Here is a 56,648-nt window from a genome sequence, read left to right as displayed (position 1 = left end):
CTGCCGGTTCCCGGCGATGCGAATGCGTCCCTCTTCGCCATGGTTCGTTAATCGAACCGGCTCAAACGGAGAATTAATTCCATGGCTAAGAAAACCATTACGCAGGCTTATGGCGCGACACTCGTTGTTGGGGGCAAAGATATTGCTCCCGGCACGCCGGTGCCGCTTCCTGAAGATGAGGCAGACCGGATCGGTGAGTTGTTTGGTATTGTTCCGGCAGTCAATGAGGCCGTGAAACCATCGCGCTCGCAGCAAGCTACAACACCGGCTCCTTCACAGCTTGATTTGCTGGCAAAAGCAGTTGAACAAGCACAGCAGACCTTTGACAAAGCGAAAGCCGCATTGGAAGACCAGAAGGCTGGCGATGATGAGTTGAGGGCATTCGAGGCGGCGGAAGCTGCTCTCAATGAAGCTGAAAAAGCGCTTCAGGAGGCGCAGGGCTGATGTCTCGGCCTGCTGTTTTTGCCGGTATGGGAGGCGCATTTGTTGCCTCCCTTGGCAATGTCAATATCGAGTTGACGATCGGTGGTGAAGTGCGCGAACCGCTGCGGGGTATTTTTCGCCGGGTTCGTGACACTGACCTGCTCGATCTTGAGGGCGTGGCTGCGGAAGGCATTCACTATTCTCTCGCCCTCAAGGGTGATGGCATTGATGCGGTGCGGCAGGGTGACACCATAAAAATCCTTGCCAGTGATGACGGCAAGAATGTCGGTGACGTGTTCGAGATTGCCAGTCATGTTGATGACGGGCGCGCCATGAAACGCTTTCTTTTACGGGATTACTGATCATGCACCTGCGCTATCAGATCCTTGAAAAGATCAAGGCCGATCTGACGCCTGTTGTTACGGGAAAAGGTGGCAAAGTCTCTCTCATGCGCGCGAATGCGATCGAAGAGGAGGATATGCCATTTTTTACAGTCATTCATACAGGTGAAACATCCACGCCGGATGGCGTTATCTACGATGATGTAACCGGTCAGGAGCTTGTCCGTATTAACCGTCGATTGATGGTCAATGTGATCATCCACTTCAAGGGCCGCTCTAATCCGCAACGTGAATTTGATGACCTGGCAGCACTGGTTGAAACGGCGTTACCGCCTTCGCATCTCGGTGATCTGGTCATCGACATTCTGCCGACCGCGTCAGAAATGTTCATTGATCCGCAGACAGCGCAAAGTCTCGGTTCTGGCCGCGTGATTTTTGAGGTGAGTTACCGCACCTTCGCTGGCATCCCAGATCGGGCTGCCTGACAATCCACTATAATTTCAGGAGAACAGGCCATGGCTCAGCACATGGGGCGTGAACTCGTCATCAAGCGGATGATGGAAGCCAATCAGGAGTTTGTTTCGGTATGTGTTTCCGAAGCGCGCTCAATTGAAATCAATAATGAGGAAATCGACATCACCAAGCCTGATTGTGCCGATCCCGGCAGCAAGCTGGTGCGCTCGCTGATGTATGGCATGCAGAGCATTGCAGTACAGCTTGACGGTGCTTTTGTCGGCAATTCCGCGCAAAAAGCCATGACAGCAGATGCCGTTAATCAGATCGTCACTGAATATCAGATCGTGGTTCCCGGTGTCGGAACGTTCGAGGCTGACTTCCTTGTCTCGATGACCTTCTCAGGTGACAAGACAGGTGAGTTGCAGGCGCAGGGCCGTATGGCCGCGTCGGGCGTCATTGGTTTCACGGCGGCTGCATAATATGGACCCGATTTTTAATCCCGCACGCGGTGAAGCACCTTGCCAGATCGGCAAAACGAAACTTGTCATCGTCGTTGAGTTTGGTCGTCTGGCGCAACTTGCTCAGCTGGCCGACTGTGATGACATGCAGACGCTCTATAAGCGTCTCATAGGTTTTCATCCGAAAACCGTTATGGCAGCCATCCGTGTGCTGACCATTCACCCAGATGGTGAGGAAGAGGCCCGCAAGCTGGCCCATCAAGCCATGCAGCAATTGAGCGGTGCAGATGAGCCAGCGTTTCGCGATGCTATCACCAAGGCACTTGCTGGTCATATTGCTGAGGGTCGCAAAAGCCGTGGCGAAGAAAATCCTATCGCTGACCTTGACCGCGCATTTGACAAGCTCGTTCCGGGAAACGCCCCAGGCCCTTCAGTGTAACTGATCGAATACAGCATATGCAGCGCATTGCGACCGGCCAACTTGGCTGGGAGCCGCGTTCATTCTGGCGATTAACGTGGCCGGAAGTTCTGGCCGCAATTGAAGGGCGCACAGGTCGCCGTCTCAATGACATCATCACGCCGGAACGGGCTCGTGAAGTTGCCCGTTCCCATCCTCCTACAAAATCCATTCGGAGTAAGCCGAAATGAGTGCACGTGCCGATATTATGGCCTTTATCGGCGCGAATGCCCGTGGCTTTCACGATGCCATGCGTCGTGTGCGTGGAGATGCCAAAGATACGGCTCAAGACACTAAACGTGAATTTGCCAATCTGTCTGCCGGTATGGATCGCAGTTTCAATTTTTTGAAGTCATCTCTTGCGGGACTGGGTGTTGGTATCAGTCTCGCAGGCGCTCAGCAGGTTATCAGCGATATTGCGTCCATCGATCGTGAAGCCCGGCGCGCTGGCGTTTCCATCAAAGCGTTTCAGGAAATGCGTTATGTGGCCGAGAAAAACCGTATCGATGTCGATGCGATGATTGACGGTCTCAAAGAACTCAGCCTGCGCGCAGATGAGTTTGCAGTGACCGGCAAAGGGTCTGCATCAGAAGCATTCCAGCGCCTGGGCTTTGATGCAAAGGATGTCGCCGAACGATTAAAAGAACCGTCCGAACTCTTCGCTGAAATCATCAAGCGTGTGCAGCATCTTAATAAAGCTGCCCAGATTCGTGTGATGGATGAGCTGTTTGGTGGCAGTGCGGGTGAGCGCTTCGTTGAGCTGATCGCTCAGGGTGAAGCTGGCATCAGGCAGGCTATCAATGAGGCACATGAACTTGGCATTGTTATTGAGGATGAACTGGTCGCACAGGCCGCCGAACTTGATGCTGCATTCAATACGGTTGTTACAACGGTCAGCAATAACCTGAAACAGGCTGTCGTTAGTGTTGCCTCTGAAGTTCGTTACATTCTCGATCTTTTTAACAGTGTTGATAACCGTAGTATCGCTACACTTGAAGCGCAACTTGCTGAAAAGAAGCGTGCGCGTGCGGCTCAGAATGCAGGCGGACTGCGCGGGATTGCGGCGCGAGGCTACAACGATGGACTCGTTCCGGTAGTCGAGGCTGAGATTGCGGCGCTTGAAAAGCTGATCGCCGCCAAGAAAAATGCCGTCAAGCCTATAGAAAATGACGGCGGCTTTACCTTGCCGCCAGTCGTTGTCGATTCAGGATCTAACAAAGGCAGTCGAAAGGCCGCTATTTCCGAAACGGAGCGACAGAAAAAGGCAGCGGACGAGTTAATCCAGTCGTTGGAACATGAACTTTCCATCATTGGACTGACTGACGAACAGCAAAAACTGTCGAATGAGCTACGCAAACTTGGTGCGGGAGCCACGCAGGAGCAAAAAGACCGCATCACCGAATTGATCACAGTCATTGATGCTCAAAAGGCGGCACAGGAGCGGGCAAACAAGGCGCAGCAGGATTTTATCGACGGACTTGATCAGCTTGGTTCTGACGCGGTTGACGCACTCGGTAACGTCATTGCCGGCACCGAAGATGCCGCTGATGCTTTTAAGAAACTCGCAATCGAAATTGTGAAATCCGCTCTGACAGGAAAAGGCGCTTATGCTGATTTCTTCAGCGGGCTATTTGGTGGTGGCAGTGGAATTGGTCTGGGCGGCATGGTTGCAGGCTTATTTGGCTTCGGTGGTCAGAAGTCTATCGCCATGAACGGCGGCGTCGGCCTGTATGCGAATGGTGGTATCAGCGATAAGCCAGCGATCTTTGGAGAGGCTGGTCCTGAAGCTGCTGTTCCATTGCCTGACGGCAGAAAAATTCCTGTAAACTTGCGTATTTCTGATCTGCCATCGTCCCCCCAGTCTATGGGCAGCGCCCCAGTCGTACATTTTGCACCGGTCTATCAGATAGATGCGAAAGGTGCGGACGCCAAAGCCGTTGAACGTCTTCAAGCAGGACTTGAAAAGACCAACCGCGAAATGCGTGCGACTGTCATTGAGACGGTTCGCAAATCTCAGAAGCAAAACGTAAAGCTGGGTTAATATGGCGATTGCTTATCCCTATGATATTCTCGCCAGCTTTCCGGGCTGGTCCACAGAGTTTGACTTGCTCTATCGGCAGGAGCAGAGCCGCACGGCGGGCGGAAAAACCTACGTTAAGGATCTCGGCTCGCCACTGTGGCAAGGGTCTTATGTTTCTCAGTCTCTCTTGGTTAATGAGCTGGATGCATGGCGTGCACGTCTAAAACTGCTCGAAGGCGGACTGCAAGAGTTTCTTGGCCGTCCGATCAGCCGATGCTTCCCTATTGCTCACCCGAATGGGGCTGGCATGGGTGATGCGTCCGATCTGACGTTGGGAACCATTGGTGAAGATCGCAAGACTTTGCGATTGAGCAATCGGCCTGCGGGCTATTCGCCAAGCATCGGTGATTATCTACAGCTTGGCCCGCGCAATTTGCATCAGATTGGCAATATCGACGGTCTGGATATTGAAGTCAGACCGCATTTCTGGCCGGAAACCGTCATCGGCAACTCGGTGACAATTGTGCGGCCGTCTTGCCGCATGACTATCGTTCCCGGATCCATTTCCACAACGGCTGAGTTGCAGACAGGGCGCGGCACTGTGTCGTTTCAGGCTATCGAAAGCCGCTGATTTATAGGGCAATCATGAGAAACATATCGGCTGAAAACCATGCGGCCTTGCTGGGCCGTATGCTGGTGGCGCGTGACTTCCTTTGGCTGGTTGCGCGCAATCGTCAGACAAATGCGCCTGAGACTGAGGGGCTGTGGTCTGACGTTGGCAATATCACTGCGCCAATCACGCATCCTGACAGTGGCCTTCCGGTCACGCGTGAATGGTATGGCACCGGTAGCCTGGTTGAGATTGATGACATTCCGCTTGTTGCAAATCTGGCTGTACAGGAAGTCAACATTCGCATGTCGCAGGTGCATGAGGAAGTTGAGCGTATTGTTCGCGATTACGACTGTCAGCAAGCGCGTGTTGAAATCTATCGCGGCCTGTTTGATCCAAATTCCCGCCAACTGGTAGCGCCTGCGGAATGCCGCTTTATCGGCTTCGTTGATCGCATAGAGATCAGCACGCCAAGCGAAAACGAAGACGGTGCTGTTATCATGACCTGCGTCAGTCACACGCAGGAATTCACCCGCTCTAATCCCGATACCCGGTCAGATGCAACGCAACGGCTAAGGCTCTCGACAGATGGCTTTTATCAGGATGCCGATACCGCCACAGAATGGGAAATCTGGTGGGGATCGGAAAAGGGTAAAGTACCGACACAAAAGAAGAAAAAGAAGTTTTTGGGGCTGTTCTGATGGGTGTTCGTTTGGCTCTGCCTTCAGATCGCGCCGCATGTATCCGGCTTCTGCGATCCAGCCATAGTGCGGCAGGCTTCACGTTTCCATTTCAGGCGGCTTATGCAGCAAGCCTATTTGATCAGCACCTCGCATCGCTGCAAGCGGTTGCACTTGTGCTGGGTGATGAGCCGCAAGGCATTCTTCTGGCTGCATGGTTCGAGCATCCTTTTGGGGCTGGCAGATACGCAAAAGAAACAGTCTGGTTTATCGATCCATCCGCACGCGGTCGCTCTGCGCTTTTAATGCTTGATGCATATGAGGCTTGGGCGCGTGAACAATCCTGTACTGCAATCGGTATGGCGTCTCTCGCCAGCAATGATGTGTCCCGGATCTATGGGCGGCGCGGCTACCAGGCTGCGGAAACGCATTTTCTTAAGCTGCTCTGAGAGAGCTTAATCTCAAGGTTACAACATGGCTATTTTTTCCGGCTTGCTGGCTATCGGCTCTGCTATCGGTTCGTTTATTGGTGGCCTTGGCGTTATCGGGTCATTTCTGCTTAAAACTGCTGTTGGTATTGGCGTTAATCTGCTTGCGCAGGCGGTTTCAGGAAAGCCCAAAGACCCGACTTTCTCTATCAACGGCACCTTGCAGGGCGGCGGTGACCTTCCGCGCTCTTTCATCATCGGCAGAACAGCAACGGCCGGTTCGCTTGTTTGGGCAAATACATGGGGCAAGGATGGCGACAGTCCGAATGCATACCTCACGCAGGTGATCGCTCTCTCCGATTTGCCGGTCAAAGGTCTGCTCAATGTTTGGGTGAACAATGAGAAGGTAACTCTTGATTTGAATACCCCGGATATGTCGTGGGGCTGGCAGGTCAAAGAATACCGCAAAAAGGGCGATAACCTCTGGGTCAAGTTTTACGATGGGACACAGACGGCAGCGGATAGTTTTCTCGTCAAAACCTGCTCAAACGGCAATCGTGCCTGGGGCGCCAATCGCGTCGGGCGTGGTGTCGCTTATGTGATCGTTACGGCGCGTGTTTCCAAAAATATGTTTTCTGGCATTCCATCCTTCAAATTCGAGGTTGATGGCTATCCGATGTATGACCCATCACGCGATAGCAGCGTTGGCGGGGTAGGAACGCAGCGTTTGAGTGATCCCAGCACATGGGGCGGTGATGGCGATTATCTGCCTGCTGTGCAGGCTTACAACATGCTGCGCGGCATTTATCTTGATGGCAAGTGGTTTTACGGCGTGCAAGGCATGTCGGCAGCAAGACTGCCAGTCGCCAATTGGATTGCTGCGATTAATAAATGCCGTCAGGTTATTGGCTTTGAGCCACAATATCGGTCTGGCGGCGAGATTACGATTGATGCACCGCTCTCAGCAGCACTTGAGGCGATCAACACCACCTGTCAGGGCCGGGTTTCAGAAATCGGTGGCGTCTATCATATGTATCTCGGTTCACCTGATGCGCCAGTGATCCACTTTACCGATGATGATATTCTTTCGACCGATGAACAGTCATTCTCCCCGTTTTTCGGGCTGGCGGATACGATCAACGGGATTTCTGTAACCTATCCGTCGCCAGATGATGGCTGGGTGATAAAGACTGCACCGCCACTCTATCGCACCGATCTTGAGGCGCGGCACGGCAATCGTCGCCTGATGGCATCGATTGAGTTGTCGTTTGTTTCTTATCCTGAGCAGGTGCAGCGCCTTCAAAAATCTGCATTGGAAGAAGGGCAGCGGGCGCGACGGCATACACATGTGCTGCCGCCTAAGTTTTGGGCTTATGCCGTTCCGGGTGTCGTTTTCGCCTGGACATCAAAGCGCAACGGCTATGTCAATAAGCTGATGCGTGTCGATGGTGCTGCGGATCGGGCGAATCTCGACATTATGGTCGATCTGACAGAAGTCGATCCAACTGACTATGACTGGGATAGTGCTTCCGATTATAAACCACCGATTGATGGCGCTGTTGGGCCGATGCGTCCGCTGCCCCAGCCGATTGTTGATTTTTCAGCTGCGCCTGATGTGGCACAGGATGCAGACGGCAACAATCGCCGCTGCGCAATCCTGCTTGGCTGGGATGGCACGAAAGAGGACATTGATTTTGTTCGCTTTGAAGTGCGTCTGGCGGCCGATCTGGGCGTTGTTTATTCCGGTCGGGCTGATGATGTTGAACGTGGCAGCATCAAGATTGCGCCGGGCATACTTCTGCCGAATACAGATTATGACGTTCGGGCGGTGTATGGCACTTTTGCCGGCAATCGCTTGTTTGAGTGGTCAGACTGGATCCGGGTGCGCACGCGTGACATTCGCTTAGGCCCACTCGATCTTTATCCAATCGGGGTAGACAGCTTCAATGAAGAGCTACGCAATATTCTCGTTCAAGAACAGCAGAATGCCCGACGCACCCGTGATGAGGTAACGCGTGTTTCGACTATCCTCGCTGAGGGGCTTGCTGACAATTCTATGCAAATGCAGGGCTTCCGTGAGGAAGTATCCCTCTCAATGGGGCAAGACAGGGCAGAGTATCGACGGCTTGTTCTTGCGGAAGTGAATGAGCGGCAGGCGCAGGTTACGGCAATTGAGCAGATCACTGCGCAAATGCAGAATAATATTGCTGATGTCACCACAATGTCGCAGGCAACGGCAACGGCAGTCTCTGCCATATCGGAAAGCGTTTCGCTCATCTCTGCACAGATGAACGGCATATCAGCTGATGGCTATTTCCGGGTGTATTCCGAGGTGGCGAGCGGCGGGGCTTTGTCTCGTGCAATCCTGAGCGTATCCACGACCATGGGTGGGCCTCCGGTAACCGGCGCTCTTATTCTTGAATCGATCAACGGTGATAAATCCCGCGTTATCGTTGATGGCGACGAGTTTTACATCACTGGCAGTGGTGCACGAGGTCGGCCCCTCGTGTTTAAAGACGGCGAACTGACGCTCACAGTCGTCAATGTTGGCACGGCTTATTTTGATGTTTTGCAGTCGCGCAATGGTGCTCTTTGTTTCCGTGGTTACGGCGACTTCGCAGATATACGGCTCTTCACGATAGCCGCTTGAGGAAATTCATATGAGTTATCTGGCTATCGGTCATAAACCGGGCTCCGGTCCGGTCGTGAAGGTTATGCGCAATGACACCGACGATTTTAGGGAGGTGCCAAGCTCAAACTTTGGTGCCTTCCTGTTCAATTCAGAAAACCAAAACATTTCCTACATGAAAGAGCCGGGGGTTTTATCCGTCAATGCAGATAACTATCCTGCGCGAAGTGGGTATTTCGATTTCTACATCGCAGATGGGAGCAGCAATACCAATGCCAGGAAGTTCATCATAGCCAAGGGAACAGCGGGCGTAGGATATTTTGTTCCCCACTTTCTGATTGACAGAATGTTCCCCGGTGATTTTCCGCCTATTTTTGAGGCGAAAGTAAAAAGGCCGGATGGGCGTTTTCTTGGTCCGTCATTCAGTATTAACAATCAGTATCAGATCGGCATGCAATATCGTTCCCTGATTGCGAGAATGACCGTTCAAACAAATGGGCCATTTGACAGCTTTCAGAGTTCTCCGCCGGCTGGCGTGGCGCGCACCAATATTATTCCCTCATCTTACGGTTACGATGGCTGGAGTGGGCGGGTTACTTCCAGCCTTTCTCTACGACCTGAATATGACAATGCCGGATGGGAAACGCAGGCCGCTGATATTTACTACACATTTTGGGATCTGCCCGCTGATCAAACGCCAATTCCAAAACCCTCTGCCCCTGTTGTCAGCGGTCAGGAGGTCGTCCGGCTTGACAGCAAGGGGCTTATCATCGCCCGGCCCGGCTTTACCGTTGACGGATCGACAGGTCGGCAGCGCATCATTGACAGCACACGCAACCCGCCATTCTGCATTATGGCAGATGAAATCATGAATATTCCTGCGGGGGGCAGTTATTTTGTCCCGGCTCCATACGGCGTGGCTCTAACCGAGAGTATGTTTGTTGATATTATTGCCGGAATTGCAGGCCGCGATTACATCTTACCGATATTTGACAGGGAATTGCACAATACCAATCAGGATGTTTTGATCACATATCGGTTGGAGCGGGGTGGCGTCACGTTTTTCAATGAAAGCGCGAACGTGGCCGTTAATATCAGGTATCTTATTTATTGTAATGATCTGGTGCCTCCATCATCGGGGGGAAATCAGGTGATGCGGCGTGTCTTCAACGACATCCAGATAAAAAAGCCCGGATCGAGTGATACTACCCCGGCTTTCAATGACATTCTTCTGGATACACGGTTTCCGGCAATGCAAATCCTGTCTGAGGCGTTCATTTCGGCTGATCAGTTTAATGAAAGCCCTGCGAACGCAATGTACGGGCAAGTTGCCAAAACCATTAATTTTAATGGTTCGGGTATGCTGGTTTTTCCAAAGGTCGTGGGTGTGTTTCCGAATGTGCTGCGTCAGTCTTATGCTGCACTTTACAAAATTCCCAACGGCTCCGGTGGTTACGGCATTTCCAATCAGTCTGTTGTTTCCGTTCTCTATGAGAACAGCATGAAAGTTCATTTGTCACCCAGCCAAGCGACCGGCGTGCGTTGGACGGGTAGCAATAGTTGGAACTACGATCATTCTTTCGATGGGCCAATAGGGGTCCGTTACTACATCCTCGGCGTAGCGAAGCGCTAACTCAAAGGTAAATTGGCATGACAACACCCACGACAGAACAGTCGGCGGAATCCACTCGCACATATATTGATCCTGTCGCAATGGCGAATGAAGCGCGAGCTTTGAATGATTTCCTCATGACGCAAAGCCTGCAAAATGCCAACAACGTGGTTTTGTTGTTGCGCAGGATTAAAGAATTAGAGGCGGCCGCAGAAGAGCAAACCAACGTCCATGGCAGTGAAATGCAGCGCATCACTCAGGAGCGAGACCAGATGATGCAGATGTACGATAGTTCCTGCCAGAAAATCAAAGAAATCCAAGATAATACGCTGGATATTCAGCGTCAGCTTAGCGATGCATTGGATGACAATGCAAAGCTAAAACAGGGAATGCGTACTGCGCGAAAGGCTAAGGTCAATGGCTGATAACTTCGATAAGTTTTACCCTGATTGGGTTGTTGGTACGCTTACGCTCACATCTGGATCCCTGAATTTCGCTGCGACAGACGCGCAATTGTTGCTCGCTGGCATTCGCGAGGGAGATACGATCCTTACGCCGGGCGGCTTGGTACTTCCGATAGAAAGCATCAATGCTGACGGAAGTGGTGGCGTTCTCGCGCAAAATGCACCTGTGTCGGCGACATTTACGACGCGCATCCGGTTTCAGTCGGATAATTCTCGTTTTACCGGAATGTTGGCGGCTCTTGTAGCGCGAATGTCGGGTGGCAACTTACAAGCGTTTGCAGGACTACTCGGTGCGCACGATAAAATGCCGATTTTCACAGGGCCCGGAACGCTCGGCCTTGTCGATAAAGGCGATCTAGGCATCCAAGATCCGAATGGCAGCCTTGAAAAGTTGGCGGCATTGACGCTTTCCGCACGGCAATTACTCCAAACCGATGACACAGGCGCGCTGAAAGCCATAGCGCTCTTAGCAAACAAAGCGCTTGTTACGGATGAAAATAAAGACCTTCAACAGATCGACCTTGGAACGCTCGGTCGTGCGTTGCTGGCGCTGACCGCAGGCACAAACGCGCAATACGTGCAGGGTGATGGCACGTTGCAGGAAAAATCCGCGCTGCCCGTAAGCACTCCCGTGCAGGCGGCTCTTGACGGGAAAGCTAATTTGTCAGGGGCGGATTTTACCGGAGGTGTTACAGTCAGATCATCTATAAATACGTGGGACACTCTTAAAATAAGATGTAATAACCAGTCTAGCGCCGGTGATATTGAGCACGTGAGAAATTTTGACTTTGTGCACATGTGGACAAGATATTTAGGTCACGTTTCAAGCGGTGATGGGCAATATTTAACTTTTAGTTACACACCTAATGGAAATTGGCAGCGCGATGTCATCACGATATTGCCGAACGGCAATGTTCGGGTATCAGGGACGCTTTCGGCGGCAAGTAAAAGCTTTGAAACTGATCACCCGTTAGACCCGTACAACAAAGACCTTGTCTATGCGTCAACGGAAAGCCCGTCGCACGGCATCGAGTATTGGGGATTGGCTCGATTATCAGGCGGAACGGTGGTTGTGGATGTTGACGAGCATTACGGAATGTCCCCCGGCACGTTTCAAGCAATGACCGCTGAAGGCGTTTTATTTTTCCAAAACCAAGACAGTTCAAAAACCGTTTATCGACGTTGGCTTAATGACGGAAGATTTGAAATCTGCTGTGAGGATCCGAATTGCAATGATCTAATCGGCTGGCAGGTCAAGGGTATTCGTAAGGATGCAGTCGTATTTACCTTGCCTAACACTAATCCGATCACAGGCAAACTAATAGCAGAACAAGAAAAGCCGGAGGCATAAATGCCATCAACACTACGAGTACCAGACAGAAATTTAATCGGTAAAAAAGGTTATCCAAGAAATTATGAAGCGCTCGGCATTGAACCTCCTATGAAAATTGTTCCAGTCGAAGATGGAGTGCCTGTTGAAAGCTATCCTGGCCTTGGCCCTGCTGATGTCTATCGTCTTGAAATTCAAGCGATGATTGACGCAAAAGCGAGAGAACGGCAGTACGACAACGGTTCAACGTTGGCGAGCTATGTGAACTCGACAATTAAGCAATGGTCAATTGAAGCACAGTCTTTTGTTGCTTGGCGTGATGCTGTTTGGCTCTATGCACTTTCAGAACTGGATAAAGTGCAAAAGGGCGAACGTGATCAGCCTACCATTAAAAAATTTATGGCTGAGTTGCCAGCATTCGGGTGGCCATTGGCTTCAGCCACTCCGCCAACTTGACTTACCGCACTGCCTTTGAGACAGTTCTGTACCGAAAGGTAACACAATGAATATGAAATTTTGCTAAAATCTACTTTTGGTTGGGGCTCGTCGAGAACGTAGTCTATTGCGTAAACAGCTGGCTTAAATGATGGCGACCCCCTACCACGAGACCGCCCACACTATAAAGTCGATCCAGAAAACGGGCGGCGAAAACTATCTTCGTTCCAAAAAGTATTATCCGCATGTCGGCATGGGGCTTTGTGCCGATTACGCGGTATTACAATTATGCGAGAGCTAGTCGACCACACGGCATCGACTTGTATAAGTAATCCCAAATCTCTTCTTGAGCCAAAGTGCGCCGTACCAATCATCATAGTAGGCATGGTTGAAGGTTGGTTTGCTCCCGACAAGCAAGGGTGTCATGGTCTTAATCGGTACATCTCACTTCAAAAATCAGGCTTCAAAGCCGCTCGTCAGATTGTCAACGGCACAGATAAAGCTGTTATGTTTGCAAACTATGCACGTGAGTATGAGAAGGCATTACTTTCAGATGGTTATGGCATTGATCCGAGTGTCAATATGCGGTTTGACAGGTGCACATCTATAATCTAGGTCATTTTTAAACAGGAGATTTAAATGTCAATAAAAGCACGCGTTTTGGTGTTCGGAGGCTCTGGATTCATAGGCACCCATTTATGTAAACAGCTCTTGCAAGATGGGTATGAAGTTAGTGTGTTTAGCAGATCGCTACCGACGCAAGTTGATAGCAGAATTGAATATATTCGGGGTGACTTCTCTGATGCAATGAGCGTACAAAATGCTGTCATTGGATACGATTACGTATTTCATCTCATACACGGAACAAATCCACCAAGCGTGAATGCAGATATAGCTGGCGATATTGATCGTTCCATTCTACCTACGCTAACATTGCTGGACGCCTGTTCACGATCCGATATAAAAAAAATACTTTTTTTAAGTTCTGGTGGAACCGTTTATGGCGATAATGGGATGATCGCGTCGCGAGAAAGTGACCCTACAGTCCCTATGAATGCTTATGGCGCGCACAAGCTTCTCCTAGAAAACTACTTCCGAGTTTATGCCAGCTCTAAAAAGCTCGACTATACAATTCTCCGGTTGTCCAATCCATACGGTCCCTTGCAAGCGATTAATAAAGGAGTTGGATTAATTGCAGCAGTAATCAATGCGATTAAAATCGGATTCCCATTAGACGTATACGGCGATGGATCGACACAACGAGATTTCATTCATGCTGCTGATGCAGTAAGAGCAATGTCTGCAGCTATAGCATATAAGGGTGACTATAAAATCTTTAATATTGGGAGTGGAGAGGGTAGAAGTATTAGTGAAATCATATCATTGGTAGAGCAGGCCATGTGTGGGGTTGTGATTAAAAATTTTCTTCCAGAACGTAGTTTCGATGTTAGGAAAAGCATTCTTGATATCTCTTTGATCAGAAATGAACTGGACTGGCATCCAGAAATTGATTTGCGGGATGGAATAAGTATGACAATTAAAAGTTTATAGGATGGGGCTGCCATGATCTATAACTTTATAAGTTTTGGAGCTTTTTTAGGTCAAATTCCTCTTTATTGTTTCACGGTGATCACTTTGTGAGTGTTGTTCTTCGATTAATCTAAGAGATTTTTGCCCCATTGCCTTTCTGATCGTAGAGCTGCTACGAATAAATCTTATAGCGTCTATATAGGCGTTAACTAACTCATCATCTGGCAAATGTGGATCGACCAACACCCCATTTTCACCATCTATAACGATCTCTGGAATCCCTCCTAGTTGAGGAGCTATTATAGGCATTCCCACAGATAAAGCCGATAAAAGAACGGTGGGTATGCCATCAAAACGTGATGTATATAGAAACAAATCGGAATGACGGTAAGGAATTTCTTCAAAGGATGAGTATATGCCTTTGAGCTTTACATTCTTGTATGATTCTAATTGTGATATGTTAGTGGTTCCTAAGACTGGCACCCCCCAAATATCGAGAGTTGTTGAGGGGAATGCTTCTTCGAGTGCTTCAGCGAGTAAAGGCAATAGCTCTGGTCTTTTTTGATCGTCAAACCGGGATGCCCATATAATTCTATCATGGATTTGTTTGAAACGGTTATCTAGTTCATCTTGAGTCGTAGATACGGTTGCAACGGAATAGAGCACATCCTGCTTTCCTGCCAGAAAAGGGAGGCGAGCACGATCCGCATCGTTGATATATTTATTATCGGAAAGGAGAAGTGATATAGTTTCTCCATACTCAGAAATAAAGTTGAAATCGAATCCGATCGTGAAAGATAAAGACTGCGTTTCATAAGCGCCATCACAGAAACGAAGAAGTATGCTTTCATGGTCTGAAAGCAGTTTTCCGTAGCGCCCCCAGAACCGATATGCATATGGCGAACTTTTAATATAGATTCGAGCATTGGGTGCAAATGCTTGTATCGTTCGTAGAGTTACAAGGTCGATTTTTTCTTCCAAAGATGGTTCACAAAAATCCGAGAGATTGCAAAACGTAACTTGATTGTTAATTTTATCCGTCCACTGTGGTCCATCAAATTTCGTTCCAAATAGGAAAAGAATTTCTCTGTTTGGATCTATCGATAAAATGTCTTTAATTATGGTAATAATAACTTTTTCCGCTCCACCCATAGTGAAAAACGGAAGAATGAAGACATCTGTAAAGCTCTTTCCAAGAAGATGCTCACAAACTTGATAGTAAGCTCTTCCGGCGGAAAGGTCGGTGTTTTGATTTGAAAATGTATTTGTAGGATTTAAAAGGCGAATATCAATTGCAGGATCAATAAAATTTGCTGCGGAAGCCATCTCAACTAGAAGAATTGAAGACAAAAAATAATAACAAAGACTGTTTGAAGAGTGCTCTGGCTGCTCAGTCAATGGATTATAATTGTGCTGTTTCAATGAACAAAGTTTCAGAAAATTTTCAGGTATAAAGTAATCAGAAAAAGGTATTACTTTGCTTGATGATGCATTGACAGTGTTTAGTAAGCTAACGCCTTTCTTTCTATAAAAGAAAACGGTGTTAGGGCACACTGTTAGTTCGAAGCCATTGGCTGCTAAGTTAGTGTTATGATGCCAATCCTCGTAGGCAAAATGGCCGCTAGATGGGACATTAGCGAGGCGAATTTCTTGGGCGTGATCACGTAAAAGAAATGAACGCGAGATAAAAGGGTGATGATCAAATAGCGCTAACTCACTAACTTGCGTCAGTGGAAACATTTTATACAAATGATGTTGTCCTCCAAATGCAACAAGCCAATCAGGAAATATGGCAACTTTACCCCCGTGATTTTCCGCTTGCTGGAACATCTCTAAAATCATGTTGTACGAAATCAGGTCGTCAGCATCGCTGAGCGCGACATACTTACCTTGTGCGATATCGATGCCAGCTTGACGGCATGGTCCAAGCGAGCCAACAGAAACTTCAATTTTCTGAACATTCGCAAACGCAGCAAAGTCGCATTGTTTCAAAGCATTAGGTATAGAATGATGCGGCTTATCCAGAACAATTACCAATTCAGTCGAGATTCCGCTGAGCGCAGCATAATTCGCTGCATCTGAAAATGACCAAATCGTGCGAGCCAGGTATTTGGCATCGTTGTGAACGCTTAAAATTATAGAAACGTCATAGTGAATTGGTGATGGCATGAGTCTACCTAATCAAAATTCTAGTGAGTTTACGGGCAACTCTTAGCGCGTGACCAATTACCGGCACTCCATAAAGTTTATTAATCTTTCGGCCAAGTCTGACGAACTTGGAGCGGCGATACATTTCAACCTCTTCTACAAGTTCTTGAATAGTCTTCATACCAGTTTGACGCGTGCCGCTCTTCCCCGAGTGTAGTTTTTCGGCATCCAAGTCTCTGGCCAGCTTATTAATTTTTGTTCTGTAGATACTAACTTCGGATCGAATCTCATTGAGTCGCTTATTCAAATTTTCGGTTTCTTCGATTTTTAAAGCCAACGAATGCTCAAGAAACTCAATCTTTTTCCAAGGTGAGATGAACGCAGGGTAGGACAAAGGTGATAGAACCGCTGTTTTTTCCGGTTCTGTGCCCCACAAGCCCACAAAGTAGAAACAATCTGTTAACGACGGTGCCACGTGAGGCGCGGGTGGAATGATCGATGTAGATTGGACTTCTGAAGCGTCTAAGACATCTAGTAACCGGGCATCCTTTCTCAAGGAGAATTCGTCATCTTTGGGGATGGTTATGATCCCTTGTGCCGGCGTTCCCAGGAGCCAGCCATGGGCTTCGCCTAAAACGCTTTCTGTCAACGATTTAAATTCCGCAAACGAGTATGTACCGAGATGAAAAGGATTGTCGCTTGAGAAATCATTCTTTTCATTGGGGCAGCTGATCGCCACAATAGATCTTTTGGATAAAAGCTTTTTTATTGAGTTTAGAAATTTAGCGGGGTTTCGAAGATGCTCGATCGTTTCAAAACAAGCGACAACATCAACTTTTTTTTGCTGCAGGAGTTTGTCTATATGATGGGCATCATACTTATGAAATTCTACGGTTTCGTTCGCAAAAAGCTTGTTGGCAGTATCTATGGCTTCATCGGATACATCAACGCCAATAACTTCTTTGGCCCCCCATTTCGAAAGAAGAGACGAGCCGTAACCTTCGCCACAGGCGATATCTAAAACGACTTTTCCTTTGCATAATGAGCGCAAAACTTCATAACGTCCCAGATGTTGACTGGCGTAAAATGGATCATAAGATTCACTATCTAAATGCATGCGCTCTTCAGTCATTGCCGCTCCGTCAATGCACCCCAATTTAAAGCCGAAAAAGAATAGCTCATCCTTCGAACGGCACGTTCTTTAAATGTAAATAGTTTAATAGGCCATTGTATAGGCCGTTCAAGTGGTATTTTTTTTAGCAAAATTCGTTGGATTGCGCTCTTATTTTATGAAGGATGTTGAATTTCCTGCGGAGGTTTTTCTGGTATGGTATCGCAATTTTTCTCTTATTTCATGCAGACAACAATAGTGTCTCCTATCTGCTCGATCTCCCAGAACGATGGTTCTTTATGCTGTTCACATGCGGTCGCGGGTGGTGTTGTGCGGGTATATTTTGTCGCGCTATTAAGCCATATAACGTTGTTATTGCTCCAATCTGTAGAGAAGGCAGAGATTCCGTTGTCCATGGATTTAATTGGATTAATATCTACTCCGTTTTTCCAAGTGCTTTTAACAGCTATTTTCGTTGCTGGGGTGAGTGTCGTGATTTTCGCGATGTCTGAAAGAATCTGATTCGCAGCAAACTCATCAACTAAGTTCTGAGCCATCGCACCGGACATTACTTTCATCTGATGAACAGAAGACACGGCTATAAAAACAATGAAAGTTGCAAGTAGCCATTGCGGCTTGAGGTGGTTACTATACCAATTTATTAGTACAAATGATAATCCGATTATGAAGAAAACACTAGCTGAGATGCTCCTTGGTGAAGGCCAAAATAGATCAGAAAATAAATTTAAAGGACTGGGGAAGATCAGGTAACCGCAGGCAAGGGAAATGATGGCTACCACACTTGATGGGAAACTGCGTCTTGGAACGCTCTGGAATACTGTTGCAACACTCATAACTGAGATTATTAGCACTGCAAAACGCTGAATCTGCGGATAAATATTGTTCTGCGCATTGATGCCGCTCAGCATTTCTTTCAAAGTGTGAAAGTAAGGAGAAATATTCTTAAAAAAGTTACTAGGCTCAACCGCTCTGCCTGAACCATTCGAGAGAATTTTTACGAATAAGAGGAAAATAATTACTCCGCATAGAAAGGCCAATGGCGAGCGGACTACATCCTTAAAAATGTCGTAGAAGTCTTCGTTTCCTTGTAACCATCTAGCTAAATAGCTAAGCGATGCGGCGTACAAAATAATGAGTGCAGCAGGTTGGTAAGACATCAGTGCTAGGCTAATGAGCACTCCCGCTGGTAACGTCCAAAAGAAGCCTTTTTTAAATCTGAGGCAAATAACCGCAAGCCCAGTAAAAAGAAATCCAAACCCGAATACAGAATAGGACATTGGGTAATAAAAAATATTTGTAAAATATCCATGAACTGTAACTATAGCTATGAAAAAAGGGGTATAGTATATGGGTAGTCGAGAATAACTTAATGTTGCATAGCAGCAAACTGTTATTCCCGCCACCAATGTAATTACCCATATAGGCATAACTTCATTGTAATGGATACCAAGTTTTAAAAATGGTTGAGAAATAGCTACAATAAAATAACGGAAATTATTCCAGTGAGTGTAAATTGCGGAGAAGGAGTCGGCTGGTTGAGCGTTTTGATGCACGTCATCAGGGCTGTTTATGCCCAAGAATAATGAAATAACGGAAATTAGACCAATAACAGAAACGGCTGACCACAGTAGTGTTTCTTTTTCTATTTTTGTAGATTTCACTTTTTAAACACCCAAGCCCGAGAGAGAATGAAAAACAGTAATGTGTATGAAGCCATAGCAAGTAGTTGAGGTATTAATACCTGGTAACGAGTGAGCGGCAATGAGAGATGCAAGATGTACACATTAGCGGCATAGCAGATGATAAAGGCTGTAATAAATCTTAGCGAGTGCGCCCAGCTGGTTTCCGATTCGAATGTCCACTTCATATTCCAGAAGTAGCTATTCAATAGTCCCGCAGCATAGCCTACGGCATTGGCAACGAATGGTGACGCACCGAGCCACGTCAGAATAGCAATGACCAAAAGTGTAATGAACGTGTTGACAAGGCCTACGAGCCCGAACCGTCCAAACTGAATTATCACATTCATCGCTTGTCCGTTAGATTTTGTTTGATGATGCTTCTGGCAGTTGTTAAGTCACTGGGCAAGCGAATTTCGAGGCTTTTAATGATTTCTGTTTCTATTATCGTTCCAGTTTATTCCGGCGAGGCTTATCTTAGGCAACTTTGCCAGCGCGTTGCTGGCTTACGGTCAAAGCTTAATGATTTGGGTGCACCGTTTCAGGTGTTCGAACTGATCTTTGTTGAAGATGGTGCTAAGGATACGTCTGGGGCGATTATTGATAGCCTTGGTTTAGAATACGATTGGGTTAAGTCGTTTCACCTATCAAGAAACTATGGGCAGCATGCCGCTACTGTGGCAGGTATCATGAAGAGCGTCGGTGATTGGGTCGTCACAATGGATGAGGATTTGCAGCACCCACCAGAAGAAATCGAAGTGTTGCTGGCACAGGCCGTTAACTCGGGTGGTGATGTAGTTTATGCGAATCCGGAAGAAGGTGTTCACCAAAGTTTATTGAGAGATTGGTCTTCAAAGACATTCAAGTCTCTAATGGTTCGTTTAAGCGGAAATCGGAATATCGCCATTTTCAATAGCTTTAGACTTATTCGCGGCAGTATAGCTCGTGAAGCATCTCAGGCGTGTGGCCATAGCACCTATTTCGATATGACACTCTCGTGGTTCACGCAACGCGTTTCAAATGTGACGATGCTATTAAAGGATGAGCGGTATATCGCGACAGGAAAGAGCGGGTACAGCCTCAAGAGCTTGTTCAGCCATGCGCGTCGCCTCTTGTTCTCCACGCAAGTTAAGGCTTTGCGCATTGGTAGCGCCATCGGTGGCCTGGCTGTTTGCCTCGCGTTCCTTTTCTCCTTGGTGGTGATTGTCGCCAAACTGATTGACCCTTCGATCATTCCAGTAACGGGTTGGGCGTCATTGATGATTACAATCATGTTCTTCAGTGGGGTATCGATCTTTCTGACGGGATTGGTTATCGAGTACATCTCAATCCTCGTCATGGATACTCACGGCAAGCCGTTATACAACTTTGTCGATCGGAGCTCGGACAAGGTGTTGGCAGATTACTTCCGGGACCTTCGAGCGGCTGAGAAAGAAGAGAAGGCCGTTTGATACGTCGGTAAGCAATGAAATCGCTGCAACATTTGAAACGCAGCCCATAGGTAGGAAATGTCGGAAAATTAAGGAATTAGTCTCGAAATTCCTCTTAAGTCAGCGTCAACCGTATAAAAATTGAGATTTTAACATCCAAATAAATCCGACCGAAACGACACCGATTACAATGGCCGATACAAAAGCCGTTCACCCAAAACATAATCTGCCCCTTTGATTGACCTGCGCTAATCAGTCCGAAGAAACATGCCATATGACAAGCCGCCTTTGAGGCGGTTTTTTATTGTATAAAAAGACCCAGACTTGCAGGTCGTGCCGGGGCTGCGCATTCTTGAGTTTGGGGACAAAATCACACCCAACCATAATCTCATAAGAATAGGAAAACACAATGAATATGCACCTTGGCGATACCCGCCTCTTGATTGAGGCTGGTCGAGAACGCGGGCTATTGCGTAATCAAATGGCGTATGTGTTGGGCACTGCGTACCATGAGACGGCCCACACGATGAAGCCAATCAATGAGATGGGCGGCGACAAGTATCTGCGTTCAAAGAAATACTGGCCTTATATCGGTCGCGGTTACGTTCAAATCACTTGGAAGGTGAATTACGAAAAGGCTGGTAAGATTCTGGGCATGGATTTCGTGTCAAAGCCTGAATTACTGCTCAAGCCTGAGTATGCGGCCCCCATTATCATTGCTGGCATGGTCGAAGGCTGGTTCACTGGCAAGAAGCTTTCCGATTACATCACTCTCCAAAAATCCGACTTCAAAGGCGCTCGACGGATCGTCAACGGAACTGACAAGGCCGAACTGATTGCAGGTTATGCGCGTGAGTATGACAAGGCATTGCTTGCAGAAGGCTATGGCGTTGATCAGGAGATCAAGGCCAAGACGGACGATGTTCTGCCGGAACCGGTCGTTGAAAAGCCAGTCGCGAAAACAACCCGATTCTGGACTTGGTTGACTGCCGCAGCACTCCCCGCCGTTGGCCTGCTCGACTGGAGAGCACAGCTTATCTCAGTGGTTGTCGTGGCCACTCTTGCAGTGTGGGCGATCTATTCTATGCCACAGATTAAGGCCAAGCTTGAAAAGCTGGTAGATGCGATATGAGCGCAATCTGGGCCTTAATCCCGAACTGGTTGAAGATGGCCGCCGCCGCTGTTCTGACGGCATTTTTGTGTCTGGCTACTGGGTATTTGGCTGGCACGCGTGACGGTCGATCCAGTGTCGAAATCAAAATCGAAAGGCAGAACAATGAAGCGACTGAGAAAGCCTTTGGTGCTGCTCTCCTTTATGATCAGTGCATTGACGCTGGCAGGGTGTGGACATTCAGGACCGGCAAATGTGAGCGGCGTCCGTCGCGTGCTCGGAACTGATTTGCTCGGCGCACGTGGCGCAACTGACGCGGATCAGCGAAAGATAGACCGCACAATCGTTCGAGGCTGCGCCGGTGGCGTCTGGTCGAAAGATGAATGTGCAAAGCATGATAAGAAATGAGGATGCACTTTTAATGGGTGAAGACATTAAATGGCTGATCGGAACAGCGATCACTCTCTGCCTTTTTTTCGGCGGGGCGCTGCTGACGGCGTTTCGTTCCCTTTCGTCGTCCATCAAGGTCGGCGATGATCAATTGCATGATCGCGTAAATCGAGTACGTGATGAGTATGTCAAGCGAGTTGATTTAGACGATCACGTGCGGCAGTTGCGCGAGGGTATGAAGGAAATGCGTGACGAAACGCGCGAAGGCTTGAAAGAGACAAATAAGCGCCTTGATCAGGTGCTTGCCGTCTTGGCGCAAGATAAGAAATGATAAAACCGTCCCAATCGATGGGGCCTTTTCCATTTAAATTTTGCCAGTCTATGTTGATAAAGTGGCTCTCAAATCAGCTGAAGCACGAATCAAGGCTACCTTTCAGGAGGCAAGGCGAGTTGAGCAGAGCAAGCAGCAAGAATATCAACGTAGGATGTCACGAGGGAATCGACCCGAATGTACGGTAGGCCGAAAATATACATAACGGGCGCTTCCTGTTCTGGTGTCTCTACGCTCGGTTCGGCGTTGTCAAAATTGTACGAAACACCGCAAGTTGACGTTGATGATTTCTACTGGATGCCGACCGATCCGCCGTTCAGCGTGAAACGCCCATTTGAGGAGCGGGTGCGCCTGATCGCCGAACGGCAAAGTACAGCTGACGGGTGGATATTGACCGGCTCCTTCATCGGCTGGGGAGAAGCCCTGATCCGTGACGTCGATCTGATTGTCTTTCTTTACACACCTTCCGCCATCAGACTGCAACGTCTCGACCAACGAGAGGCGGCGCGCCACGGTGATCGCATTCGCCCCGGCGGCGACATGCACGAAGCGCATTTAGCATTTCGGGAATGGGCATCAGGTTATGATGACCCCGACTTCGCCGGACGGAATCTCGCTCAACATGAACGCTGGCTTGGCCAGCAAACGGCTCCGACTCTTACACTGCAAGGCGAGAAGCCAACAGATGAGCTGGCAGGTGCGGTATACAACGAATTTGAGCGCATCCTTAAGAGGGCGGCAGGTTAACTGCGTTAGATATGTCGTGAGGTTTTTGATAGTGTTTATGCGGCATTTCCAAGTTGTTTGACCTTGAAATCTGCTTTTACGGAATTGAGGTGTTGTTTATTAGCAATTCTTCAAAAGGCATAGTGAGCTCTGCCTGCATTCATTTGAGCAATATCAAATCGCAAGCAAGATGGACGATTCCCATGAAAGCTGAGAGCGTTTTCTCGCATCGCGGTGCGATCCTGCTGAAATTTTTGATTCTGTTGAAGAAGCATTCAATCTGATAGCGCTCCTTGTAGAGTCCCAATTTATTGTAGGTATGAAACACGTCGGAAAATATATCCACATAACGCGCCACATTATGCGCCACATAGTTATCAAGAATGATGCTGAAAGCCCGCAAAATATGGGCTTTATAGATAGCGGTGAAGCGACCCGTCCGTACCATCTAATCTAAAATCACATTAATTCTGGGTCTTTACGCACTATTTTGAGTGCAACGTTTCTGTTTGGAACCAAATCCACCATTGATCATTGGCCTATTGTATAGGTTTCGAGGCAGGAGGAGGTTTGATCCGTGAAACAGCTAAACCCGGATGAAGCAAGGCAGGGCCGGGAGGGGAAGCCGGTTCTTATCATTTTGCTGATCAGTCTTGTTGCGGCTGCGGTAGTCTGGGTGCTCGTTGAAATATTTGGCAGCGTCATTGCGCCTGAAGTGCCTTCCAACAGTGAGCGTTCCGTTTCTCCTGCTGCAACGCAAACTAAGCCGCCAGCATCAGCAGAATGATCCGAGCAGATATCTGCCGTCTTTTGAGGACGGCTTAGTGATTGCTCGATGAGCCATGAAAAAGTGTTGCCGAATAAACCGTGTTTTGAGCTTGAAAGTTATCTTGATAATTTTCCAATGCAATTTTCAGAGAGCACAAAAATTGCATTGAAAGTATGTGAGCTCGTAGTGGCAACGCCAAGTTTATATTTTTTGAAACGTGCTCAACTGTTCTCTAAGGCGCGCAAGATTGCGTCCTTTAAGTTGAGGCGATGTTTGCGTAAATTTGTTTCCTCTTCTTCGCTGACCGGCGAAATTCTGGTTTCGGCGCGATGAATACGGTCGTTGATTGAGTCATATTCTTCAAGAATGCGCGCAAATTTTGGGTCTGCACTTTTTAAAGCATGGATGGCGCTGAGCTTGTCAGGAAATTCTTCACCCAGTGTATGTGGAGTGTTGGACATGATTTTCTCCTTTTATGAAGGCACTTTGGCAACAGGGAAATGAAGTATCATTGATTCCGATCAATATGGATGTTTATCCGCGCTGCCAGTAGGGCCGCCCTATCTGCGTATGACATCACAGATTTTCATCCATACCACGAACCAAGATATAATTGTCCACGCAGCCAGGAGTGTCTTGCGCTTAATCGTACCCAGAACGCTCGCTCTATCTTCTCGTTTTTATGAATGCCATTCTCGAAAAGGCGGTTCTCAGTTTTCCTGGACATGCTTTAACTATAAAGCCAGCCAGCTCGCTTGACGCGGCTGGTATCGGGACGTAATAGAGTTACGACGGTTCCCCGACCGAGAGCGAAGGGGATTAATAGGGAACACGGTGAGGACGACCCAAAAGGGACCGAGACCGTGGCTGCCCCCGCAACTGTAAGCGGATGCTGTTCATCCTCGTGACGCTGTCAAGGCGTTATGCCACTAAGCCCACAATGGCTCGGGAAGGCAGATGAACGGCCTATATTCGCGAGCCAGGAGACCTGCCGTCTAACGTAGTCCATTGTCACGGGCGGGGATGCCCGGAGCAGGAGTTGGTTATGACAGCTTTTCGCGTCGCAAGACGTTGTTTCCTATTGTCATTCATATCCTCGGATATGTCCGTTCACTTCAGGCGCCGGACCGGTTCCGCCGTTTGACGCGGCCATTTCTCACATTTCTTTCGGGGATAAAAATGAAACTTTCAGATCAGGCGCCTTTGGGCGCACTCTTGGCTGCTGCCGCCCTTTTCGTAACGAGCTTTGCGAGCAATGCTTTCGCTGCCGATACCACTTACCCGCTAACGCTCAAGAATTGTGGCCGCGATGTAACCTTTAAACACGCACCTGAGCGTGCGGTTGCCGTGGGGCAGAGCAGCGCCGAAATCATGTATCTGCTCGGCCTTGGCGACAAGATGGTCGGCACCGCCGTTTGGATCGGGCCGGTTCTCAAAGGCTATGAAGAAGCCAATGCCAAGGTGAAACGTCTTGCGGATAACGATCCGAGCTTTGAAAGCGTGCTTGCTGAAAAGCCGGATATGGTGGCTGCGCAGTTTCAGTGGCATGTGGGTCCTGAGGGCATTGTTGCAAAGCCTGAACAGTTTGAAGAACTGGGAATTCCGGTTTACACCGCGCCAGCCGATTGTGTAGGCAAGGATAATTCCGGCGGCGGTGATGGCGTACGTCACACCGTTTTCTCGATGGATCTTATCTATCAGGAAGTTGAAGAACTCGCGCAGATTTTCAACGTGCAGGATCGTGGTGCACAGGTTGTCGCTGATCTGAAAGCGCGCGAAGAAGCGGCTCGCAAGAAGGTTAGCTCTGTCGAAGGCAAGCTTTCTGCTGTGGTGTGGTTCTCCAGTGCCGAACTTGATATTGATCCCTATGTCGCGGGCAAAAATGGTGCTCCGGCCTACATTCTGAAAACGCTCGGCATCGATAATATCATTGATAGCGAAGAGGAATGGCCGACAGTCGGCTGGGAAACAATCGCCAAAGCCAATCCGACGATGATTGTTGCTGGAACGATGGATCGTCGTCGTTTTCCTGCCGATGATGTTGCAGTCAAGCGGGAGTTTTTGAAGACTGATCCGGTTGCAAGCCTCATGCCCGCCGTTAAGGAAGGCCATGTTTTTGATATGGATGCGCAGGCCATGAACCCGACCATTCGCACCATCGAAGGCATTGAAACACTGGCTGATGCAATTGCCGCCTCGGGTCTGAATAAATGACAATGCGCGCAGCCACGGGGCAATTATTAAAGTCAAAAGGGACGAGCGGCAGGGTGCTGTTTGCAACCTTGGCACTTGTTTTGTTACTTTTTGCCTTGTGGCTGGGCGCAGCCATTGGCGAAACACCGATACCTCTCGATGTGGTGGCGAAAACCATTGCTAATCGCGTCTGGAATGCCGGTTATCCGCTTGAGCTGATTGATGAAGGTATCGTGTGGAGTTATCGGCTGAGCCGCGCGGTTGTGGCGGCCTGTTGTGGTGCAGCGCTGGCGATGTCTGGCGTGGTCTTGCAGTCGCTCCTGCGCAATTCATTGGCAGATCCCTATATTCTGGGCATTTCAGCTGGTGCTTCGACCGGCGCGGTTGCTGTGGCAATTCTTGGCATTGGTGCAGGTATGCTTTCGCTGTCGTTGGGGGCATTTATCGGTGCAATCATTGCGTTTGTGCTGGTGTCCCTACTGGCGTTGCGGGCGGGCCATGGCAACAGCGCCATCATCCTGGCAGGCATTGCAGGTTCACAGCTTTTCAACGCGTTAACATCTTTTATTGTGACCAAGGCTGCAAATGCCGAGCAGGCGCGTGGCATCATGTTCTGGCTTTTGGGCAATTTGTCCGGGGTGCGCTGGCCTGACGTGGCCCTTGCGCTGCCTGCCTGTATGATCGGGCTTGCGATTTGTCTTTGGCATGCACGTGCGCTCGACGCCTTCACTTTTGGAACGGAATCAGCGGCATCGCTTGGAATTCCTGTGCGCCGCGTCTACGCCGTTTTGATTGGTGTCAGCGCCATGATGACGGCGGTGATGGTTTCCATCGTCGGCTCCATTGGCTTTATAGGTCTGGTCATTCCACATGCAGCACGCATGGTGGTCGGTGTTCGACATGGACGTCTGTTGCCCGCAGCGGCTCTGATTGGAGCGATTTTCATGATTATCGCAGATGTTCTGTCTCGCATCATCATCCCCGGTCAGGTTTTGCCGATTGGGGTCATAACAGCTCTGTTCGGCGCACCGGCATTTGCATTCCTGCTTGGGCAGAGGAGGGCACAGTCATGATGCTTTCGACACATAATGTCTGCTGGTCGGTGGGGCATGTTGAAATCCTTCGCGCGGTATCGCTCACAGTAAACGAAGGTGAATTTCTTGGAATAATTGGGCCAAACGGTTCGGGAAAAACAAGCCTTTTATCGCTTCTTTCAGGTGTTCGTCGCAGTCGTTCAGGTGAAGTCAAGCTTAACGACACGCCGATTCAACAGCTTAAACGTCGTGAAATTGCTCGTATACTGGCTTTGGTTGAGCAACAGGCGGGTACAACGGATCGTATTACGGCCCGGCAGGCGGTGGAATTGGGACGAACGCCTTATCTTGGAGCGCTTTCGCCATGGTCGGCGCAGGATGATGCGATTGTTAATCGTGCATTGGCCAATGTTGATATGGTGCATTTGGCCGACCGTTGCTGGCATACGCTTTCAGGCGGAGAACGTCAGCGCATTCACATCGCACGCGCGCTTGCACAGGAACCGCAGATTCTGCTTTTGGACGAGCCGACCAATCATCTTGATATTGGTCATCAGATCGGACTTCTCGACCTTGTTCGCCGCCAGAACCTGACAGTGGTGGCTGCACTCCATGACCTTAATCATGCGGCGATGTTTTGTGATCGCATCGCCGTGATGGATAAAGGTCGGTTGGTGGCGCTTGGCACACCGCGTGATGTGCTGCGCGCTGAATGTATCCGTAAAGTTTTCGGCGTTGACGTTGATGTTGAATATCATGGTGTCGATGGCTGTCATATTCGCTACCGCGTACCGCACCATCCGGCTCTAGAACTCAAGCACTCCGCATGAATGGGATTGGTATGACAATGAAAAAACGATTCTTCTTCGCCGCAGCTTTGATGGCTTTTTCCGTATCTCCGGCACTGGCTGAAACTTTTGAGGTCAAAATGCTGAACAGAGGAGAGAAGGGATCAATGGTCTTTGAGCCGGACTTCCTGAAGCTTGCTCCCGGCGACAAGGTGAAATTTATCGCGACCCAAAAGAGCCATAATGCAGCGACCATTGACGGTATGGTGCCGGAAGGCAATCCCGGTTTTAAAGGCAAGATTAATGAAGAAATCGAAGTGACATTCGATCAGGCCGGGTTCTACGGTATCAAGTGCTCACCGCATTACGGCATGGGAATGGTCATGCTGATCAAGGTTGGTGAAGCAGAGCTTCCGAAGGCCTATCGCGAGGTTAAATTCCCGGCGCGCGCCAAACCGCGTTTTGAAGAGATATTTGCAGTGGTTGATGCTGATAAATAAGGGGTTAATATAAGTAATAGCTAATTCAAATATGAGATATATCAGTAAGTCTATGTAAACATGTGACTTTTGTGTAAGTTTATCACAGCAAAGTGAGCCGGATGGTTGACAATCTGTTTCCATTTCGTTGACAGTTTGTTTATATGGTCACTCATAACATTCAGTTAAGCTCTCTTGGTTCCGAGTGAGCGAGCCCCGAAAGGCTGGCATGATCATATTTTGAGTATGGCACTCTTTCGGCAACTGGATGCAAGAACTGTCGTAGAATTCATCGCTCGATGATGGTTCACTTTGAATGAAGTATATATAACCGACATTCTTGTCTCTGCGGGGGCAGCACTTTGAACAAGCATGTTACCAAGGATTTTTTAAAATAAATTATTTTAGGTATAATGCGCGGCGGCCTTAAATTTTTGAAGGTCGCCGCTTTTTATATGGGGCGCTGTAAAAGTGTTTAACGCACAGCGGCTTTCAAACGTTGCTGGTCCAGATGAAGGTTGAGTTCCTTCGCGCGTGCAATAACTGGTACAAAGCGGCGCTGCTTCTTTTCCGCATGGTTGGATGCAATGTCTGCGATGCGGTGTTTGAGGAACGGGTTCAGAAAACGCTCGCGAACGCTGATAACATAGGCTTCCGCCTGTTCACCCAAGCCATCAGCCGCAAAAACCGGCAGAACTTCTTCGCGCCAAAGGGCTTCAAGCTCATGTCGGATTGTTTCATCCTGCATGGCTTCCAATACGATCTCATCTTTAGGGCGATTACCATTCAGCCATTGCTCGGCAATGAAAGTGTGGCCGAGATTGAGCAGATAAAGCTTGAGACGTTCATAAAGCGCAAGATTGTCCGTCACGACGATATCGGGATGCGTGCAGGGAAGCGTGAGTCCGTCTGTCTGTTCAATGGCCCAGATCGCATAGGGCTCGGCAATAGCACCGACCGGATCGATTGGCTCAGAAACGATACGGTCAACGAGGCTGTTGGCAAAAACGCAGTTGCTCTCGACCCATTGCGTGAATGCTTTCGGCAGGCTCCAGTTTTCTGCAAGATCAAGTACAATCGAGCGCAGCTTGTCGCCATTGCGCGAGATCAGCTCGCACGGGAAAATAGACAGTGGCGCATCTGGATTAACCTGCCAGCGGTGATGCAGCAGCACAAGCAGCTTGGCGGGGAAGCTTTTTGGTAGGCGACCGACTTCGCTTAGCAGGGAAACATCATCAGACTCATCAAGCTCAAAACCCTTGTCACCCGTATTGGACAGGATCACCTGAGCCTGCGTGGCGAGGGCGCGTATTGCCTGCCAGTCGGTGTGAGCGGAATAGGCGGCGCTCACGTTCTTTGCCTGATGTTTTTCATCAACTGGCTTGCCGTCTCGTAAGCCTCGAATGATGACCGGATAGCCTTCGCCACTGTTGAGTGCGCTAATACGGCGTGTGCTTTCAGGGTTGGAGGTTGTCTGAACAATGGCGATTGTGCCGATGGCATTGCCCTTTGCCAGAGCTTCCGAGATGAAAAAATCCGCATGCCCGAGCAGAAAGCGGCTGGTGCCAAATTGTAGAATCGTTGGCTGGTCGGTCATGAGTTCCTCCTCAAAAATTGTTTTGAAATAGCTATGCCAATGGCCAAAATTGGTCAAGCCACTCTTTAAAAGCCGTCTAAAGCCCGGTGCGACAAAACTGACAAACCGGTCAATATTCAATGTTTACAGCATAATAGGGTATCTTGCACTTTTCAGAACTTCAAAATATGGTAAGGCCAATTTGGGAGAGAGCATGAGCGAGCATATCGGCTCCGTGGAACCGCGGAGGCTTTACCAACAGATTGCCGACCGGGTCAGGCTGCTGATCCGCGAAGGACATTTTCCAAGCGGAAGCAGACTTCCCGCTGAGCGCGAACTTGCGCAGCAGTTGGGTGTTTCGCGCCCCTCTTTGCGTGAGGCACTGATCGCGCTTGAAATTGCTGGCAATGTCGAAATCCGTATGGGCTCGGGCATTTATGTTGCGTCTGAAGAGACGCGACATCCGGCGCAGGGCGGTTCGATTGGTGAAAGCCCGCTTGAAATCATGCAGGCGCGTTCGCTGATTGAAGGCAGTGCTGTCGTTATGGCTTGCAGCCAGATCAACATGGAAGCGCTGGAACGCTTGCGCGGTAATCTTGATGCGATGCGTTTGCAGATTGAGGCTGAACGTAAGCCGATTGAACTCGATCGCCAGTTTCATCTCATTATTGCAGAGCAATCGGGCAATTCGATTGTGACCCGCATCGTGCGCGATCTGTTTGACGAGCGGCATAGTCCGCTGACCGCGCACATGCGCACCCGATATGAAAACGCCGAAACATGGGCCTATGCTTTGGCGGAGCATGAGAAGATTTATGCTGCACTGGAGGCGAGGGATCCGCTTTTGGCGCAGGCAGCGATGCGCACGCATCTGGATACATCAAAGCAGAGATGGATGGAAAACGAGCCCCGATAATGAGGTTCATATTCATCGCTGTGGCGGTTTTGGGAGTGAGGTCAGAACAATGAATGATAAGGTTATCCCGGCTGTGACGCCGGTAATCCTTTTACATCCGTCCGATGATGTGGCGGTGGCGCGTATTCCGGTGCGCGCAGGCGACCCGATCGGGCTTGCGGGTATCATCGCACGCGATCTGATCGGGCGCGGTCACAAGGTGGCTTTGCGCGACATCACGGCCGGCAAGGAAGTGCATAAATATGGCCAGGTGATTGGCGTTGCCACCAAGGACATTGCGGTGGGCGAGCATGTGCATCTGCACAATCTTGCAATGCTTCCTTCCGAGCACGAGCACCAGTTTTCGGTCGATATTGAAGAACGCGGCATGTTGCCGGAAGCAGAGCGTCGCCACTTCATGGGCTATGATCGCGGCTTTGGTGGTGTCGGTACACGCAACTATATCGGCGTCATTTCTTCGGTAAACTGCTCTGCGACCGTGTCTCGCTACATTGCAGATTATTTCAACCGCATGGGCGGGTTGGATGGGTTCGACAACGTTGATGGTGTGGTGGCGCTCACGCATGGCAGCGGGTGTGCACTCAACACCAAGTCGGAAGGCTATCGTCTGCTGACCCGGACCATTCAGGGCTATGCCAAACATCCCAATTTCGGCGGTATTCTGCTGATTGGCCTTGGTTGCGAAACCAACCAGATCGCGCCAATCATGGAACATTATCGCATGGAAGAAGGCACGCGCCTTCGTACCATGACGATTCAGCAACACGGCGGTACGCGCAAGACGATCGATCATGCAATTGCCGAGATCAAGGAAATGCTGCCGCTGGTGAACTCTGCCAAGCGCACACCGCAGCCTTTGTCGAAGTTGAAAGTGGCGCTCGAATGCGGTGGTTCTGACGGCTATTCCGGCATTTCTGCAAATCCGGCGCTGGGCTATGCATCCGATCTGATTGTGCGCAATGGCGGCACGACCGTTCTTTCGGAAACGCCGGAAATCTATGGTGCCGAACATCTTTTAACGCGCCGCGCAGTCACGCCTGCGGTTGCGGAAAAACTGCTCCAGCGCATCGATTGGTGGCGCGATTATACAGCACGCAACGGCGACGAACTGAACAACAATCCGTCGCATGGAAATAAGCTCGGTGGTTTGACCACCATTCTTGAAAAATCGCTCGGTGCTGTCGCCAAGGGCGGCTCCATGCCTCTCAAGGCCGTCTACGAGTTTGCTGAAACAGTCACGGTGCAGGGTTTCACCTTTATGGATACGCCGGGCTATGACCCGGTTGCCGTGACCGGACAGGTTGCGGGTGGCTGCAATGTCATCTGCTTTACCACAGGACGCGGATCTGTTTCGGGATTCAAACCAGCGCCTTGCATCAAAATCGCGACCAATTCCGAAATGTATGAGCACATGAAGGAAGATATGGACATCAATTGCGGTGGCATCGTCACAGGTGATGAAACCATCGAAGAGTCCGGCACGCGCATTTTCGAACACATTATCGCGGTGGCTTCCGGTGAGCAGACGCTGAGTGAAATCTACGACTATGGCGATAATGAATTTGTACCTTGGCAGGTTGGCGCCGTAACTTGATCTGCCTCATGCAATAAAATGACAGGAATATTCTGATGGTCAAAGCTCTGCGTATCGAGAGCGAGAACATAACGCGTTTTGCCGAAATTCCCGAAGCGCCACTCTTGCCCGGTCATGTCCGGGTGAGCGTGAAGCATGTGGGGCTTTGCGGCAGCGATTTGAATACGTTTAAGGGGCTTAACCCACTGGTGGAATTGCCGCGCATTCCAGGCCATGAAATCGGCGGCGAGATCATTGAGGCGGGTGAGGGCGTGAGTGCGGCCTATGCCAAGGGCAAACGCGTTATTGTGTTGCCTTACACCAATTGCGGAACCTGTTCGTCCTGCCGCAAAGGCCGCTTGAATGCCTGCCGCTATAACAAGACGCTTGGCGTGCAGCAGAATGGTGGACTGGCAGAACAGATTGTGTTGCCAGCCGAAAAGCTGATCCTGAATGAGAGCCTCGCACCGCGCCATCTTGCACTGGTCGAGCCGCTTTCCGTTGGTTTCCATGCAGTCGAACGCGGACGTGTTCAGGCTGGCGATACCGTTGCCGTGCTTGGCTGTGGTATGATCGGCATGGGCGTGCTGATTGGTGCGGTTGCGCGTGGTGCCAAGGTTATCGCCATTGATCCGAGTGCTGAAAAGCGTGAACTGGCATTGAAGTTTGGCGCAACGCACGCGCTGCCGGGTGGTGAAGGCGTGGTGGCTTCCGTGCAGAAACTCACCAATGACGATGGTGTGGATATCGCTTTTGAAGCGGTCGGACTGCCGATCACTTTCACGCAGGCGGTTGACCTTGCAGGCTTTGCGGGTCGTGTTGTTTATGTCGGTTATTCCAAGTCACCCGTGACCTATCAGACCCAGTTCTTCAATCTCAAAGAACTCGACATCATGGGCTCGCGCAATGCGACGCTCACCGATTTTGAAGCTGTCATCGCGCATCTCGAAAAGCTCGGAAATGATGCAGACCTGCTGATCTCGAAAGTGTTTCCTTTTGAAGACGCGGAACAGGCGCTGCCTTATTGGGATAGCGACCGCAACGTTTTGAAGATCATCATCGAACGCTGCTGAAATCGAAGCGCATCTCCATGCCAGGGAAGGAACGGCCTGGAGATGGTGCGGAGGAACCCGGCCTATTGGCCATAAGTTAAGGACCCTAACGGGAGGATACCCATGAAGAAGTTTGTTACCGGCGCAATCGCGGCTGGCATGTTGCTGGCCGGAAGCATGGTGGCATATGCTGCCAATGTTTCGATCAAAGTTGCCTATGAAAACAATCCCGGCGAGCCTTTTGATGAGGTGATGCATTACTGGAAAGACGACCTTGCCAAGCGCAGCAATGGCGAAATCACGCTGGAACTTTACCCAAGCTCGCAGCTCGGCTCCAAGAAGGATGTAACCGAGCAGGCCATGATGGGCCTCAATGTTGTGACGATCTCCGATGTTGGCTTTCTGGCAGAATATGACCCGGATCTCGGCGTGCTTTATGGCCCTTTCCTGAGCGATGATCCGGCAGAGCTTTTCAAAGTTTATGACGGCGAATGGTTCAAGGGAAAGAGCGAAGAACTGAAGAAAAAAGGCATTCACATTGTGATGCCGAATTATCTTTATGGCATTCGTCAGATCATTTCCAAGAAGCCGATCCGTACACCTGAGGACCTCAAGGGTATGAAGATTCGTGTGCCGAACAACGTCATGCAGATCAAGACGTTTGAAGCCATGGGTGCAACACCGACCCCGATGCCACTGGGGGAAACCTTCCCGGCGCTTGCGCAGGGCGTGATTGATGGCGTCGAAAATCCGATTTCGGTTCTCTATGGTCAGAAGTTCCAGGAAGAAGCCAAGTATCTCAGCAAAGTCGGTTATCTGACCAACGTGGCTCTGATTGTCGGTGGTGAAGCCTTCTTCTCAACGCTGCCTGAAGAGCAGCTCAAGATGATCCATGAGTCCGCATATGATGCCGGTCTCTACAGTCAAAAGCTGACGATCGAAAAAGACAACGAAATGATCGAAAAGATGAAGGAGGCAGGCGTCGAGGTTATCGAAGTCGATCGCGCTCCTTTCAAGGCGCTTGCTGAAACGGTCTATACGCAGTTTCCTGAATGGTCGCCGGGTCTTTATGAAAAGATCAAAGAAGAGCTGAAGAACTGATCCATCTCAATTCGGATATTGCCGTGTCGCAGTTTTGCTGCGGCACGGCATCTGTGTGGAATTTAATCCGATGAAATACTTTGAAAAACTGATCGACTGGCTTGCAGCAGCCCCGCTGTTCATATTGCTTGCATTATTTAATGTGGCGGTGGTGATGCGCTATTGGCTGCATCAGCCGCTGCAATGGACAGAAGAAATTTCTGGCTTGCTGATGATCTGGATCATCATGCTGGGCAGCGTTGCCGCAGAACGGGACAACCAGCATCTTGCCATTCCGATGCTTGTCGATATTTTGCCTGAAAAGTTCCGGGTTGTGATGAATTCAATCATCTCAATCTTTTCTGGCCTGTTTTTGCTCTATGTGTCCTACGCCGGATACAAGCTGTCGGTTGCCGCTCAGTTCAAGGTGACTGACGTGCTGCGCATTTCCTATTACTGGATTGATATCGCGGTGCCTGTCGGCTTTGTCCTCATCGCTCTTTATATGTTTACTGGCGCTTTCAAATCCTTGCGCGCCGCGTTTGCGGGAGGCAAGGCATGAACCTGACCACCATCGTTCTCATCATGCTGGCGCTGATCGCGCTGAATATGCGTCTTTACGTGGCTATTCTGATTGCGGTCTTTACCTATTTTCTGTTCTTCAATCAGATGCCGATTGCCATCGCAGTTCAGCGTTTCATCAGCCCGGCACAGAACACGTCACTGCTGGCGATTCCATTCTTCATCATGCTTGGCACCGTTATGTCGCACACGGGTATCGCCGAGCGTTTGATCAAAGTTGCAGATATTCTGGTCGGCCGTATGCGTGGCGGCATGGCGCTGACAAACATCATGGTTTCAACCCTGATGGGCGGTGTCAGCGCGTCCAATCTTGCAGACAGCGCCATGCTAACCCGCATGATGGTGCCGGAAATGGTCAAGCGTGGCTATGACAAGGCGTTTTCATGCGGTGTGACGGCTGCCGGTTCGTTGATCACCCCGATTATTCCTCCGGGTATTGCTTTGATCATCTATGGTCTGATTGCTGACGTATCCATCGGCAAGATGTTCATGGCTGGTATTATTCCGGGCATTTTGGGAGCGATCATTCTGATGATTGCGGCTTATGTGACCTCTGTGAAGCGTGGCTATAAGCCAAGCCGCGACCGGCGTATGAGCGGCGCTGAGGTCGCTTCGACGCTTGCATCAGCATGGCCTGCGGTTCTGCTTCTCTTTGCTATCATCGGTGGTATTCGCATGAATATCTTCACGCCGACGGAAGCGGGGGCGGTTGCTGTTACGTTGGTTCTGATCATCGGCTTTGTGATCTACCGCGAAATGCGCGTGTCACACGTGGTGGATTCTCTGATCGAAACCGCCAAATCCACGGCCTCGGTCATGCTGGTTATCATGGCGTCATCCGCGCTTGCATGGGTGTTTTCGCTGGAGCAGGCAGGTCAGTCGCTGATGCAGCTGATCTCAACATTCACCAGCAATCCCTATGCATTTCTGCTGGCTGTTAACGTGATCCTGTTGATCCTTGGCGCGCTCATTGAAGGCACGGCGCTGATGATCGTTCTGGTGCCGCTCTTGATGCCGACAGTAAAAGCGCTTGGCATTGATCCGGTTCATTTTGGCATTATCGTCATTGTGAACCTGTCAATCGGCACACTGACACCGCCGGTTGGAACGGTTATGCTGATGGTATGTAATATCGCCAAGGTCAGAGTGGGGGATTTTGTCCGCCAATCTTTCAGCATGTATATGGCGTTGTTCATCCTGTTGGCTCTGATCACATATGTGCCGTTTATCTCGACATTTCTGGCGCATTGATTGATAGGGAAATGGAAAAAGGGCGCGGAGATTTCCGCGCCCTTTGTTATTTCACTGCACCCAAAGCCAATCCTTTGATGAGATAACGCTGCAACCAGACAAACAGCACGGCAACGGGCAGGGTCGCAACCAAAGTGGCAGCCATCACATAATGCCACTCGACGGTGTAGCGACCAGCCACCAGCGAGAAGACCTGAATAGGCAAGGTATAGGTTGCCTGACTGCGCAGCATTGTCAGTGCCACAACAAACTCATTCCAAGCATTGATGAAAGTGAAGATTGTCGTTACCGCAATTGCCGGCAAGCAAAGCGGCAGGAACACTTTAACCAATGTTTTAAAGCGCCCCGCACCTTCCATCCAGGAAGCTTCTTCAAGGTCCTTGGGAAGGGTATCGAAATAACTTTGCAGCATCCACACCGTAAATGCGACGTTGAAGGCCATATAAACCGCACCGACCGCCGTAACACTTTCAATCAGCCCATAGGCCGCCAGCAAGCGAAACAGACCAAGCACCAGAACGATGGGCGAAATCATCTGTGAAATCAGCAGGAATTGCCGGAACGCGCCGTCACCTGCAAAACGAAAACGCGACATGGCATAGGCGGCGGGGATTGAGAAAACAATGGCGCCAACCGAGGCAATCACAGAGACGTAGAGCGAATTGAGAAGCGCTGTGCCGAAGCCCGTGCGCACCCACATTTCCGAAAAATTCTGCCAATGAAATTCACTCGGCCACCATGTCGGAGAGAGAACTTCCTGCGGTGGTTTGACGGCGGTCAAAAACATGACAGCAAAAGGAAACAGCGTCAGAACAACGAGCGGCAAAAGAGCCAGCCATGCGAGGAGTGTACGTTTCAGCTTGGGTTTGTTCATGCTGTTTCCTTCCGCATTGCAAGGCGAATGTATATGGCAGTGAACACCAGCAGGATTGCCAGCATGATGAGCGATACAGCCGAGGCTTCACCGAGTTTTCCGAGGCGGAAGGCCAGCTTATAGAGATGCGTTACCAGAATATCGGTCGAATTTGCTGGACCACCTTGCGTCATGACCCAGATGATCGGAAAAGAGTTGAAAACATAGATTGTGTTGAGCACAATCGCGATATTGATAAAGGGTTTGAGCAGTGGAAAAGTGATCTCGCGAAACTGCTGCCATGGGCTGGCACCTTCAAGAGATGAGGCTTCGTAAAGATCATCAGGAATGGATGAAAGACCACCGAGAAAGATGGTCGTGGTGAAAGGCACAGTCACCAGAATGCCGACCAGTATTTGCATGGGAAAGGCGGTTTCGGCGCTTGCCAGCCATTGAATATTGCTGTCAATCAGCCCCAGATTGCGCAGTGCAGAATTGAGCATTCCACTTTCGCCATTCAGCGCCCAGCGCCAAACGATAGCCGTCATGGTGAGCGAAACGGCCCATGGCAGCATGACGATAACACGCGCCACGGAGCGCCCGTAAAAATCCATATTGAGAATGATCGCAACCGGAATGGAAACCAATAGAGCCCCACCGACAACGGATATGGTCCAGAAACCTGTGCGCCAAAGGGCATTGATGAAGTCGGGGGACGTGAAGAGTGCTGAGAAATTGGCCCCGCCGTTAAAATTGCGCAATTGCCCAAAGCGGTTCACATCATGGGTCGCAATTTCAATGAGATTAACGACCGGCCAGAAAATCACCACCGCAGCCAGAAGCAGGCTTGGCAAGATCAGGAAATAGGGCAGTGTGCGATTTTGCATCAGCCATAAACCCCATGTGTCGGTTGAAAAAAATGCCCCGGCAGCACGTCCTCGCACTGCCGGGATGACTGGAGCTTATTTCTTCAGGATTGCATCGGCTTTAGCGGCAGCATCTTTCAGGACGGCCTCCGGCTCGCCCTTGCCGAGATAGATGCTCTGCATGGCATTGGACGTGATATCCGCAATTTCTTCCCAACCCGGAATGACCGGTGCAAAACGTGCATCGGGGAGCAGTGCTGTGAAGGCCGCAAGATCGGCATTATTGACATAATAATCCATCTTCGCTTCTTCCTTGTTCACCGGAAGAAAACCTTCGCCCTGAGTAAACTTGGCACGCCAGTCTTTCTGGAACAGGAAGTCGAGCACCTTCCATGCTTCTTCCTTGTTTTTGGAATTCTGGAACATAATCACGGAATCGGTCACACCATATGTTCCGCGCGCACCAGTCGGGCCAGCAGGGATCGCCGCGACACCATATTTCAGGTCCGGTGCTTCTTCCTTGATTTGATTGGACAGGAACGGCGCAGTGATCATCATGCCGACTTTGCCCTGCTTGAAGAGGTTCTGAACATCTTCACGCGCATAAGACGTGACGCCGGGCTGTGTCTGTCCGTTATCGATCATGGATTTGTAAAGCTTGGCGGCGGCAAGTGCGCCCGGCGAACTCAGGCCAGATGTGCCGTCCTTATTGAGGATTTCAGCCCCTTGTGACCACATGGCATAGTAATAATAGACGTCGGTCTCGATTTCCTTGCCCTGAAGGCCAAAACCATAGTTCTCACCGCCAAGCGCCTTGATTTTCTCGGCAGCGGCTTGGACTTCATCCCAGTTCGCCGGAGGATTGGCAACGCCTGCTTTTTCAAGCAAGTCCTTGTTGTAATACATGGCGCGTGCCGATGCTGCGATCGGCAGGCCGTATGTCTTGCCTTCCAGAACCGAAGGCGACAGGAATGTTTCGATGAAGCGATCTTTGAACGCATCATCCATATAACCATCAAGTGGCTCTGCAATGCCCTGTTGAACGAAATCGATCAACCAGCGTGTGCCAATAATGGACAAATCGGCATTGGTGCCCGCAGAAATATCGGTGGTGAGCTTTTGCAGCAAAACATCCCATGGCACCACTTCGAAATTGAGTGTGATGCCGGGGTTCTCGGCTTCAAAGGCCTTTTTGACTTCTTCGAAATATGGCCCGGTTTTGGAGCTGTATTCTGCGACCGTCATACGCACTTCGCCAGCCTGCGCAAACGCGCTCATTGCCAGAATGCTTAAACCAGCCAGTAAGCCGGACTTCCATTTTGCTATCATCATGTTTTCGTTCCCCTTTTGCGACTGCCCAAGGCAATTTCTGCTAAATTTTTGTTATTTTCTTACATTATCGGCAAATGAGCGGCTTTCAAGTAAAAAGTTTTGTTGCAAACTTACATTTTGAATTTTAGTCTGGTCCCAATCAAAGGCGCAAAAAGCGCTATATAAAAGGGGAATGAAGTGGAAAATTCAGGCGATTTTGCCGGAAAATCCGTTTTGATAACCGGTGCTGGCGGTGGTGTCGGTACAGCACTCGTGCAGTTATTTGCGGCGCGTGGTGCGTGCATTGTCGGCTGCGATTTGACGCTTGACGCAATGCAAGGCGACTTATTTTCTGCGCGCCATGCGTTTGATCTGGGTGCGCCTGAAACTTTGGAAACGGCTGCCCAACACATTATCGCGACAAGCGGTGCGCCCGACATTGTTATCAACAATGCAGGATGGACGCGCGCCGATACATTCGAAGCCCTCGACGAGGGGCGGATCTCCACGGAAATTGACGTCAATCTGACCAGTGTGGCAGTGTTTTCGACTGCGTTGGTGCGATCAATGGCCAAGCGCGGAAGCGGCAGCTTTGTCTTCATCTCATCGATCAATTCGCTCATGCATTTTGGCAATCCGGCCTATGCCGCAGCCAAGGCGGGTATCAATGCTTTTGTGCGGGCGCTTGCGGTTGAATATGGTGCCTATGGCTTGCGCGCCAATACGGTTTGCCCCGGATCAATCCGCACGGCTGCATGGGATCATCGCATTGCAAAAGACCCGGCAGTTCTAGACAAATTGCGGCGGCTTTATCCTTTGGGGCGTATCGTCGACGTGGCTGAGGTGGCCGAGGCGGTGGCATTTTTAGCATCAAGCCGCGCCTCTGGGATAACCGGCACGGTATTGCCGGTCGATGCCGGGCTGATGGCTGGGTGCAGGCCTTTTATTGACGATATTTTAGGTGGGAGCTGAGTGATGAAAAACGTTTCCTTGCGCGGGATTACGAAGACTTTTGGCCAGCTTGATGTGCTCCACCGCATTGATCTGGATATAGAGGACGGTGAATTTCTTGTTCTCGTCGGACCGTCAGGATGCGGAAAGTCCACACTTTTGCGAATGGTTGCGGGATTGGAGCCGATCACCGGGGGAGATCTTATCATTGGTGGTGAACGCGCCAATGATTATCCGCCGCAAAAGCGCAACATCGCAATGGTGTTTCAATCCTATGCGCTGTTTCCGCATATGACCGCGCGGGAGAATATTGGCTTTGGTCCGCGCATTCGTGGCGAGGATAGGGCGACAACGGCGGCCAAGGTCGATAAGGCCGCAGGCATACTCAATCTCCATTCCTATCTCGACCGCTATCCACGCCAGCTTTCCGGTGGCCAGCGCCAGCGCGTGGCCATGGGGCGCGCTATTGTGCGCGAGCCATCGGTATTTTTGTTCGATGAGCCATTATCCAATCTGGATGCGCAGTTGCGCGTGCAGATGCGCACAGAAATTAAAGCCTTGCATCAAAGGCTTAAATCAACAGTGATTTATGTAACCCATGACCAGATCGAAGCCATGACAATGGCCGACCGGATTGTCGTGATGAATCAGGGAAAGATTCAACAGATTGGTGCACCGCTCGACCTTTATGACCGACCCGCAAATAAGTTCGTTGCAGGTTTTATGGGGTCCCCATCCATGAGCTTTATTCCGGGTGCGTTAATCGAGGGTGAGAAATTCCGAACCACGGCGGGCGAAGAGATCAATGTCGCCGTTAAGTCTGTGTCGGGACGAAGTGCTGAATTGGGCGTGCGGCCGGAAAATTTTATTATTGCAAAAGACGGTGAGGGGCTGACGCTCACCATTGAAGTGGTGGAACCAACCGGACCTGAAACTCACGTTTACGGGAAAATTGCCGGCGAAGCTGTGCGCGCTGTTTTTCGCGAGCGTATTCACCTTGCACCCGGAGAGCGAGTCCCTGTAACGGCTAGTCCGCAACATATTCATCTGTTTGATAAGGAAAGCGGCTTGCCGCTTTAAGCCAGTATGAGCAAGATCGCCGACATCCTCTCACAGCTTCACGCGGTGGCGCAGGATGGGTCAAAGTCTGAGCGGAGAATGGCAGCCCTGGTGCTTGCCGAGCCGGATTATATCTCCAAGGCTGCGATTTCCGAAATTGCCCAGCGCGCCGGCGTCAGCGAGCCAACGGTTACACGGTTTTGCAGAGCATTGGGTTGTGACGGGGTTCGCGATTTTAAATTTTTTCTCGCACAGGCATTGGCGATTGGCGGACAATATTTGTCGGCAGAAGCGCCTTCGCGGGATGTGCGTGAGGCGCGCATTGCGCTTGCGATTACAGATGGCGCCATTTCTGCCATTCAGCGCGCCAGTGACAATCTCGACATGTCGGTGATTATGAATATTGCCGGGCGGATTGCCGTTTCTGGTTCTGTTTTGTGTATCGGTTCAGGTGGAATTTCCTCAATGATGGCAACGGAAATGCAGAACCGGCTTTTTCGGCTTGGCATTCCGGTGGTGGCGCAGATTGATGGGCAGTTGCAACGCATGTATGCGGCAATTGCTGAATCCAAAACAATGGTGATTGCCTTTTCCGTTTCTGGCTATGCGCGTTCGGTGATTGAGGCGGCAGAGGTGGCAAAGCAATATGGTGCTGAAACTGTGGCAATCACGGCACCGGGTTCCGATCTTGCAGGAACCGTTAACACGGTTATTCCGTTCCTCGTGAATGAAGATGGTAATCTTTATAAGCCGACGTCTTCGCGCTTTGCTTTGTTGGCAATTGTGGACATGATTGCGACAGCCACTGCGGAGATGCGCGGTACTGAAGTGCTTGAACGTCTCAGACGCATCAAGCAGAGCCTGAATATGCTCAAAGTGGATGATCCGAGTTTACCACTGGGAGACTGACTGCCGGGAGACAGAATGAATGACAAGGCCTAAAACAATTGGTGAGATTGATACACCTGCCATCCTGATTGATGTAAATCGTGTGCAGGCAAATATAATCAAGGCACAGGCTCATGCCGATAAAATCGGGGTAAAGCTGCGCCCGCATATCAAAACGCATAAATTGCCTTTTTTCGCACGCCGCCAGATTGAGGCTGGTGCAGTGGGCGTTACCTGCCAGAAGCTCGGCGAAGCAGAAGTGATGGCTGATGCAGGCATTGTCGATATTTTTCTGCCCTATAATATTTTAGGCAAGGACAAGCTTGATCGGCTTTATGCCCTTCATCAGCGTATCACGATTTCCGTGACGGTTGATAATTTCACCAGCCTCGAAGGCTTGGCTGAACGTTTTACCAATGCAGGGCGTCCGCTAAAAGTCCTGATTGAATGCGATACAGGCATGGGGCGCTGTGGCGTGCAAACGGCTCAGGAGGCATTGGAACTGGCGCGCCGGATCCATGAGAGCAAGGGGCTTAAGTTCGGCGGTCTCATGACCTATCCGGCAACAGGCAAAGCCGCTGAGGCTGAGCAGTGGCTTTTTGAAGCGCGCAATCTCCTGGCTGCAAATGGTCTTGAATGCGAGACGATTTCGAGCGGTGGCACGCCGGATATGTGGTATTCACCCAGAGAAAACGTGATCACCGAATATCGTCCGGGCACGTATATTTACTTTGACCGCTTTCAGGTCGCAAAAGGTGCTGCAACGCCGGATGATTGTGCATTGAGCGTACTTTCAACGATTGTCAGCCATCCAACGGCGGATCGTGCGATCATTGATGCAGGTTCTAAGGCGCTGTCCAGCGATACTTTGGGCCTTGCCGATTTTGGCGAACTGGCAGGGCGACCCGATGCGCGCGTGACGGGCCTGAGCGAAGAGCATGGAACGGTGAAGGGTGATATTGCCGGTTTGAAAGTTGGTGACAAGGTGCGCGTCATCCCTGATCATGTCTGTGTTGTTTCCAATCTCTTCGACGAAGTTCATCTGATTTCAGGTGATGATGTCATTGATATTCTGCCGGTGGCAGCACGCGGTAAGCTGAAATGACGAACAGGGCCAATCCATTTACTGGTGACAATGACCGCGCGCAGATCTGGGAGATGCTGGTCAGTCGCGATATTGAGGCCTTTGTCTCCCAGAATTGGGAGCTGGTGGCCGATGATTTCGATGAAACGCGCTTTCTTGGTATTCACGCGCACGGTGAAGAAAATCCAGACAAATGGGATGCCGCTTTTCCGACACTCACGGCCTATCGTGATGAATGGCTGCGTCAGGCGGCTCACAGTGCAGCGACCGAATATGCCGAATCTCTTGCGGAAGGCATATTTCGCGCAACGCGACTCAGCGTGATTGACATCACCGGCGATGTCGCAATTGCACGAAAAAAATTCGATGGAGCCATCGCAAAACAGGACGGAAGCCATGATGTGCTCGACTGGCAGACACTTTATTTCTGCCGGCGAGATAGAGGCCGATGGCGCATAACGGGCTTCGTTGGATATATGGTTAATTGATAAATTAACCTTCGCACAGCAAGGCAATTTTTGGGGCGCATATCGACTGATTTGCGCCCTTTTTTCTGCCAGATGATATTGGGTAAGATAAAAGTATAATCATACAAATTTACTGTAATTTTGTTGAATTATAGTCTGCGAATACTAAATTACACGATGTCGCAGCCAATAGCATATTTGTCGCAGTTCGCTCCTGCGCAACCCTTTCACAGCATTACTATGATTGTCAGGCTGGCAGATTAACTCCGGTCACCGGATAGGTCTGCTAGCCCTCATATTTCGTAGCGTACCCCATCAAAAACGAACAAGGGGACGGGGTGCGCAAAGATGAATCCGTGACTGTGGGTGGACATGTCTGGAAATGACCTATATAAATAGAACACACCAAACGCTAATCATTCATTGTGGGCTGCTCACTGCCTGCAAGTTGCGCATGTCAAATTCGCGCATGAATGAGCAAATAATGATGTTAATAAGGAGATTAAACCCGCCAGCACAGCGGGGTTAAACATAATGCATGGTATTTTATACAAGGAAGATAGTATGAAGTCGCCTGCTAAGACAAAGATAAGCTTGAATGGCGTGTTTAAAGTCTTCGGCGACGATCCGAAGCGCGCAATGCAGGAATTGCGCGCAGGTAAATCAAAAGCCCAGATACACAGTGATCATGGTGCTACAATCGGCGTAGACAACGCGAGTTTCGATATTAAAGAAGGCGAAGTATTCGTCATCATGGGCCTTTCAGGTTCAGGTAAATCGACGCTGTTACGCCTGCTAAACCGGCTTATCGAGCCCACAGACGGTTCCATTGAAGTTGATGGCCGTGACATTGTCAAAATGTCGAAGCGTGAGCTGATTGACCTTCGTCGACGCGACATGAGCATGGTTTTTCAGTCTTTTGCCCTGCTTCCCAATCGAACCGTATTAAACAACGCTTCATTCGGACTTGAAGTTGCGGGAATGGGCGAGGCCGAACGGCATGAAAATGCATTGAAAGCGCTGGCAGCGGTCGGTCTTGAGCCTTACGCGCATTCGATGCCGGATCAGCTTTCAGGTGGCATGAAGCAGCGTGTTGGTCTGGCCCGTGCTTTGGCGAGTGAGCCGACAATTCTATTGATGGACGAAGCTTTCTCCGCGCTAGATCCGCTTATTCGTACGGAAATGCAGGATGAATTGAAGCGTCTTCAGGCTGAAAACAGCCGCACGATCATTTTCGTCAGCCATGATATTGATGAAGCCATGCGTATTGGCGACCGTATTTGCATCATGCAACATGGTAAGGTCGTCCAGGTCGGAACGCCAAACGAAATCGTTTCGGCGCCTGCCAATGATTATGTGCGTTCATTTTTCCGCAACGTTGATGTTTCGCGGGTGTTCAAAGCTGCAGATGTGGCGCGTGAAGACGAATTGATTGTCTTCGATCCGGCACAATTGTCTTCGGCATTGGAAAAGCTGGATGCAAGCGGCAAGTCATATGGCGTGCTTCTTGATGCGGATCGCATTTATCGCGGTGTGGTCACACGCGATGCGCTTCTCAACGGCGGTGTCAAGGCTGATGGTGAACATCCGGACGCTGCTGTAGCGATACCAGCGGACGCGCCGCTTTCAGGGCTTTTGATGCGCGTGGCTGAAAGCCCGTGGCCGGTGCCTGTCACCGATCGGCACAATCGCTATCTCGGCGCTATCAGTAAATCGGCATTGCTTGAGACGCTGGGCCGCACGGGTTGAATTGCGCCCCACACGATCTCAGGTTTTCGGGCATTTGCCCGGCCATAGGTAACTCGATCTGAAATGGACGGTAAACCATGGATTTGAATTTCAGTATCGGCGGATGGGCGGATACATTCGTCAATTATATCCTCGATCATTTTACGCCCGCGCTCAACATGATCGCAGCCACCATCGGCTTTGTAACCGACGGTATTCAAAACGCACTTCTGGCAATTCCACCCTATGCCGGTATTGCTATTCTCGCTCTGCTCGCGTTGTGGCGCGTTGGCTGGAAATTTGCAGTTTTCACGGTGTTGGCACTTGCACTCATCATTCATATGGGGCTGTGGATTGGCACCATGGAAAGTCTGTCGCTCGTGCTGGCCTCCACGATTATCGCGGTGGTTATTGGTATTCCGCTTGGCATTGCCATGGCGCGCAACGACACGGTCGCATCCGTTATTCGTCCGGTACTTGATCTGATGCAGACCATGCCAGCATTTGTCTATCTTATTCCGGCAGCAATGTTTTTTGGCCTTGGCGCTGTTCCGGGTACAATTGCGACGGTCATCTTTGCAATGCCGCCGGTGGTGCGTTTGACCAATCTCGGTATCCGCCAGGTTGATGCCGAATTTGTCGAAGCGGGTCTCGCATTTGGTTGCACATCACGGCAGTTGCTTTTCAAGGTGCAACTCCCCAACGCCATGCCATCGATCATGGCCGGTATGAACCAGACAATCATGTTGTCGCTTTCGATGGTGGTTATCGCATCGATGATCGGGGCTGGCGGTCTTGGTAATACGGTTCTGACGGGTATCCAGCGTCTTGATGTCGGCAAGGGCTTTGAAGGCGGCCTTGCAGTGGTCATTCTTGCCGTCATTCTTGACCGCATAACGCAAAGCTTTGGCAAAGGAAATTCCGGCGGCGTGCTGGGGTTCTTCAAAAAGCTGTCCTTTATGAAAAAGACCAGCGAAGAGCCATCCTCGTCATCGTTCCGCAAGCAGGAAGCATGAATAAAAATCGGGAACAGATTCAATTCAAAGGAGAAACTATGTTCGGTAAACTGACCAAAATTGGCCTCGCAGCCGTTGTTGCAGGCAGCATGACTGCCGGAGCAGCTTTCGCGCAGGATAGCAAAACCGTAAAAATTGGTTGGGCCCCATGGTCTGATGCAGAATTTGTAACGAAGCTTGCTGCAAAGATTATTCAGGACAATCTTGGCCAGAAGGTTGAACTGGTCCAGACCGATGTTGCACCGCTTTATCAGGGCGTAAGCCGCGGTGATATTGACGCCATGATGATGGCCTGGCTGCCGGAAACGCATGCCGATTATTACAAGCGTGTGGAAGACAAGGTTGAAAATCTCGGACCGCTTTACGAAGGTGCGAAGCTTGGCTGGATCGTTCCGGATTACATTCCTGAAAGCGAAATCAGCTCAATCGAAGACCTTAAAAAGCCAGAAGTTCGCGAGAAGCTGAAGGGCGAGATTCAAGGCATCGATCCGGGTGCTGGCCTTACCCGTCTGTCTGAAGAGGCAATCAAGAAATATGGCCTTGATTACAAGCTCAATATTTCCAGTGAAGCCGCGATGCTGACGACGGTTGATCGTGCGACACGTTCGGATGGCTGGTTTGTCGCCACGTCATGGAGCCCACATTGGATGTTCGGCAAATATAAGCTGCGTTATATTGCTGATCCTGAAGGTGCATTGGGTGGTGCGGAGCATGTCGATGCGATTGCCCGCAAAGGCTTCAAGGAAGATAACCCCAAGGCGGCCGCTTTCCTTACCAAGATGAGCATTCCGATCAGTGAGCTTGAAACGGCAATGTTTGAAGCGCAGGAAACATCTTATGAAAAGGCTGTCGACAAATATATTGCCGAGCATCCTGATCGGATCAAGGAATGGCTTGCTGAATAAGCAGCCCAGATAATCGATAAGCCCGGTTTATGCCGGGCTTTTCTTTGTTTATGGCTTTGCAAAGGAACTTCAAATTAGACAAATTTATAACAAGAATGAGGTTGCATATCAGCGCAAACGTGCGTTAAAGTTGTCCAGTATTATATATATCTTCTTCTGGCTTTGAGAGGCTTTGCCTTGGAAGATATACTTTTTAGCATCGACCACCTTTGGCGGGGGGCGATGCATTCGGGAGCAGGTTCTTGGGGAGGAGCCTGCTCCTTTTCATTTGGAGCCGAGTTTATTCCAGCCCGCAGGCGCGCAAAAACAGCGTCGAGACTTCCTTTTCGATGCGATCAAGGTCCAGAGGCTCGTCTTTACTCAACGACATCATACTGCGGACCTGTGCTTCAAAATCTGCATAATGTTGGGTAACCGCCCAGATATGCATCTGAAACAATAGCGGATCCACCGGCTTGATGCGTCCATCATCAACCCACGACTGAATGAGCTTAACCGCATTGTGGGTTGCAGAGACGTGTTTTTTCCAATGACGGCTCAGGAACGGTGCGCCATTGGCGATTTCGGTCGTGAAGAGGCGGGAGGCCTTTGGATTTTTTTGGCTGTATTTAAGTTTTGCGCGAATATATTGCCGGATGACCTCTGCCGGATCTTCTTCACTGCTGACGCCTAAGAAAATATCCTCCCACTCATCAAGGATGAAGATAAGAATATCTTCGTATAGCTCTTCCTTGCTTGAAATGTAATAATGAAGCTGCGGCTTGGTCAGGCCAGCACGCTGGGCGATGCCCTGCGTTGATGCGCCGACCAGCCCTTTTTCTGCAAATTCATCGATAGCGGCTGTGCGAATAGCACCCTGAATGCGACGCCTGCGGTCGAGAACCTTGTCTCGTCCGGTCAGTTCGTTCTCATCATTCTGGTCATCTATTGTCATACGTGCCAGCCGCTATCTTAATTACAGGCGCTTATTGGCCCAGTTGCTTCTTGATGTCGAGACCTGCACCTTTGTTAACAAAGGCATCGGTTGCAACCTTGGTCATATCCAGCTCATCACCGCTGACGATGCCAGACTTGCGCGCCAGCTCGTAAAACGCCTTGACGCGGTTCATATCGATGGCACCGATACCTTTTTCCAGCGTGTCGCCGCTGTCGATAAGCTGCAATTCTTTAAGGCGTGCAAGCTCCGCATCCAGCGTTTCCTTGCTCATATCCGCGTTGTCTTTGAGGATCAGCTCATAGGCCTTGCTGTTGTCACCATAGAGAAAGTTGTTCCAGCCTTCGATTGAGGCTGTCACAAAGCGCTGCACCAGTTCCGGATTTTCTTCGATCAGCTGCTGACGCGTTTCAATGGTGTTCGCGTATGTGTTAAAGCCCTGATCAGCGAGCAGGAAGGTTGTGACTTTCGCGCCTTCTTTTTCAGCATAGATCGGTTCGGCTGTAGCATAGGCCTGCTGTACGGTTTTCTTGTCGCCAAGGAACTGCGCAAGGCTGTAGCCATAAGGACGGAGTTGCTCGTCCTTGAAGCCGAATTCCTTGACCAGCCATGGCCAGAACGAGAACTGACCGTCTTTGGAGATCAGGATCGTTTCCGCATTGGCGAGGTCTTTAAAATCTTTGTATTCGCCTTCATGTGCCATCAGTGCCTGCGGGTCTTTCTGATAGAAAGCAGCCACAACAGTGGTAGGCACGCCATTGGCAACATTGTTGAACGACAAAAGCAGATTGCCCGTCAGCAGAAAGTCGAGACGCCCAGCGGCCAGCATTGGGCGATTGTTGACCTGTGGTCCGCCCATTTCGATCTGTACATCGAGGCCATATTTTTCATAGGTGCCATCGGCAACGGCCTGATAGAAGCCGCCGTGACCGGCCTGTGCCAGCCAGTTGGTGCCGAGTGTCACCTTGTCGAGTGCATAGGCCATCTGTGCGGAAAGGCCCATGGTGAGTGCAGCAAGTCCTGCAACGAGTGTCTTTTTCATTTTGGTTCCCCTTGATTAATTCTTCAATGCCATGTCGGTGGTCCAGCCACGGGTTTTGCCGGGATTAAGCAGTCCATAAGGATCCGCCTGTTTTTTGAATTCGATCTGCACGCTGTCGATTTCCTTCATGCCGCCATCTTCGATGGTATAGGCGTGAGGATCGTAAATATCGCAGCCATCAACCTGTTCGAGTTCATCGATCAGGCGGTACATTTCATCACGGCCTTCAAAGCGCACAAGCGGCAGGGCGAAAATCTGCACTTCGCCTTCCAGGCGCGCCATTTCGTGATGCATATATTGAGTGTCGCCGTAGCGTCCGATCTGGCGTGTCACCACATCGACGTCGAACGGCCGTGGATAGGCCACCTGCAAATAGGTCCAGCCCGGCTCAGCCTTCAGCGCCTGAAGAGTGGTGTGGTTCCAGCCGCATTCGTAAGCAGGCTGTAAACCCGCCTTGTGCAACTCATCCAGTGTCATCGAGAAGGAAACCTTACCGCCAAACTCTGTGGCCAGCCGTTCGAAACGCGCCACTTCTTCCGGCGCGATCATTGCAAAAACTGCATCCTTGTCGGACGGGAAAAGATCACCAAACTTGGTGTAGAAACGTGCAAATCGACGATCGACCGTTGTCAGCAGATAACAGTCGAGATTGTCTTCGAGCGCTTTAAGGCAGAATTTCAGCGTTGCCTCATAAGTATCGAATAATGCAGCAGTATGCACCCATTCTGTCGCTTTGGTGAGACCGATTTCAAGCTCAAGAATGATACCATTTGTGCCATAGGCGTGCTGCACCTTATGGATGTCGCGGCCTGTAAGCTCGATAATTTTCGGCTCCGGTTCAACGGTGAGAACCTTTACAGAAAAGACGTTGCCGTCATCGCGCAACATGCCGTGACGCAAGGAGCCGATACCGCCCGATCCGCCTGAGAAAAAGCCGCCAATGGTGGCAATGCGCCGGGTCGAGGGATACATCAGCAGCTCCTGACCCGTTTCGCGCACAGCATCGTCGAGGCGTGAAATACGTGCGCCACCTTCAACGCGAACCTTGCCGGGTTCGATTGCGATGATGCGGTCGATCTTGGTCATATCGAGAATGACGCCGCCTTCAAGCGGAACGCACTGGCCGTAATTGCCGGTGCCGCCACCACGAACGGTGATTGGAATGCGAAGTTTGGCTGCTGCGGCCGCCACGCGGCGCACTTCATCCTGATCTTTCGGGATGACGACGAGGTCGCCCAAATAATGGCCGATATCTTCCGTCAGGATCGGGCTATACCAGAAATAATCGCGAGACCGCAGTTCGACCTGCTTGGGGTCGTCATAAATGCGGATGCCTTCGATTTCGGCGCGAAACGCGGCCCAGTCATAGATGCGCTGTGGTGCGGCAGAATTCATGGGGTTCTCCGATTAATTTTTATACCATCGCGCCAGACGACGCGACGCGCCTGCGGACGGCTGATGAGATCATTAATGTCTGTGGCGTCATGCCAGATGAAATTTGCGCGCCCACCCTCAAACAGCTCTTGAACGCGGTCGCTTCCGATGAAGCGGGCGGGCAGGGTGGTGATGCTGTCGAGCCATTCATCCGGCTCAAGGTGGCAGACCGGTGTTGCCAGACGCAGAACCGAAAGCGGATCGTAATCGCCATAGGGATAGAAAGCGTCACGCACATTGTCGGAGCCGAGCATAGCGTCCATGCCTGCCCGACGCGCTTCTTTCAGCGGTGCTACACCGCGAAGCCGCGGTGATTTCCCGCCAAGTCTGTCTTGCAGGTAGAGATTGGATGTCGGAAGCGATACAAGCGCTGTACCTGCTTCTGCGGCAGCATCAAGAATGCGGCTCAGTTCTTGCGGCTCGCGAAGCGAAAGCGAACAGGCATGACCGCAAAGAACGTGCCCCCCCATATTGTGACGCTTGGTTGCAGCAACAATCAGCGAGAAGCCATCGGCTTCCAGTTCGAGTCCTTCATCGACGTGAAAGTCGAGCTTGAGATCATGCTGCACGGCAAGGCGAAACATTTCTTCTATTTTGGCTTCAAGATCAGCATTGCGGTAGAAGAAAGCACCAAGCACACCGCCATCTGTTGCCACGCGCTCAGCAATTGTTGAACCTGCATCAAGCACAAGATCGCCATGGATAAGGGCGGCGAGTTCAAGGTCAACACGGTCTTTCCATTCTTCGCGCAGCTCGTTCAGCACTGGCCACGCGGTCGGCACATCTGGCGTTGTCCAGTCAATATGGGTTCGCATCGCGCCAACGCCTTGCACATAGGCCGCCTCAAGGCCGCGTATTGCACGCGTGCGAATATCGTCCGCATTCCAGCTCTCGCGGTCGATATTCATCAGATCAATGGCATCGAACAGACATTCGACTTTGGCGCTGCCGCGCTCGGCAATGCGGCTAATAGTGAATGTCTTGTCGAGGTGCACATGCACATCAGCGAAGAGTGGTGTGATAATGCCGCCGCCTGTTGTTTGCGCTGGCGTCAGCGATGCAATGCGCCCATCGTCGATACAGATGTCGTAGTGACCACTGCGGCCAGCAATGGCGATGCCTTTCAACATATCAACGCTCACGACGAATCTCGCTTTCATGCCAGCGTCCCAGCACAAGGCGCGACAGCCAGCTTGTGATCAGAAAAATTACGATGCCCAGCAGCGAAACGAGGAAAAGGGCGGCAAACATACGCGGAATTTCATTGCGGAAGCTCGATTCCAGAATACGCGAGGCGAGGCCAGTGCTCTGGCCGGCGCTGCCTGCAACAAATTCAGCCACCACAGCACCGATCAGCGAGAGCCCACCAGCGATCTTGAGTGCTGCCATAAAATAAGGCAGGGCGCTTGGCGCAAGCAGATAGCGCAGTCGCTGCCACGGTGAGGCGCGATAAAGCTTGAACAGATCACGCAGATTATGATCCGCGCTACGCAGGCCGATGACTGTGTTTGACAGGATCGGGAAGAAGGCCACGATCCACGCGCAGATCAGCAGGGCTGAAAACGTATCGCGCACATAGATCAGGATCAGCGGTGCAATGGCAATCACTGGCGTCACCTGAAGAATGACGGCAAATGGAAAGAAAGCCATTTCGATTGGTCGCGACAGTGCGAAGATCATGCCGAGCAGAACGCCGCCGACAATCGCGCAGAGCAGCGAAATCAGCGTGAGCTTAACTGTAAACCACATGGAGTTCATCAGCGATGGGCCGTCTTTGATCAGCGTCTCGCCGATGAGCGACGGAGCAGGGATCAGGTAATGCGGCACATTGTAATAGCGCACCAGTCCTTCCCAGATGCCAAGTGCGATGATGATCGCAAGTGTTGGCATGATGATACGCAGATTGCGCTCACGACGGGCGAGGCGGTGTTGTTCGGAATTCAGAACAGGCGTTTGGTTTTGCATTTCCCTGTCCTCAGTGGTCAATGTCTTGCGACGAAAGCGTTGCGGTGAGTGCATCGGAAACGCGGGCGCAATCTGTTGCATAAGCTTCCGTGGTGCGGAAATTTTCAGCGCGAGGATAGCTGCCTTCAATCGCAATATCCGCAACCACGCGTCCGGGGCGTGCAGCCATGACGATGACGCGGTTTGAAAGATAGACAGACTCGTAAACACTGTGCGTAACGAAGATCACAGTGAGGCCATGTTTCTGCCAGAGCCGTAAAACATCATTGTTGAGCTTGAAGCGCGTCATTTCATCAAGTGCCGCAAAAGGCTCATCCATCAACAGAAGGCGCGGACGTGTGACCAGTGCACGGGCAATGGAAACGCGCATTTTCATGCCGCCCGAAAGCTCACGCGGATAGGCATCGGCAAAGCGCGACAGACCTACCTGTGTGAGCACTTCTTCGACGCGCGGCGTGGCATCTTTGCGCGACATGCCGGAAAGACGCAGCGGCAAATAAACATTGTCGAAAACGCTGGCCCACGGCATGAGCGTCGGTTCCTGAAACACAAAGCCGATGTCCTGCGCACCAATGGGGCCTTTGCCCGGTGTGTGGCCATTGACACGAATGTCGCCTGCCGAAATGGATTCAAGCCCTGCAATCATGCGCAGCGCTGTGCTCTTGCCGCAGCCCGATGGGCCGAGGAAGCTTACGAATTGACCTTGTTCAATCTTGAGCGACATATCGCTGACCGCAATGACGCCCGTGCCATATTGCTTATAAACGCCGTTTATATCAATCAGGGAAGATGGTGTTTGCGAGTTGGGGGCCACGCTCATCGTCCTTACCAGGCAGGTTGGTTATCGAGCCACGAGAGCGGCGCTCGTTCAATCTCGGCCAGAACTTCGACCAGCCGCTCGGCAGCAAAGTCGATGGTCTTACGACCTTTTTCGGCAGATGCGAGCGTAGCATCGCCAGCGGCGCCGTAAGGATTGATGTCCTGTATCTGCCAAGCGGGCTTCGCTCCACCGCCGAGTGACAGATGCTTGTAATCAGAAGCGAGTGTTTCGGTCAGTGTGCGGAAATTCTGTGCCTTCGACATGTCCACCAGATCGGGGTGGAATTCGAGCATGACCGAGGTTTCCATGTCACCGGCATGAATGCCGTGCTTGAGATCGTGCTCGCTGTAAACGCCTTCCGGCATTCCGAGGCCAAACCAGTTGACGCTGAACACCATCATATTGTGTTTGATACGCAATTCGCGCGCCACAATGTCCATGACGGTGATTTGGCCGCCGTGGCTGTTGAGCAGTGCCATTTTGCGAACGCCGCTTGCGGCAACGCAGGCGCCAATTTCACACCACATGCGAATGAGAGTCTCTGCCGAGAATGTCAGCGTGCCGGGGTAAAGGCTGTGCTCATTGCTTTTGCCGATGGCCTGCGTTGGCAGAAAAAGCGCGTGGCTCTCATTGGGCAGGCGGGCAATGGTTTCTCTGACCATGCCATCCACAATCGCCGCATCCACCGCCAGTGGCAGATGAGGCCCGTGCTGTTCAATTGCGCCGACGGGCAGAACCGCCACGATCTTCTCACGCTCGAGGCGGGAAAACGCTTCGCTCGTGTACTCAGACCAATATCTTTTCAAGGTGGTGGCTCCTGCATTCTTGGGAGGCGGTAAAGCTTTTTACTAAACAATCTGACCGATCGGTCAAACTAAATGTTTAAAAAAATAGCGATGCATGCAATTAAGGTGTGAATCCGTGACGATTTCGCCACGCGACAGCCCGCCACATGATTATGATACGCGGAAAATCCCCGGAGGTCCGATGGACAACAGATGCATTATTATTGGTGCGGGCCATGCAGGTTCGCAGGCTGCAATCAGTCTGAGACAGGAAGGCTATGCGGGCGAAATCGTCCTGATCAATGATGAGCAGGACATCCCCTATCACAAGCCGCCGCTTTCCAAGTCTTATCTGAAAGCACCTGAAAGCGGGATTTTGGTGCTGCGCCCGGAGAGCGCTTATCGCGATAATAATATTGAAATGCTTTTTGGGCGCAGCGTTGAGCATGTGTCTTTGACGGATAAGACTGTCACGCTTGATGACGGTGAGATGCTCAATTGGTCGGAGCTGGTTTTTGCGACCGGTGCGCGCGCCCGCATTCCTGATATGCCGGGCGTTGATCTGAGTGGTGTTGTCACGCTACGCCGTTTGGAGGATGCGCGCTGCATTGCCGAGATGATGCCACGCGTTGAAAATGTGGTGATTATCGGTGGTGGCTTTATCGGCCTTGAAATGGCGCATAGCGCAGTCGGTCTTGGCAAGAAGACGGTCTTGATTGAAGCCGCTCCTCGCGTACTGGGGCGTTCGGTTGCCACACATATTTCAACGCATGTTGAAACACGCAGCCGTGCTGCGGATATTACGCTTCTGACAGGTGTGGGTGTTGAGGCCATTGAAGGCGAAGACGGCCGCGTGACAGGTGTAAAAACAGCCAATAGTACGCTTTTCCCGGCTGATATGGTGGTGCTGGGTACGGGTGCTGTTCCAAATGTCGAGCTTGCACGCGACACCGGACTTGTTGTCGATAATGGCATTGTGGTGGATGAGCATATGCGTGCGTCGAGTGAGCATGTTTATGCGATTGGCGATTGCGTGAGCTATGATCATTTCCATGCAGGTCGTCGCGTTCGACTGGAATCAGTGCAGAATGCGACCGATCAAGCCAAGCATGTTGCACGCTCGATTGTTGGTCGCGGCACCCCTTTTCGTGATGTGGCATGGTTCTGGTCGGATCAGGGTGACATGAAGTTGCAGACCGCTGGTCTGTCATTCGATGCCGACCGTCATATTGTGTTGGGCAACCTCGAAGATAATGCGTTCTCGGTATTTCATTTCGCGGGCGACAAGCTGATTGCGGTCGATTCCATCAACCGTCCGGCGGATCACATGATCGCCCGGCGGCTTCTTGCAGCGGGTATCAACCCCACTGAAGACGATATTGCAGCGGGCGCTGCACGGCTCAAAGAATTGCTCGCAGCAGCGCCAAAGACTTAAGGATATAGAATGACTGTTTTGAAACATCTGCTGCCAGCCGATATGGCCGCACCTTTTGCTGCTTATAGCCATGGTGTGAAAGTAAATGCAGGGGCAGAGCTGGTATTCTGCTCTGGCCAGCTTGGCATTGCGCCGGATGGTTCCGTGCCGGAAGATGCAGGTGCACAGGCAGAACTTTGCTTTGAAAATATCCGCCGTATCCTGCGCGATAGCGGTATGGAATTTTCCAATGTCGTGCGCATCAATGCTTATGTGACGGATCGCGCTTATATGCGTGCCTATATGGATGTGCGGGACCGTCTGTTTCCGCAGCCTGCACCAGCCTCGACACTGATGATTGTTTCCGGCTTTACGCGCGAAGAATTCAAGGTTGAAATCGAGGTCGTGGCTGCCAAATAATCTGCTTGTTTGCGGCTCATTTGAACAAAAAATAACACCCGCCGCGGGAGGAGCGGCAGGTGTCATTTAGGGTAAGACCGGAATGGGAGGAGGAGGTCCGGTCTTGAGATCACCGAGGAAAATGGGAGGAGGGAACACCCCGGTGAAAACTCTGAAAACTTTAGAACCGCGTGGTTTTAAGTGTCGCGGTTCTTATTAGGCTTAAGCCTTTTGATGGCGCGCTCTTAGCGAGCAGCAGCCTTACGTGCAACGAATGGAATTTCCGAAGGCATAATGCCGAGGTCGTTCAGTTCGCGTGGGCTCAGGCGGCTCAGTTCGTTTACAGTGTTACGGTAACGGCGCCAGTTGTTGTACGAGCGGATCAGGTTCATTTCTCTCACCTAGTCAAAAATCAAATCTCTTTGTTGCCCACAGCATATAGGCTGCTCGCTTCGAAAGTTGCAGAGCCAGATTTGCATAGCTGCTGTGCAATTTAGCCTGTCGATTGCATGGATTTTGCGCGACTTGGTCATTTTATAATCACAATCATCTCACCACATGACCAAATCACTGATTTTAAGGCGCTCCACTGACATAATCCTTTTTAATGCGTT

At 50.6% G+C, this 56,648-nt stretch carries 60 protein-coding genes, 1 pseudogene and 1 riboswitch (1 of these 62 only partly in view); of the genes and pseudogenes, 43 read left to right on the top strand and 18 right to left on the bottom strand.

Annotation, left to right across the window (positions count from 1 at the left end; genetic code table 11):
- The 17 genes from ABE527_RS10240 to ABE527_RS10160 all read left to right on the top strand — a co-directional run.
- On the top strand, positions 1–51 hold the final stretch of the coding sequence (locus ABE527_RS10240) for a major capsid protein (protein ID WP_499696858.1). Its footprint begins 987 nt before the window's first position; only the last 51 of its 1,038 coding nucleotides appear in the window; the start codon falls outside the window, past its left edge; it ends in the stop codon at positions 49–51.
- A 30-nt stretch (positions 52–81) separates the two neighbouring features.
- The gene (locus ABE527_RS10235) at positions 82–444 is read left to right on the top strand and encodes a hypothetical protein (protein ID WP_499696857.1); all 363 of its coding nucleotides are present in this window, start codon (positions 82–84) and stop codon (positions 442–444) included.
- Positions 444–785 (top strand): hypothetical protein, encoded by a 342-nt coding sequence (locus ABE527_RS10230; protein ID WP_499693829.1) that lies wholly within the window; start codon positions 444–446, stop codon positions 783–785. The genes ABE527_RS10235 and ABE527_RS10230 overlap by 1 nt, the downstream gene beginning before the upstream one ends.
- Before the next feature lie 2 nt (positions 786–787).
- On the top strand, positions 788–1,249 hold the full coding sequence (locus ABE527_RS10225) for a hypothetical protein (protein WP_499696856.1): 462 nt from the start codon (positions 788–790) through the stop codon (positions 1,247–1,249).
- A 30-nt stretch (positions 1,250–1,279) separates the two neighbouring features.
- On the top strand, positions 1,280–1,699 hold the full coding sequence (locus ABE527_RS10220; protein ID WP_499693831.1) for a phage tail tube protein: 420 nt from the start codon (positions 1,280–1,282) through the stop codon (positions 1,697–1,699).
- Between the two features lies 1 nt (position 1,700).
- A complete protein-coding gene (locus tag ABE527_RS10215) occupies positions 1,701–2,117 on the top strand; it encodes a hypothetical protein (RefSeq protein ID WP_499696855.1) in 417 nt (138 codons plus the stop codon).
- Positions 2,118–2,134: 17 nt separating this feature from the next.
- Positions 2,135–2,326 (top strand): phage tail assembly chaperone, encoded by a 192-nt coding sequence (locus tag ABE527_RS10210; RefSeq protein ID WP_499696854.1) that lies wholly within the window; start codon positions 2,135–2,137, stop codon positions 2,324–2,326.
- A complete protein-coding gene (locus ABE527_RS10205; protein WP_499696853.1) occupies positions 2,323–4,176 on the top strand; it encodes a hypothetical protein in 1,854 nt (617 codons plus the stop codon). Before ABE527_RS10210 ends, ABE527_RS10205 begins: the two co-directional genes overlap by 4 nt.
- A gap of 1 nt (position 4,177) precedes the next feature.
- A complete protein-coding gene (locus ABE527_RS10200) occupies positions 4,178–4,786 on the top strand; it encodes a hypothetical protein (protein ID WP_499696852.1) in 609 nt (202 codons plus the stop codon).
- A 14-nt stretch (positions 4,787–4,800) separates the two neighbouring features.
- On the top strand, positions 4,801–5,466 hold the full coding sequence (locus ABE527_RS10195; RefSeq protein ID WP_499696851.1) for a hypothetical protein: 666 nt from the start codon (positions 4,801–4,803) through the stop codon (positions 5,464–5,466).
- Positions 5,466–5,894, top strand: coding sequence for a GNAT family N-acetyltransferase (locus ABE527_RS10190; protein ID WP_499696850.1), 429 nt, complete (start codon positions 5,466–5,468; stop codon positions 5,892–5,894). The genes ABE527_RS10195 and ABE527_RS10190 overlap by 1 nt, the downstream gene beginning before the upstream one ends.
- A 25-nt stretch (positions 5,895–5,919) precedes the next feature.
- On the top strand, positions 5,920–8,523 hold the full coding sequence (locus ABE527_RS10185; RefSeq protein ID WP_499696849.1) for a methyl-accepting chemotaxis protein: 2,604 nt from the start codon (positions 5,920–5,922) through the stop codon (positions 8,521–8,523).
- A 64-nt stretch (positions 8,524–8,587) separates the two neighbouring features.
- A complete protein-coding gene (locus tag ABE527_RS10180; protein ID WP_499696848.1) occupies positions 8,588–10,135 on the top strand; it encodes a hypothetical protein in 1,548 nt (515 codons plus the stop codon).
- Positions 10,136–10,152: 17 nt separating this feature from the next.
- Positions 10,153–10,539 (top strand): hypothetical protein, encoded by a 387-nt coding sequence (locus ABE527_RS10175; protein ID WP_499696847.1) that lies wholly within the window; start codon positions 10,153–10,155, stop codon positions 10,537–10,539.
- Positions 10,532–11,929 carry a hypothetical protein gene (locus tag ABE527_RS10170; protein ID WP_499696846.1) on the top strand — a complete coding sequence of 466 codons (1,398 nt, stop codon included), beginning with the start codon at positions 10,532–10,534 and terminating at the stop codon, positions 11,927–11,929. Before ABE527_RS10175 ends, ABE527_RS10170 begins: the two co-directional genes overlap by 8 nt.
- A complete protein-coding gene (locus ABE527_RS10165; RefSeq protein ID WP_499696845.1) occupies positions 11,930–12,364 on the top strand; it encodes a hypothetical protein in 435 nt (144 codons plus the stop codon).
- A 618-nt stretch (positions 12,365–12,982) separates the two neighbouring features.
- The gene (locus ABE527_RS10160) at positions 12,983–13,894 is read left to right on the top strand and encodes an NAD-dependent epimerase/dehydratase family protein (protein WP_499696844.1); all 912 of its coding nucleotides are present in this window, start codon (positions 12,983–12,985) and stop codon (positions 13,892–13,894) included.
- A 45-nt stretch (positions 13,895–13,939) separates the two neighbouring features.
- On the opposite strand, the gene ABE527_RS10155 is transcribed toward ABE527_RS10160, so the two are convergent.
- The 4 genes from ABE527_RS10155 to ABE527_RS10140 form a co-directional block, all read right to left on the bottom strand.
- Complete coding sequence (locus tag ABE527_RS10155; protein ID WP_499696843.1) at positions 13,940–16,042, bottom strand: glycosyltransferase; 2,103 nt, start codon at positions 16,040–16,042, stop codon at positions 13,940–13,942.
- A 4-nt stretch (positions 16,043–16,046) separates the two neighbouring features.
- Complete coding sequence (locus ABE527_RS10150) at positions 16,047–17,153, bottom strand: class I SAM-dependent methyltransferase (RefSeq protein ID WP_499696842.1); 1,107 nt, start codon at positions 17,151–17,153, stop codon at positions 16,047–16,049.
- Positions 17,154–17,368: 215 nt separating this feature from the next.
- A complete protein-coding gene (locus ABE527_RS10145) occupies positions 17,369–18,814 on the bottom strand; it encodes a glucosyltransferase domain-containing protein (protein ID WP_499696841.1) in 1,446 nt (481 codons plus the stop codon).
- Positions 18,811–19,182 carry a GtrA family protein gene (locus ABE527_RS10140; RefSeq protein ID WP_499696840.1) on the bottom strand — a complete coding sequence of 124 codons (372 nt, stop codon included), beginning with the start codon at positions 19,180–19,182 and terminating at the stop codon, positions 18,811–18,813. Before ABE527_RS10140 ends, ABE527_RS10145 begins: the two co-directional genes overlap by 4 nt.
- A gap of 24 nt (positions 19,183–19,206) precedes the next feature.
- On the opposite strand from ABE527_RS10140, the gene ABE527_RS10135 reads away from it, so the two are divergent.
- The 5 genes from ABE527_RS10135 to ABE527_RS10115 all read left to right on the top strand — a co-directional run bounded on the left by ABE527_RS10135 (position 19,207) and on the right by ABE527_RS10115 (position 22,841).
- The gene (locus tag ABE527_RS10135; protein ID WP_499696839.1) at positions 19,207–20,283 is read left to right on the top strand and encodes a glycosyltransferase; all 1,077 of its coding nucleotides are present in this window, start codon (positions 19,207–19,209) and stop codon (positions 20,281–20,283) included.
- Positions 20,284–20,671: 388 nt separating this feature from the next.
- Entirely contained in the window at positions 20,672–21,394 is a 723-nt protein-coding gene (locus ABE527_RS10130; RefSeq protein ID WP_499696838.1) for a glycoside hydrolase family 19 protein, read from the top strand.
- A 144-nt stretch (positions 21,395–21,538) separates the two neighbouring features.
- Entirely contained in the window at positions 21,539–21,781 is a 243-nt protein-coding gene (locus tag ABE527_RS10125; protein ID WP_499693849.1) for a lipoprotein, read from the top strand.
- 13 nt (positions 21,782–21,794) lie between these two features.
- Entirely contained in the window at positions 21,795–22,094 is a 300-nt protein-coding gene (locus ABE527_RS10120; protein ID WP_499693850.1) for a hypothetical protein, read from the top strand.
- 177 nt (positions 22,095–22,271) lie between these two features.
- Entirely contained in the window at positions 22,272–22,841 is a 570-nt protein-coding gene (locus tag ABE527_RS10115) for an ATP-binding protein (protein WP_499693851.1), read from the top strand.
- 139 nt (positions 22,842–22,980) lie between these two features.
- Here the strand turns inward: ABE527_RS10115 and ABE527_RS10110 are convergent.
- A pseudogene (locus ABE527_RS10110) lies at positions 22,981–23,141 on the bottom strand (IS5-like element IS711 family transposase); the annotation flags it as partial.
- Between the two features lie 256 nt (positions 23,142–23,397).
- Here ABE527_RS10110 and ABE527_RS10105 point away from each other — a divergent pair.
- On the top strand, positions 23,398–23,607 hold the full coding sequence (locus ABE527_RS10105; protein ID WP_265984390.1) for a hypothetical protein: 210 nt from the start codon (positions 23,398–23,400) through the stop codon (positions 23,605–23,607).
- A gap of 203 nt (positions 23,608–23,810) precedes the next feature.
- On the opposite strand, the gene ABE527_RS10100 is transcribed toward ABE527_RS10105, so the two are convergent.
- Positions 23,811–24,050: an HP1242/YdcH family protein gene (locus ABE527_RS10100; protein ID WP_499696837.1), complete on the bottom strand. Its 240-nt coding sequence runs from the start codon at positions 24,048–24,050 to the stop codon at positions 23,811–23,813.
- Between the two features lie 314 nt (positions 24,051–24,364).
- A riboswitch (cobalamin riboswitch) is annotated at positions 24,365–24,599 on the top strand.
- Positions 24,600–24,768: 169 nt separating this feature from the next.
- On the opposite strand from ABE527_RS10100, the gene ABE527_RS10095 reads away from it, so the two are divergent.
- From ABE527_RS10095 to ABE527_RS10080, 4 genes are read left to right on the top strand one after another with little or no spacing between them, the layout of a single operon-like run.
- Positions 24,769–25,803 (top strand): ABC transporter substrate-binding protein, encoded by a 1,035-nt coding sequence (locus ABE527_RS10095; RefSeq protein WP_499696836.1) that lies wholly within the window; start codon positions 24,769–24,771, stop codon positions 25,801–25,803.
- A complete protein-coding gene (locus ABE527_RS10090) occupies positions 25,800–26,855 on the top strand; it encodes a FecCD family ABC transporter permease (protein ID WP_499696835.1) in 1,056 nt (351 codons plus the stop codon). Before ABE527_RS10095 ends, ABE527_RS10090 begins: the two co-directional genes overlap by 4 nt.
- Positions 26,852–27,646, top strand: coding sequence for an ABC transporter ATP-binding protein (locus ABE527_RS10085; RefSeq protein WP_265984383.1), 795 nt, complete (start codon positions 26,852–26,854; stop codon positions 27,644–27,646). The genes ABE527_RS10090 and ABE527_RS10085 overlap by 4 nt, the downstream gene beginning before the upstream one ends.
- A 17-nt stretch (positions 27,647–27,663) precedes the next feature.
- Positions 27,664–28,104 carry a pseudoazurin gene (locus ABE527_RS10080; RefSeq protein WP_265984382.1) on the top strand — a complete coding sequence of 147 codons (441 nt, stop codon included), beginning with the start codon at positions 27,664–27,666 and terminating at the stop codon, positions 28,102–28,104.
- 454 nt (positions 28,105–28,558) lie between these two features.
- Here ABE527_RS10080 and ABE527_RS10075 read toward each other — a convergent pair whose 3' ends face one another.
- On the bottom strand, positions 28,559–29,680 hold the full coding sequence (locus tag ABE527_RS10075) for a mannitol dehydrogenase family protein (protein WP_499696834.1): 1,122 nt from the start codon (positions 29,678–29,680) through the stop codon (positions 28,559–28,561).
- 193 nt (positions 29,681–29,873) lie between these two features.
- Here ABE527_RS10075 and ABE527_RS10070 point away from each other — a divergent pair, with 193 nt between their 5' ends.
- From ABE527_RS10070 to ABE527_RS10045, 6 genes are all read left to right on the top strand, one after another.
- The gene (locus ABE527_RS10070; protein WP_499693855.1) at positions 29,874–30,575 is read left to right on the top strand and encodes a FadR/GntR family transcriptional regulator; all 702 of its coding nucleotides are present in this window, start codon (positions 29,874–29,876) and stop codon (positions 30,573–30,575) included.
- 49 nt (positions 30,576–30,624) lie between these two features.
- Positions 30,625–32,169, top strand: a complete 1,545-nt coding sequence (locus tag ABE527_RS10065; protein ID WP_499696833.1) for a UxaA family hydrolase — start codon at positions 30,625–30,627, stop codon at positions 32,167–32,169.
- A 35-nt stretch (positions 32,170–32,204) separates the two neighbouring features.
- Entirely contained in the window at positions 32,205–33,221 is a 1,017-nt protein-coding gene (locus ABE527_RS10060; RefSeq protein ID WP_499696832.1) for a zinc-binding alcohol dehydrogenase family protein, read from the top strand.
- 102 nt (positions 33,222–33,323) lie between these two features.
- Complete coding sequence (locus tag ABE527_RS10055; protein WP_265984374.1) at positions 33,324–34,301, top strand: C4-dicarboxylate TRAP transporter substrate-binding protein; 978 nt, start codon at positions 33,324–33,326, stop codon at positions 34,299–34,301.
- A 70-nt stretch (positions 34,302–34,371) separates the two neighbouring features.
- On the top strand, positions 34,372–34,842 hold the full coding sequence (locus tag ABE527_RS10050; RefSeq protein ID WP_265984372.1) for a TRAP transporter small permease: 471 nt from the start codon (positions 34,372–34,374) through the stop codon (positions 34,840–34,842).
- The gene (locus ABE527_RS10045) at positions 34,839–36,113 is read left to right on the top strand and encodes a TRAP transporter large permease (RefSeq protein ID WP_265984371.1); all 1,275 of its coding nucleotides are present in this window, start codon (positions 34,839–34,841) and stop codon (positions 36,111–36,113) included. The genes ABE527_RS10050 and ABE527_RS10045 overlap by 4 nt, the downstream gene beginning before the upstream one ends.
- Positions 36,114–36,159: 46 nt before the next feature.
- On the opposite strand, the gene ABE527_RS10040 is transcribed toward ABE527_RS10045, so the two are convergent.
- The 3 genes from ABE527_RS10040 to ABE527_RS10030 form a co-directional block, all read right to left on the bottom strand.
- A complete protein-coding gene (locus tag ABE527_RS10040; RefSeq protein WP_499696831.1) occupies positions 36,160–36,987 on the bottom strand; it encodes a carbohydrate ABC transporter permease in 828 nt (275 codons plus the stop codon).
- Positions 36,984–37,853, bottom strand: a complete 870-nt coding sequence (locus tag ABE527_RS10035; RefSeq protein WP_499696830.1) for a carbohydrate ABC transporter permease — start codon at positions 37,851–37,853, stop codon at positions 36,984–36,986. The genes ABE527_RS10040 and ABE527_RS10035 overlap by 4 nt, the downstream gene beginning before the upstream one ends.
- Positions 37,854–37,928: 75 nt before the next feature.
- Positions 37,929–39,164 carry an ABC transporter substrate-binding protein gene (locus tag ABE527_RS10030; protein ID WP_499696829.1) on the bottom strand — a complete coding sequence of 412 codons (1,236 nt, stop codon included), beginning with the start codon at positions 39,162–39,164 and terminating at the stop codon, positions 37,929–37,931.
- Between the two features lie 177 nt (positions 39,165–39,341).
- On the opposite strand from ABE527_RS10030, the gene ABE527_RS10025 reads away from it, so the two are divergent.
- The 8 genes from ABE527_RS10025 to ABE527_RS09990 all read left to right on the top strand — a co-directional run bounded on the left by ABE527_RS10025 (position 39,342) and on the right by ABE527_RS09990 (position 47,241).
- Positions 39,342–40,115: an SDR family NAD(P)-dependent oxidoreductase gene (locus tag ABE527_RS10025; RefSeq protein ID WP_499696828.1), complete on the top strand. Its 774-nt coding sequence runs from the start codon at positions 39,342–39,344 to the stop codon at positions 40,113–40,115.
- 3 nt (positions 40,116–40,118) lie between these two features.
- The gene (locus ABE527_RS10020; RefSeq protein WP_499696827.1) at positions 40,119–41,174 is read left to right on the top strand and encodes an ABC transporter ATP-binding protein; all 1,056 of its coding nucleotides are present in this window, start codon (positions 40,119–40,121) and stop codon (positions 41,172–41,174) included.
- Between the two features lie 6 nt (positions 41,175–41,180).
- Complete coding sequence (locus tag ABE527_RS10015) at positions 41,181–42,062, top strand: MurR/RpiR family transcriptional regulator (protein WP_265984363.1); 882 nt, start codon at positions 41,181–41,183, stop codon at positions 42,060–42,062.
- A 19-nt stretch (positions 42,063–42,081) separates the two neighbouring features.
- Entirely contained in the window at positions 42,082–43,146 is a 1,065-nt protein-coding gene (locus ABE527_RS10010) for a D-TA family PLP-dependent enzyme (RefSeq protein WP_499696826.1), read from the top strand.
- Positions 43,143–43,613, top strand: a complete 471-nt coding sequence (locus ABE527_RS10005) for a hypothetical protein (protein ID WP_499696825.1) — start codon at positions 43,143–43,145, stop codon at positions 43,611–43,613. The genes ABE527_RS10010 and ABE527_RS10005 overlap by 4 nt, the downstream gene beginning before the upstream one ends.
- A 543-nt stretch (positions 43,614–44,156) precedes the next feature.
- On the top strand, positions 44,157–45,341 hold the full coding sequence (gene proV, locus ABE527_RS10000; RefSeq protein WP_499696824.1) for a glycine betaine/L-proline ABC transporter ATP-binding protein ProV: 1,185 nt from the start codon (positions 44,157–44,159) through the stop codon (positions 45,339–45,341).
- Between the two features lie 77 nt (positions 45,342–45,418).
- A complete protein-coding gene (locus ABE527_RS09995) occupies positions 45,419–46,336 on the top strand; it encodes an ABC transporter permease (protein ID WP_499696823.1) in 918 nt (305 codons plus the stop codon).
- Between the two features lie 38 nt (positions 46,337–46,374).
- Positions 46,375–47,241 carry a glycine betaine ABC transporter substrate-binding protein gene (locus ABE527_RS09990; protein ID WP_265984356.1) on the top strand — a complete coding sequence of 289 codons (867 nt, stop codon included), beginning with the start codon at positions 46,375–46,377 and terminating at the stop codon, positions 47,239–47,241.
- Positions 47,242–47,521: 280 nt separating this feature from the next.
- On the opposite strand, the gene ABE527_RS09985 is transcribed toward ABE527_RS09990, so the two are convergent.
- From ABE527_RS09985 to ABE527_RS09955, 7 genes are read right to left on the bottom strand one after another with little or no spacing between them, the layout of a single operon-like run.
- On the bottom strand, positions 47,522–48,175 hold the full coding sequence (locus tag ABE527_RS09985) for a TetR family transcriptional regulator C-terminal domain-containing protein (protein ID WP_265984355.1): 654 nt from the start codon (positions 48,173–48,175) through the stop codon (positions 47,522–47,524).
- Between the two features lie 31 nt (positions 48,176–48,206).
- Positions 48,207–49,217, bottom strand: coding sequence for an ABC transporter substrate-binding protein (locus tag ABE527_RS09980; RefSeq protein ID WP_499696822.1), 1,011 nt, complete (start codon positions 49,215–49,217; stop codon positions 48,207–48,209).
- Positions 49,218–49,232: 15 nt separating this feature from the next.
- The gene (locus ABE527_RS09975) at positions 49,233–50,612 is read right to left on the bottom strand and encodes an FAD-binding oxidoreductase (RefSeq protein ID WP_499696821.1); all 1,380 of its coding nucleotides are present in this window, start codon (positions 50,610–50,612) and stop codon (positions 49,233–49,235) included.
- The gene (locus tag ABE527_RS09970; RefSeq protein ID WP_499696820.1) at positions 50,609–51,811 is read right to left on the bottom strand and encodes an amidohydrolase family protein; all 1,203 of its coding nucleotides are present in this window, start codon (positions 51,809–51,811) and stop codon (positions 50,609–50,611) included. Before ABE527_RS09970 ends, ABE527_RS09975 begins: the two co-directional genes overlap by 4 nt.
- Positions 51,783–52,616, bottom strand: a complete 834-nt coding sequence (locus ABE527_RS09965; protein WP_265984346.1) for an ABC transporter permease — start codon at positions 52,614–52,616, stop codon at positions 51,783–51,785. The genes ABE527_RS09970 and ABE527_RS09965 overlap by 29 nt, the downstream gene beginning before the upstream one ends.
- Positions 52,617–52,626: 10 nt before the next feature.
- Complete coding sequence (locus ABE527_RS09960) at positions 52,627–53,436, bottom strand: ABC transporter ATP-binding protein (RefSeq protein WP_499696819.1); 810 nt, start codon at positions 53,434–53,436, stop codon at positions 52,627–52,629.
- A gap of 5 nt (positions 53,437–53,441) precedes the next feature.
- A complete protein-coding gene (locus ABE527_RS09955) occupies positions 53,442–54,242 on the bottom strand; it encodes a creatininase family protein (protein WP_499696818.1) in 801 nt (266 codons plus the stop codon).
- Between the two features lie 181 nt (positions 54,243–54,423).
- On the opposite strand from ABE527_RS09955, the gene ABE527_RS09950 reads away from it, so the two are divergent.
- The gene (locus ABE527_RS09950) at positions 54,424–55,656 is read left to right on the top strand and encodes an NAD(P)/FAD-dependent oxidoreductase (RefSeq protein ID WP_499696908.1); all 1,233 of its coding nucleotides are present in this window, start codon (positions 54,424–54,426) and stop codon (positions 55,654–55,656) included.
- A 9-nt stretch (positions 55,657–55,665) separates the two neighbouring features.
- Entirely contained in the window at positions 55,666–56,055 is a 390-nt protein-coding gene (locus ABE527_RS09945) for a RidA family protein (protein ID WP_499696817.1), read from the top strand.
- A 224-nt stretch (positions 56,056–56,279) separates the two neighbouring features.
- Here the strand turns inward: ABE527_RS09945 and ABE527_RS09940 are convergent, their stop codons facing one another.
- On the bottom strand, positions 56,280–56,426 hold the full coding sequence (locus ABE527_RS09940; protein ID WP_084486680.1) for a DUF1127 domain-containing protein: 147 nt from the start codon (positions 56,424–56,426) through the stop codon (positions 56,280–56,282).
- Positions 56,427–56,648 lie beyond the last annotated feature (222 nt).

It is taken from the genome of Brucella sp. TWI432, assembly GCF_039674445.1.
GTDB classification, from domain to species: domain Bacteria; phylum Pseudomonadota; class Alphaproteobacteria; order Rhizobiales; family Rhizobiaceae; genus Brucella; species Brucella chromiisoli.
This window is presented reverse-complemented; position numbering and strand designations above follow the sequence as displayed.

Coding starts and splice junctions, on each gene's coding strand:
- ABE527_RS10115 (WP_499693851.1), top strand. CDS start 22,272: ATGTACGGTAGGCCGAAAATATACATAACGGGCGCTTCCTGTTCTGGT.
- ABE527_RS10140 (WP_499696840.1), bottom strand. CDS start 19,182: ATGAATGTGATAATTCAGTTTGGACGGTTCGGGCTCGTAGGCCTTGTC.
- ABE527_RS10170 (WP_499696846.1), top strand. CDS start 10,532: ATGGCTGATAACTTCGATAAGTTTTACCCTGATTGGGTTGTTGGTACG.
- ABE527_RS09985 (WP_265984355.1), bottom strand. CDS start 48,175: ATGACAATAGATGACCAGAATGATGAGAACGAACTGACCGGACGAGAC.
- ABE527_RS10065 (WP_499696833.1), top strand. CDS start 30,625: ATGAATGATAAGGTTATCCCGGCTGTGACGCCGGTAATCCTTTTACAT.
- ABE527_RS10175 (WP_499696847.1), top strand. CDS start 10,153: ATGACAACACCCACGACAGAACAGTCGGCGGAATCCACTCGCACATAT.
- ABE527_RS10005 (WP_499696825.1), top strand. CDS start 43,143: ATGACGAACAGGGCCAATCCATTTACTGGTGACAATGACCGCGCGCAG.
- proV (WP_499696824.1), top strand. CDS start 44,157: ATGAAGTCGCCTGCTAAGACAAAGATAAGCTTGAATGGCGTGTTTAAA.
- ABE527_RS10120 (WP_499693850.1), top strand. CDS start 21,795: ATGGGTGAAGACATTAAATGGCTGATCGGAACAGCGATCACTCTCTGC.
- ABE527_RS09965 (WP_265984346.1), bottom strand. CDS start 52,616: ATGCAAAACCAAACGCCTGTTCTGAATTCCGAACAACACCGCCTCGCC.
- ABE527_RS10085 (WP_265984383.1), top strand. CDS start 26,852: ATGATGCTTTCGACACATAATGTCTGCTGGTCGGTGGGGCATGTTGAA.
- ABE527_RS10070 (WP_499693855.1), top strand. CDS start 29,874: ATGAGCGAGCATATCGGCTCCGTGGAACCGCGGAGGCTTTACCAACAG.
- ABE527_RS10220 (WP_499693831.1), top strand. CDS start 1,280: ATGGCTCAGCACATGGGGCGTGAACTCGTCATCAAGCGGATGATGGAA.
- ABE527_RS10225 (WP_499696856.1), top strand. CDS start 788: ATGCACCTGCGCTATCAGATCCTTGAAAAGATCAAGGCCGATCTGACG.
- ABE527_RS09995 (WP_499696823.1), top strand. CDS start 45,419: ATGGATTTGAATTTCAGTATCGGCGGATGGGCGGATACATTCGTCAAT.
- ABE527_RS09940 (WP_084486680.1), bottom strand. CDS start 56,426: ATGAACCTGATCCGCTCGTACAACAACTGGCGCCGTTACCGTAACACT.
- ABE527_RS09980 (WP_499696822.1), bottom strand. CDS start 49,217: ATGAAAAAGACACTCGTTGCAGGACTTGCTGCACTCACCATGGGCCTT.
- ABE527_RS09975 (WP_499696821.1), bottom strand. CDS start 50,612: ATGAATTCTGCCGCACCACAGCGCATCTATGACTGGGCCGCGTTTCGC.
- ABE527_RS10020 (WP_499696827.1), top strand. CDS start 40,119: ATGAAAAACGTTTCCTTGCGCGGGATTACGAAGACTTTTGGCCAGCTT.
- ABE527_RS10080 (WP_265984382.1), top strand. CDS start 27,664: ATGAAAAAACGATTCTTCTTCGCCGCAGCTTTGATGGCTTTTTCCGTA.
- ABE527_RS10055 (WP_265984374.1), top strand. CDS start 33,324: ATGAAGAAGTTTGTTACCGGCGCAATCGCGGCTGGCATGTTGCTGGCC.
- ABE527_RS10125 (WP_499693849.1), top strand. CDS start 21,539: ATGAAGCGACTGAGAAAGCCTTTGGTGCTGCTCTCCTTTATGATCAGT.
- ABE527_RS09945 (WP_499696817.1), top strand. CDS start 55,666: ATGACTGTTTTGAAACATCTGCTGCCAGCCGATATGGCCGCACCTTTT.
- ABE527_RS10010 (WP_499696826.1), top strand. CDS start 42,082: ATGACAAGGCCTAAAACAATTGGTGAGATTGATACACCTGCCATCCTG.
- ABE527_RS10060 (WP_499696832.1), top strand. CDS start 32,205: ATGGTCAAAGCTCTGCGTATCGAGAGCGAGAACATAACGCGTTTTGCC.
- ABE527_RS09950 (WP_499696908.1), top strand. CDS start 54,424: ATGGACAACAGATGCATTATTATTGGTGCGGGCCATGCAGGTTCGCAG.
- ABE527_RS10075 (WP_499696834.1), bottom strand. CDS start 29,680: ATGACCGACCAGCCAACGATTCTACAATTTGGCACCAGCCGCTTTCTG.
- ABE527_RS10165 (WP_499696845.1), top strand. CDS start 11,930: ATGCCATCAACACTACGAGTACCAGACAGAAATTTAATCGGTAAAAAA.
- ABE527_RS10210 (WP_499696854.1), top strand. CDS start 2,135: ATGCAGCGCATTGCGACCGGCCAACTTGGCTGGGAGCCGCGTTCATTC.
- ABE527_RS10215 (WP_499696855.1), top strand. CDS start 1,701: ATGGACCCGATTTTTAATCCCGCACGCGGTGAAGCACCTTGCCAGATC.
- ABE527_RS10180 (WP_499696848.1), top strand. CDS start 8,588: ATGCGCAATGACACCGACGATTTTAGGGAGGTGCCAAGCTCAAACTTT.
- ABE527_RS10195 (WP_499696851.1), top strand. CDS start 4,801: ATGAGAAACATATCGGCTGAAAACCATGCGGCCTTGCTGGGCCGTATG.
- ABE527_RS10090 (WP_499696835.1), top strand. CDS start 25,800: ATGACAATGCGCGCAGCCACGGGGCAATTATTAAAGTCAAAAGGGACG.
- ABE527_RS10160 (WP_499696844.1), top strand. CDS start 12,983: ATGTCAATAAAAGCACGCGTTTTGGTGTTCGGAGGCTCTGGATTCATA.
- ABE527_RS09970 (WP_499696820.1), bottom strand. CDS start 51,811: ATGAAAGCGAGATTCGTCGTGAGCGTTGATATGTTGAAAGGCATCGCC.
- ABE527_RS10030 (WP_499696829.1), bottom strand. CDS start 39,164: ATGATGATAGCAAAATGGAAGTCCGGCTTACTGGCTGGTTTAAGCATT.
- ABE527_RS10155 (WP_499696843.1), bottom strand. CDS start 16,042: ATGCCATCACCAATTCACTATGACGTTTCTATAATTTTAAGCGTTCAC.
- ABE527_RS10185 (WP_499696849.1), top strand. CDS start 5,920: ATGGCTATTTTTTCCGGCTTGCTGGCTATCGGCTCTGCTATCGGTTCG.
- ABE527_RS10045 (WP_265984371.1), top strand. CDS start 34,839: ATGAACCTGACCACCATCGTTCTCATCATGCTGGCGCTGATCGCGCTG.
- ABE527_RS10050 (WP_265984372.1), top strand. CDS start 34,372: ATGAAATACTTTGAAAAACTGATCGACTGGCTTGCAGCAGCCCCGCTG.
- ABE527_RS10230 (WP_499693829.1), top strand. CDS start 444: ATGTCTCGGCCTGCTGTTTTTGCCGGTATGGGAGGCGCATTTGTTGCC.
- ABE527_RS10040 (WP_499696831.1), bottom strand. CDS start 36,987: ATGAACAAACCCAAGCTGAAACGTACACTCCTCGCATGGCTGGCTCTT.
- ABE527_RS10235 (WP_499696857.1), top strand. CDS start 82: ATGGCTAAGAAAACCATTACGCAGGCTTATGGCGCGACACTCGTTGTT.
- ABE527_RS10035 (WP_499696830.1), bottom strand. CDS start 37,853: ATGCAAAATCGCACACTGCCCTATTTCCTGATCTTGCCAAGCCTGCTT.
- ABE527_RS10150 (WP_499696842.1), bottom strand. CDS start 17,153: ATGACTGAAGAGCGCATGCATTTAGATAGTGAATCTTATGATCCATTT.
- ABE527_RS10135 (WP_499696839.1), top strand. CDS start 19,207: ATGATGCTTCTGGCAGTTGTTAAGTCACTGGGCAAGCGAATTTCGAGG.
- ABE527_RS09960 (WP_499696819.1), bottom strand. CDS start 53,436: ATGAGCGTGGCCCCCAACTCGCAAACACCATCTTCCCTGATTGATATA.
- ABE527_RS09990 (WP_265984356.1), top strand. CDS start 46,375: ATGTTCGGTAAACTGACCAAAATTGGCCTCGCAGCCGTTGTTGCAGGC.
- ABE527_RS10100 (WP_499696837.1), bottom strand. CDS start 24,050: ATGTCCAACACTCCACATACACTGGGTGAAGAATTTCCTGACAAGCTC.
- ABE527_RS10205 (WP_499696853.1), top strand. CDS start 2,323: ATGAGTGCACGTGCCGATATTATGGCCTTTATCGGCGCGAATGCCCGT.
- ABE527_RS10130 (WP_499696838.1), top strand. CDS start 20,672: ATGAATATGCACCTTGGCGATACCCGCCTCTTGATTGAGGCTGGTCGA.
- ABE527_RS10190 (WP_499696850.1), top strand. CDS start 5,466: ATGGGTGTTCGTTTGGCTCTGCCTTCAGATCGCGCCGCATGTATCCGG.
- ABE527_RS10200 (WP_499696852.1), top strand. CDS start 4,178: ATGGCGATTGCTTATCCCTATGATATTCTCGCCAGCTTTCCGGGCTGG.
- ABE527_RS10095 (WP_499696836.1), top strand. CDS start 24,769: ATGAAACTTTCAGATCAGGCGCCTTTGGGCGCACTCTTGGCTGCTGCC.
- ABE527_RS10015 (WP_265984363.1), top strand. CDS start 41,181: ATGAGCAAGATCGCCGACATCCTCTCACAGCTTCACGCGGTGGCGCAG.